Genomic DNA, 56,465 nt, shown 5'->3' on the forward strand with positions numbered 1-56,465 from the left:
CGGCCCCCGTCGTGCCCCGCGCCCGGCCCCAGGTCGATCAGCCAGTCCGCGTGCGCCATCACCGCCTGGTGGTGCTCGATCACCACGACCGTGTTGCCGGCCTCGACGAGCCGGTCGAGGAGCGCGAGCAGCTTGTCGACGTCGGCCAGGTGCAGCCCGGTGGTGGGCTCGTCCAGGACGTACACCGCCCCCTTCTCCGCCATGTGGATCGCCAGCTTCAGCCGCTGCCGCTCACCGCCCGAGAGCGTGTTGAGCGGCTGCCCCAGCCGCAGGTACCCGAGGCCGACGTCCTTCAGGCGGCCGAGGATCGTGCGGGCCTGGCTCCTGGCGGTGAAGAAGTCGTACGCCTCCTCGATCGACAGCGACAGGACCTCGTGGATGTTCTTGCCGTCCAGCCGGTAGGTGAGGACCTCGGGGGTGAACCTCTTCCCCTCGCACTCCTCGCAGACCGACGCGACGCCCGCCGCGATGGCGAGGTCGGTGTAGACGAGCCCGAGGCCGTTGCAGCGCGGGCAGGCGCCCTCGGAGTTGGCGCTGAAGAGGGCCGCCTTGACGCCGTTGGCCTTCGCGAAGGCCGTACGGATCGGACCGAGCAGCCCCGTGTACGTCGCCGGGTTCGACCGGCGCGAGCCCCGGATGGGGGACTGGTCGGCGACGACGACACCCTCGCGGCCCGGCAGGTTGCCGTGGATGAGGGAGGACTTCCCGGAGCCGGCCACGCCCGTGACGACGGTCAGCACCCCGGCCGGGATGTCGACGCTCACGTCCTTGAGGTTGTGCTGCGTGGCGCCGGTGATGGTCAGCGCGCCGCTGGGGACCCGTACCTCGGTGCGGAGCTTCGCCCGGTGCGCGAGGTGGTTCCCGGTGAGGGTGCCGGAGGTGCGCAGGCCGGGGACGTTTCCGCTGTAGCAGATCTCGCCGCCCGCCGAACCGGCCCGCGGGCCGAGGTCGACGACGTGGTCGGCGATCTCGATGACCTCGGGCTTGTGCTCGACGACGAGGACGGTGTTGCCCTTGTCGCGGAGCCGCAGCAGCAGGTCGTTCATGCGCCGCACGTCGTGCGGGTGGAGTCCGGTGGTCGGCTCGTCGAAGACGTACGTGACGTCGGTGAGCGGGGAGCCGAGGTGCCGGACCATCTTCACGCGCTGGGCCTCGCCGCCGGAGAGCGTGCCGGAGGACCGGTCGAGGGAGAGGTAGCCGAGGCCGATCTCGACGAGCGAGTCGAGGAGCTCGCGCAGGCCGGCGAGGAGCGGCGCGACGGAGGGGTCCTCGATGCGGCGGACGAAGGAGGCGAGGTCGCTGATCTGCATGGCCGAGCACTCGGCGATGTTGACCCCGTCGATACGGGAGGACAGCGCGGCCCGGGTGAGGCGTGCGCCCTCGCACTCGGGGCAGGTCCGGAAGCCGACGGCCCGGTCGACGAACGCGCGGATGTGGGCCTGCATCGCCTCCCGGTCCTTGCTGAGGACGGTCCGCTGGAGCTTCACCACGAGGCCCTCGTAGGTGAAGTTGTTGGAGCCCACCCTCACCTTGCAGGACGGCCTGTGGAGGAAGTCCTCCCACTCCTGCTCGGTGAAGTCCGCGAGCCTCTTGTCGGGGTCGTAGAAGCCGGAGTGGGCCATGATCTGCCACAGCCAGGAGTCGACGGCGTAGCCAGGCACGGTGATGGCGCCCTCGTTGAGGGACTTGGTCCGGTCGACGAGCTCGTCGACGTCGATGTCGGAGATCTGGCCGGTGCCCTCGCAGCGGGGGCACATGCCCTCGGGCAGGTTGAAGCTGAAGGCGCCCGAGGTGCCGACGTGCGGGGTGCCGAGCCGGCTGAAGACGATCCGCAGCATCGTGTACGCGTCGGTGGCCGTGCCCACGGTGGAGCGCGAGTTGGCGCCCATCCGCTCCTGGTCGACGACGATCGCGGCGCTGAGGTTGTGCAGTCCGTCGACGTCGGGGCGGGCGAGCGACGGCATGAAGGACTGGAGGAAGGCGCTGTAGGTCTCGTTGATCAGGCGCTGCGACTCGGCGGCGATCGTGCCGAAGACGAGAGAGGACTTGCCGGAGCCGGAGACTCCGGTGAAGACGGTGAGGCGGCGCTTGGGGAGGTCGACGTCGACGTTCCTGAGGTTGTTCTCCCTGGCCCCGCGGACCTGGATGACGTGGTGGCTGTCCGCTGCGACGGGGTGGTTCATCGTGCGCCCTCCGATGGTCGTCCTGTGTGCTGGGGAAGCGTACTCTATACAACGTACAAAGTAAGCGGGTGGCTATTCTGACCTGCGAGAACGTGAGCGCGACGAGTGCCACCGGCGCTGCGGGCGCGACGGGCGGGAAGAACCCGAGAAGCCCCGAAGAGCGCGACGGACGCGATGGGCGCGATGAAGGACGGAAGCGGCATGGCGGGAGCGAAGGGCAAGAGCAGCAGCGGCGCGGGGGACCCGGCACGCACCCTGGAGCTCCTGTGGCGTGACGGCTCGGCCGCACCGGCGGGACGGCGCGGCCCGCGGCAGGGCCTCACGGTCGACGCGGTCGTCGACGCGGCCCTGGCCCTCGCCGACGCCGGCGGGCTCGACGCGCTGACCATGCGCGCGGTGGCCCAGCACCTCGGCGTGACCCCGATGACCCTCTACACGTACGTCCCCGGCAAGGCCGAACTCCTCGACCTCATGCTGGACGCCGTCTTCCTGCGCATGGCCCGGCCGCCGTTCCGCCCGGAGGAGTCCTGGCGGTCCCGCGTCACGGCGGTCGCGGACGCGAACCGTGCGCTGCACCTGGGGCATCCGTGGCTGGTCGAACTGCGCATCGTGCGGGCTCCGTTGGGTCCCGGCGTGATGAACAAGTACGAGTACGAGCTCGGCGCCTTCGAGGGTCTGGGCCTCGACGACGTGGCCCGGGACTCGGCCCTGACGTACGTCCTCGGCTTCGTCCAGGCGGGTGCCCGGGCCGAGTTGGACGCGCGGGCCGAGGAGCGGGAGAGCGCGATGTCGGACGGCGAGTGGTGGGAGGCCCACGAGCCGCTGCTGGCACGGGCGCTGGACGAGACGCGCTTCCCGCTGGCGAGCCGGGTGGGGGAGGCGGCGGCGATCGCGTACGACGGCCTGTACGACGCGGACCACGCGTACCGCTTCGGCCTGGAGCGGGTGCTGGACGGCCTCGCGGCACTGGCCGGGACCCGGCCGGGTCGCGACGCGGGCGGGGTCGGGGGCGGCCGGGGGGCCGCGGGCGGGGGCTGCTGAGGGGCGCGGGGGCCCCGCCCGGCTCAGGCCCGCAGGCGGAGCAGTTCCCGTACGCCCGCCTTGAGGCGGTCCGCCGACAGCTCCTGCTCGACCGCCAGGTGGTGCATGACGTCCGGCGAGAACGACGCGAGCAGCAGGTGGGCGAGGAGCGCGCTGTCGGAGCCGGGCCGCAGACGTCCGATGAGCAGGGCCACGTGCGTGTGCATCACGCGGTACGCGCCGCTGTGGTAGCGGGCGCGGGGCGCGGCGGAGTGCGCGGCGAGCAGGATCTCGCGCTGCTCGCCGACCCGGTCGACGAGCGCGTCGAGGAAGGCGTCGAGCCGCGCTTCGGCGGGGGCGCCGGGGCCGAGCGGCGGCGGGCCGCTCATGTACGCCTCCTGGAACTGGCGCTCGCGGTCGTCGAGGAGCGCCCACAGCAGCTGGGAGACGTCGCCGAAGCGGCGGTAGACCGTGCCGACGCCGATGCCGCTGGCGTGGGCGACCTGGTTCATGGTGACGGCCTGGGGGCCGTCCTCCGCGACGATCCGGGCGGCGGCGTCGAGGATCTTGCGCCGGTTGCGGGCGGCGTCGGCGCGCTCGGGTGCGGGCTTGCCCATGGCGGGCAGGAGGCCGAGCAGGGGTGCCGCCGGGTCTCCGGCCTGCGGGATCTCGGTGCTCATCTGCCGACTCCTGTTCCGTGCGCCGCCCGTGCGCCCTGGTGCGCGTCGTATCGCGCTGTTTCGCTACTCGCGCCCCGTCTCCCCCTTCCGGTAGCCCTCGGTGCGAGCATACCCGCTGCCCTTGCAAAGTGGATAGCCATCCGCTTAACCTCGGTGCATCGAAACGGAATCTGATCCGCTTGAGGAGATCGCCATGTCCGTGAAGGTCGCCGTCATCTACTACTCGGCCACGGGTGCCGTCCACCAGCTCGCCCAGGCCGTGGCCGAGGGCGCCGAGAAGTCCGGCGCCGAGGTGCGGCTGCGCCGGGTGCCCGAGCTCGCCCCGGCCGCCGCGATCGACTCGAACCCGGCGTGGCGCGCGCACGTGGACGCCACCGGTGACGTGGAGGTGGCGTCCCTGGAGGACCTGGAGTGGGCGGACGCGTACGCGCTCGGCTCGCCCACCCGGTTCGGCAACGTGGCCGCGCAGCTCAAGCAGTACATCGACACCTCGGGCGGCCTCTGGCAGCAGGGCGTCATGGCGGACAAGCCCGCGACCGCCTTCACCAGCGCCCACAACCTGCACGGCGGCAACGAGTCGACGCTGCTCGCGCTCTACAACACCTTCCACCACTGGGGCTCGGTCATCGTCTCCCCCGGCTTCACCGACCCGGCGGTCTACGCGGCCGGCGGCAACCCGTACGGCACCGCCCACCCCGGGGCGAACGGCGCCCCGGCGGAGAACGTCCTGGAGGCCGCCCGCTACCAGGGCCGCCGCCTGACGACGATCGCGAAGCGCCTCAAGGGCCTGGCGACGGACTGACCGGCCCGGCCGCCCCGCGGCCGTACCGGCCGTGCAAGGGCTGACCCGCCCGGCTGCCGGTCGACCGGCCCCCGGACGCGGACGTGCCCCCGGGGAGACCCCCGGGGGCACGTCCGCGTCCGCGTGTCTTCGCCCGCCGTTCTCAGGCCAGGGACAGGAAGAGCTTCTCCAGTCGGGCGCGCATGGCGTCGCGGTCCTCGCCGTTCCGCCGGGCGTCCTCGACGTCCGTCAGGCACTGCTGGAGCCCGGTCGCGATGATCGCGAACCCGGCCCGGTCGAGAGCGCGGGAGGCGGCGGCCAGCTGGGTCACGACCTCCTCGCAGTCGCGACCCTCCTCGATCATCCGGATCACGCCGGAGATCTGGCCCTGAGCACGACGGAGCCGGTTCAGTACCGCCTTCAGCTCCGCGCCGGCGAGATCCAGTTCCACAGCCACTCCTCACAGATACCCCAGGGGGTAATTTACTCCCCGCTCGGGGTTCCGTCGAAGACCAAGGATGACACCTGCGCCGGGGTACGGGCCTGGAGGAGGAGCGGACCGGGGCGGGTCCGGCGGGGTGCCGCGGCGGGTCGCCCCCGCGTCGAGGACCCGCTCAGAGCGGATCGAGGACCATGAGGACCTCGTCCCGGTCGTCCCCGGGCCCCAGCCGGAGCGCGCCGGGCCAGCGGCCGACCTCGCGCCACCCGAGCCGGCCGTAGAACGTCTCCAGGCCGGCGCCGCCGCGCGCGGCCAGCCGGAGCTGCTCGAGCCCCATCTCGTCGCGGGCGACCTCCCGCGCGCGGCGGACGAGGGCGGCCCCGACCCCGCGCCCCCGCAGCCCCGTGCGGGTCTGGATGTGGTGCAGCGTCCCCCAGTGCGCGACCGGCGGGACGTCGTCCCGGCGGACGGCGAGCCACCCGGCGAGGCCCCCGTCGACCATGGCCACCAGGAGGCGGCTCGTCGCGGGGGCGAGGCCCGCGACGAGGGAGTCGACCGCGGGACCGACCAGGCCGGCGTCGACCGGCGGGAAGGGGAAGCCGGCCGCCCCGCCGGCGTTCGTCACCTCGATCCAGCAGTCGCGGAGCGCGCGGCCGAGCTCCGGGGAGACGTCGTGCGGAGCGGTGAACTGCTGCAGTGCGAGGGGTCCGATGTCCACGCGGCGGATCCTCGCACCCGGCACGGACAGCGCGGGGCGCGAGGAGGGGGTTCTGCGGGGGTCGGAATCCCAGCCGTTCCGCGACCCCGCTCAGTCCTGCCGCGGACCGGTCTCGTCGACCGGGCGGATGACCACCGCGTACTCCGGGGCCCCGGCCGGCTGCGGGCAGCGGGCGACCTGGGCGGCGATCTCCGTCACGCGCTCCAGGGACTCGCAGTCGAGGAGCCAGAAGCCCGCGATGACCTCCTTGGTCTCCGCGTAGGGGCCGTCGGTGACGACCGGCCTGCCGTCGCCGTCCACCGTCACGAACCGGGTCGTCGACGGGGCCGCGAGGCCCTGGGCGTCGAGCATCTCGCCCTTCGCCGCCAGCTCCTCGTTGATCGCGTTCATGTGCGCGAACATCGCCTCGAGGTCCGGCTTCGTCCAGGCGGGGCTGCTGTCGGTGGGGCGGCCCACCATGGCCTCGTAGTCGGCCTCGCTGCCCTGCACCATCACCAGGTACTTCATGGCGTCCTCCTCGTCCTCTCGTCCTGCTCCGGTCGTTCCGGTCCTGTTCCGGTCCTGGGGGGCGGGTCCCCGCCGGGCGGGGCTCCCGCACTGCCTCTCGCAGGACAGTCGGAGCGGAGGGCCGCTTCTCGACACCGCGCGGGCGCAGACGGGAAAACCGGGAGAAATCACCCGCCCGCACCATGATTCCGGTGTGAACGCCTTCAGCTACTCCGCCGCCTTCATCACCTTCTTCTCCGTCGTCGGCCCCCCGAAGGTGCTCCTCGCCTTCGCCGGCCTCGCCCAGGTCCACCCGGTACGCCAGCTGCGGACCATCGCCCTCATCTCCTCGGGCGCGGCCGTCCTCGTCGGCCTGGTCATCGGCATCACCGCCCCCTGGCTGCTGGACGTCTTCCACATCAGCACCCCCGCCCTCCAGCTCGCGGGCGGCATCATCTTCTTCATCTACGCCGTCGGGCTCGTCCTCGGACTGCACCTCGGCGCCGGCACCGCTCCCCAGGACGCCCCCGACCTGGCCAGCGGCGTGCGCGAGCTGCTGATCCCGTACGTGGTCAGCCCGCTGGCCATGACGGCCGTGCTCATCGAGGCCGCCGCCCGCGACTCCTTCACCTGGCGCTCGACCGTCGCCGGCGCGTACGTGTCCGTCATCGCGCTCGACCTCATCTGCGTCCTGCTGCTCGGCCGCGTCCTGCGCCGCACCCACCACGCCACGATCGAGGTCCTCGGCCGGCTCCTCGGTCTGCTGCTGGCCGCCGTCGGCGTCGACCTGGTCCTCGACGGCCTCGCGGACCTCGGCGTCCCGGGCGTCTACCTGCGCCACTGACCGGGGCGGTCACGGCGTACGGAGAACCGGAGGCGTACGGAACGGGCGGCGCGCGCCCCGCTCAGCCGGGCGCGCGCCCCGCTCAGCCGCTCGACTCCCGCTCCAGCGGCGTGCGGAACCGGGGCGTCACCCGTACGTCCCCGATCCACCCCGCGAGCCGCTCCGCCTCCGCGTCGACCGCCCGCCCGGCCGCCGCCCCGACGTCCGCCAGGAGCCGGGTCACGATCTCGCCGTCCGGGCGCTGCGCCCAGCCGCCGACGATGCGGCCGTCCCACCAGACCGTCGGCCCGATGTTCCCGCTGCGGTCGTACAGCGCCGCCCGGTACTCCGGGTCCAGGTACCAGTCACGGGCCTGCCAGCCCATCGCCGTCGAGTCGAGCGCGGGCAGCAGCGCCGCCCACGGCTCGCCCCCGGCCGACCCGGGGTCCACGGGGTCGAGGTCGTCGGGCAGGACGAACCCGGCCCCCTCGTCGAGGGCCACCGTCACCGCCCCCACGGCGGCGAGCGCCGCGCGCACATCGGTCACCTTCCACCCCGTCCACCACTTCAGATCCGCCTCGGTGGCGGGACCGCAGGCCCGGAGCCACCGCCCGATCAGCTCGGCCCGCCCCGCGGCGGGGCTCTCCCCGGGGCGCGGACCGGTGGGACGGGTCCAGCGGAACCGGCTGGACGTCCAGCCGCCCTGGGGACGGCCCCGCACGATCCGCCCCTCCATGCCGAGCACCCGCAGCACCCGGCTCGCGACGGACTGGACGCCCTCCTGCCGCGTGCCCTTCCCGTAGACGTACGTCGATCTCAACGCCGGTACGGCTCCGCCGAGTTCGGTGCCCGTGGCCTCGCCCCGCGCGGCCAGTTCGGCGAGGACGAGCCGCTCGGTCTCCGCGAGCCACGCGGCGTCGTAGTCGCTGCCGGCCGCCAAGTGCTGGAGGAGGGAGGCGCGTTCGCGTACGGCGGCGGGGTCGGTCGTCGAAGCCTGGACGGCGGGGGCGAGCGCGGCGGGGAGGACGAAGACGGTGTGCCGCATGCCGTGCATCCGGACCAGCGAACGGTCCTGGTACAGCGCCCGCTCGACGTCCTCGACGGGCCCGGCCGTCCCGGCAAGCCGCGCCCCCACGGCGAGGAACACGCTGGCGGGGTCCGTCCCGTGCAGGGCGACGAGGGACTCGGCGACCTCCTCCACCGACCCGGCGCGCGCGCCGCCGGCCAACCGGTGCCGCACCCCGAGCCGCGCCCGCCGCTCGGCGGCACCGATCGCCCGCGGGGTACCCGTGGTGCCCGTGGCCGTCCGAGTCCTCGCCCGACTCGCCGTCTCCGCCTTCCGCGACTCACCCATGCGGCCAAGCATGGCCCGAGGCACGCCCTCGCGCACGGCTTCGGGCGGGAGGCCGTGCAGGCTGCCGCGTAGGGCTTCGGGCGGGAGGTCGTGGGCAGGTGCTGGGTACGACTCGGGGCGGCGTGACGCTGAAGGCGCTCCCGGCCGCGTCCTGCGGCCCCTCGGCGGAGGTTCCGCCCGGTGACCGCCTTACTCGGCCGCGGCCCGCTCCTCCAGTGGTCGCCGGCGCAGCGCGGGCCGGGTGAGGGAGGGCGGCTGCCAGGCGCCGTCCGCGCGGTAGAGGTCCGTGCCGGGCGGCACGATCGCGTCGATCCGGTCCAGCACCTCGTCGGTGAGGACGACGGACGCGCCCTTGAGCAGCCCGTCGAGCTGGTCCATCGTCCGCGGCCCGATGATCACCGAGGTCACGGCCGGGTGCGCGGCGGCGAAGGCGAGGGCGAGCTCGGGCAGCGAGCAGCCGACCTCGTCGGCGAGGGCGACGAACGCCTCGACGGCGTCGAGCTTGGCGGCGTTGCCGGGCAGGGCGGGGTCGAAGCGGTGCGGGGTGATCGCGGCCCGTCCGCGGGTGAGGTCGATCGGCCGGCCCTTGCGGTACGTGCCGGTGAGGAAGCCGGAGGCGAGCGGCGCCCAGGTCAGGACGCCCATGCCGTACCGCTGGGCGACGGGAAGGACGGAGGTCTCGATGCCGCGCGCGAGCAGCGAGTACGGCGGCTGCTCGGAGCGGAAGCGGCGCAGGCCGCGGCGCTCGGCGACGGCCTGGGCCTCGACGATCGCCTCGGCGGGGAAGGTGGAGCAGCCGAACGCCCGGATCTTGCCCTGGCCGACGAGGTCGCCGAGGACGTCCAGGGTCTCCTCGATGTCCGTGCGGTGGTCGGGCCGGTGGACCTGGTAGAGGTCGATCCGGTCGGTACCGAGCCGCTTGAGGCTGTCCTCGACGGCGCGGGTGATCCAACGGCGGGAGAGACCGCCGCGGTTGGGGCCCTCGCCGCCGACGGGGAAGTACACCTTGGTGGCGAGGACGGTCGCGTCCCGCCGGTGGGAGTCGCGCAGTGCCTTGCCGACGATCTCCTCGGACTCGCCGGAGGAGTACATGTCGGCGGTGTCCACGAAGTTGACGCCCCGGTCGAGGGCGGCGTGGATGACGCGTACGCAATCCTGGTGGTCAGGATTGCCGATCGCCCCGAACATCATCGTGCCGAGGCAGTACGTACTGACTTCGAACCCGGTCCCGCCGAGTACCCGATAGCGCATGCGCGCACTCTAGGAATGCGAGTGCACTCCAAGGCAAGACCCGGGGCGGCGGCCGAACCCCGGCCACGGCCGGACCCCGGCGACGGCCGGACCGCGGCCACGGCCCAGGCTGCCGGGACTCAACAACCGGTCTCGGCAAGGAAGTCGACGATCAGCCGATGAAGGACACCGGGCCGCTCCAGGTGCACGTCGTGGCCGGCGCCGGGAAGGCTGGCGCCGCGCAGCGCGGGCCGGCGGCGGGCCATCTCCGCGTACTCCTCCCCGCCGACGATCCCGCCGTGCTCGCCCTGCCCGAGGACCGCGAGGGTGGGGCAGGTGAGGGCGGCCCACTCGTCCCAGAAGGAGCGGGTGGTGCTGTCGTCGAGGGAGCGGACCACGACCTCGGGGTCGAAGCGGGGCCACAGCCCGTCGGCGCGCTCCTCCAGACCGCGGGCCCAGCCCTCGCCCACCGCGTCGGTGCCGCCGCCGAGGTGGGCGACGGCCGCCGCCCGGGTGGGGAACGGCACCGGCCAGGACCGGAGCCAACTCGCGATCTGCTCCTGGACGCCGGGGGTGGTCCCGTCGGGCCCGGCCTCGACGAGGACGAGGGCGCGGAGCAGGTCGGGGTGGGCGGCGGCGGTGAGGAGCGCGGTGCTCCCGCCCAGCGACTGTCCGACCAGCACGGGCCGGTCGAGACCGAGCCCGTCGACGACGGCGACGGCGTCGGCGACGTACGCGGCCCGGGAGACGTCACCGTCGGCGGGATGCCGGTCGCTGAGGCCGTGCCCGCGCTGGTCGAGGGCGACGACGCGGAAGCCGGAGTCGCGCAGGAGCCGGGCCGTGTCGTCCCACTCGCCCGCGTGCCCGGCGAGCCCGTGCAGGAGGAGGACGTCGACCGGGCCTCCCGGGAGCCGCGGGTCGCCCGGGCCACCGGGGTCGCCCGGGTCGCCGGAGCCGGCCGGGCTGCCCCAGTCGCGACAGGAGAGCCGCACGCCGTCACGGAACACGAGCCGCTCTGACCAGGGGAGACCGGAGAAGGAAGTCATCCCCCCATGATCCCTTACGGGTTGAGGAGCTGATCGGCGACGGCGGTACGGGCGTAGAGGACGGACCGCCCGCTGCGGTGGGCGGTGACGAGCCCGGCGTTGCGCAGGGCGATGAGGTGCTGGGAGACGCCGGCGGCGGACAGTCCGCAGTGCGCGGCGAGCTGGGTGGTCGACGCGGGGGTGTCGAGTTCGGTGAGAAGCAGGGTGCGGGAGCGCCCGAGGACGGCGGCGACGGCCTCGGTGGCGGCGGAGGTACGGGGCTCCCAGACGGCGCCGAAGCCTCGTGCCGGATAGGCGAGTTGGGGCGGGTCGGGGTGGACGGACCGGGTGAGGACCCGGGGCCAGGCGAACACGGAGGGGACGAGCAGCAGCCCGGACCCGGCCTGCTCGCGGCTGAGGGCGCAGTGCCGCCGTACGAGCCGCAGGGTGCCGTCGTCCCAGCGCACGGTCTCGTGCAGTTCGCTCAGGACGCGGGCCGACCCGTGCTCGGCGACCTGCCGGGCCCGATGGAAGACGTCGGCCTCCAGGACGTGCTGGATCCGGGCCCAGTACGGAGCGAGGGCGAGTTCCCAGTAGGCCTCGATCTCGTCGACGACCTTGCGGAGGACGGCGGGAGGGTCGTCGTGGAGCAGCCGGAGCCGGGCGGGGTGCTCGCCCTCCGGGAGCGGACGGAGGTCCTGCCGGACCTGCTCGGCGGGGGTGCGGAGAAGGGCGTCGAGCTCGGCGTCGAGGGTGGGGAAGGGCCCGGCGGGGGTGGGGTTGAGGAAGTCGGCGAGGTAGCCGTGGGCGGGGACGAGCGCGGCGAGCCAGCCGCGGTCGAGCCCGGCTCGCGCGATCCGGGGACGGACCTGCGCGACCCAGCGGCGATGGGGGCCGGGATCGGCGCGGCCGGCCAGGACGCGGTAGCTGGTGACGACCTCCCACATGGGGGAGACGGCGAAGCGGGTCTGGGCGAGGTCGGCGGCCGAGAAGCTGAGCCCGGATTCCAAGGTGTCCACGTCCAAGTCGAGGAGCGGCGGGAGCGGAGAGGAAAGGAGAAGTCGCAACGGTCGGAACGGTCGGAACAGCCGGTACGCGTTGGAAGGTCACGCACAGTGGATTCGGCCAGAGCTTAATCAATGGAGCGGACGGGGCGATGTCGAGAACCTCACCCCATGCCCTCTCTCACCACGTCGTCACTCATCCCGTCCTCGTTCCGGGGACTCCCCTCCGTCGTGTGGACGATCTTCGCGGGGACGATCGTCAACAGGCTCGGCTACCTCGTGACCCCGTTCCTGGTCTTCTTCCTGGCGGATCGCGGGGTGACGGGCACGGAGACCTCGTACGTCCTGGGCGCCCTGGGCGCGGGCAACCTGCTGGGCCCGGCCGTGGGCGGCGTTTTGGCCGACCGGATCGGGCGCAGGACGACGATGCTGATCGGTCTGGTCGGGGCGTCGGCGGCGCAGGGGGCGCTGTTCCTGGCTCCCGGCGTGTGGACGATGGCGGCGGCGGCGCTGCTGATCAGCGCGGCGGGCAGCACGGTGTCGCCGGCGGCGTACGCGCTGCTCGCGGACGCGGTGGACAGCGACCGGCGGCGCCGCGCGTACGCCCTGTTCGGCTGGGGGGTGAACATCGGCACGGCGGTGGCGGGCGTGCTCGGAGGCTTTCTGGCGGCGCGGGGCTACTGGCTGCTGTTCGTGGTGGACGCGGGGTCGATGCTGGCGTACGCACTGGTGGTGGCGGTGCGCCTGAGGGACCCGAGGGCCGGGGCGGCGGAGGCGAAGGAGCGGGGCGCCGGCGGCGGGAAGGACGGCATCGGCTACGGGGTGGTCCTCCGGGACCGGCTGGCACTGCTCCTGCTGCCCCTGTTCGGGGTGCAGCTCTTCGTGTACTCGCTGACCGAGGTGGCGCTGCCGCTGGCGGTGCACGACAGCGGTCTGTCGCCGGCGGTGTACGGGGCGATGGCGGCGGTGAACGCGGTCCTGGTGGTGGCGCTGCAGCCGTTCGTGACGGGGAGGCTGGCCGGGTTCCCGCAGCTGGCGGTGCAGGCGGTGGGGAGCACGCTGATCGCGGGCGGGGTGGCGCTGACCGGGCTGGCGGACGGGGTCGTGGGCTACACGGTGTCGGTGGTGGTCTGGTCCCTGGGCGAGGTGGTGGTGGCGGGCATCGCCGCGGGCGTGGTCGCGAACCTGGCCCCGGCGCACGCACGGGGGCGCTACCAGGGCGCGTTCAGCTGGACGTGGGGACTGGCGCGGTTCGCGGCGCTGACGCTGGGGGTGGCCGCGTACACGACGCTGGGGCCGGCGGTGCTGTGGTGGACGGCCCTGGCGGCGGGCCTGGCCGCGGCGGCGGGGACGGTGGCGCTGACCACGCGGGTGAACGCCCGCGCGGCCCACGAACTGGCGGCGTGAGGGGCGGCTACCTCCCCTCGGCGAGGGTGTGGGCCACGAGCGCGTTCGCGTGCCCGTGGCCCAGCCCGTGCTCGGCCTTCAGCCAGGAGACGAGTTCCATGTGCTTGGTGAGGGGCGAGGAACGGACGAGGTCCTGCCACTCGGAGATCGGCCGGCCGTACTTCTTCTCGATGGAGGGGAAGTAGCTGGCGGGACCTTTGACGACGTTCTCGGCCACGGGGGTCTCCAGGGTCGGGGTGGGTGACTTCCACAGGGAAGACCCCCGCTCGACCGGGAACTCATCGGTACCGCGGGGTTCAATCCCGCCGGATGTGCTCGGGATCGACGTGGCGCCGCACCATGGGGATGGAGGCGAGGGCGGCGACGAGGAGGACGCCGAGCGCGGCGGCGACGAGAAGGGGAAGCCCCTCCCAGTCCCAGTGCACGGCGCCACCGCCGGTGATCAGATAACTGGACTCGGCCAGCCACCCGGCGACGACGGCACCCCCCAACCCCACGGCGAGCGGCAACACCACCTGCAACACCTGTACCCCCCGCAACGTCCCGGCCCGAGCCCCCAACAACGCCAACGCGGTCACCTGAGCCCGCCGCTCCAAAGCCCGATCGGCCACGGACACGACGAACGCGGCCACACCGATGACAAGCCCGAGCACCATCCCGACGGCCAGCAGACTGCGAATGACGGTGAGCTGGGCGAGCGAGTCGATGACGATCCCGACGGGCTCGACGGGCGAGGTGGGAGCCACGGCCCCGATCCCATCGAGCACGGCACGAACGGTCTCGGGGTCGGAGTCGCTGAGCAGTACCAGATTCCCTTCCGAGGGAACAGTGCCGGGAGGAATCATGGATGGCGGGATGAGCAGGCTCGGGCCCGAAAAGCTCGATGGTTGATAGGCGCGCACCGATACGCTCGCGTCTGGGACGGTGACGTCAAGCTTTCTGCCGTCACTCAACAGGAAAGGGAAACTTCTTCCCGGATTCGCATCTGAGTCGATGGAGAAGTTGTGATCTCGGATCCGCAGCACTTTGTTCTCGACACAGCCTTCGGCTTTCTCCACGAACCGACCGAGCTGTTGGCACGTGGCAAAGACGGCCATCGTGCGAGGAGCGTGGGCTCCTGAGGGGTCCCGCCATGACGCCGAGGCCATTGCATGAGCCTGCACCTGCGTAACTCTGACGGTGTCCTTCTGCTGATGACTTCGCAATTGGGTGAACGGCATACTGTATTCCTGGACAGGGCTGGTGGAACGATTGACCTGGTCCAGCTCCACGAGTACACCCTGCGTCAGTGATGCGCCGAACACCAGAAGTACGAGACCTGTGGCCACCCGGAGAGAAGCTCCAGGATCGACTTCGGTACGACGCATCGCTAGAACCATCGGGAGCCACTGAGCCGACCTTGCCATCCGTCGAGCCAGCCATGCTGTGATCGGCGCCAACCCGAAGACCAGCCCCGCACCGGTCATCCCCACTGCTCCAGGGATTAGCAGTGAACTGGCCGACCCTCCTGACGGGTCCTGGCCCAGTACGCTCAGCATGCAGTATCCGCCGATGATGCCAAGTCCTGGGACCAGAAGAAGCATCCCGAATCGCTTCGGAGGTGTGGGCTCGTCCGTTCGCCGAACGCTGATGGGCGACAGGGCCGCGCGTCGGCCACTGAACTGCCCCACAAACCAAGCGAGTGCCGGGCATCCGAGCAGGCATACGGAAACAGTTGCGATTGAGGGCTGTCCATCAACCCGATACCAGTGCAGCCCAGGCAAACCCACTTGCGCCATTACTTCGTTGACACCGAGATACGCCACGACCCCGAGCGCGGCTCCGAGGAAGGCGGCAGCGGCGCTTTCCCCGGCATTGACCCGCAAAGTGTCCTTAGCGCTGAGACCGATGAGGCGGAGGGCGGCCAGCCGTCGGGCACGCGATTCTCCGGACAGGCGCGCACATACCGACAGGAAGATGACGAGTGGGAGTAGCACGATGCAAGCGAGGGTGAACCGCAGAATGCTGAGGGTGGACGGCTCCACCACCTGCCTCCCCGGTCGGCTCGCACCGAAGCTGCCAAGTCGCTGCGGGGCGGTCAAGGTGTCAGCATTGGCGCCGATATATGCATACAGATCGTCGGGGCCCCCCAATCCTTGTGGAGCGATGGTGCCGGTCACTCGGGCTGGGATGAGACCGGCCGCTCCTGGATTCATGATCAGGATTTCGCGGAGCTTCGGTGAAACGATGGCTTCGCCGGCATCTGGCAGCTGCGCTACTCCCGGAGGAAGCGGACTGCCCCCGGGCCCTGTACGCGCCACGAAGACTCGGTGTAGAGGCTGTGATCCGTAAGGTTCCCGCAGTTCTTGATAAACGGTGTTGCTTTTCCCTGGATTCGGTTCGCGAGCGGCAGTGCGCGCGTCATGCGCGGCGAGGATCGACGGGATGGTGAGGACCGCGGCAAGGCACGCCACCCCGAGTGCCGAGCCCATCACCATGAGGAGGAAGCGAACCCGCCCCCGGCGCCCGCCTCCCCATAACAGCCGCAGTGCGAGGCTGAAGGCGTTCACACCGACACCCTCTGAGCCAGGACACCGTCCGACATCGTGTACTGGGTATCCGCCCTGGCGGCGACGTCGGCGTCATGGGTCACGATGACCACGGCTGTCTTCTGCCTACGCGCCAGATGAAGGAACTCCTCCAGCACGGCTGCCGCATTGGCGCTGTCGAGTGCCCCCGTCGGCTCGTCTGCGAACACCACGTCAGGCCGGTGGACCAGGGCGCGAGCCACTGCGACTCGCTGACTCTGCCCTCCGGACAGCTTCGAAGTTCTACGCCGCAGCAGATCGCCCATCCCAAGGCGCCCCAGTACCTGGGCGGCCATTGCATGAGCGTGTGACTTGCTGATACCGGCGAGACGGAGCGGAAGAGCTGCGTTCTCCTCCACGGTCAGTTCGGGCAGCAGCTCTCCGTACTGAAAGATGAAGCCAAGGCGAGTGCGTCGTAGGGCGCTGAGTTCACCGTCTGGGAGGCACGAGAGCCGGATCCCGTCGAAAGTGATCGTCCCTCTGGTCGGCGGCAGGACGCCCGCAAGGCAGTACAGCAGCGATGATTTGCCAGAGCCGCTGCTACCCATGATGGCAGCGACCTCGCCGGCCCTGAGCGCGAAGTCCGCCCCCTTCACGGCCTGCTGAGTGCCGTAGAAGAGGTCAACGCCCTCTGCGTGGAGGATGACATCCATCGTGGCTCGCACTTCCTATGACGAGGGGAGCCGCTGGTAGGCGACTCCCCGGACGTTGGTTGTTAGCGCTTGAAGGGGCGAATTTGCGAGCAGTTGTTCGGTCGCAGTGCCCCACGGTCCCTGCACACACGCATGTCCGCCGAGTTGGTGTATCGGGTCGCGCCGTCGTAGACCTTGTTCTCAAGTTGGACAGTGCGCTTCTGCACGCCCTTGAATCGCTGCCATCCGTAGGAGTGCGCCCTCACCTCTACGTAGGTGTTGTGGCCGTCGTTGTAGTTGCCGTCCCGCAGAGAACCCCGGAAGCGGAAGGCTCCGTGCTTCTCACCAGCCGGCTCCCACCTGTACTCAATGTCCTCGAAGTGGGCGCCGGTGGTGGTCAGGGGATCCTTGACGGAACGCCACGAGTCCGCCACCGCCACCCCCATCCCCCCGAAGAACAGCCCCGCGGCCACCACCGCCGTAGCGAACTTCCTCATCGATAACCCCTGTTGGTCGAGCCGACTGGTCATCACAGAAAGTATCGGCATCACTACACACCGATGACCGCAGGAACGTCCCTCCCTCTGATCACCCCCCGATCCAGTGAATGAGGCTGTTCTGCGGGACCCGAGACACTTTCGGCTCACCGTCCCCGCTGACATGCCGGTGGGCCGGAGCGCAGACGCACCCCGGCCCACCGGCCCCACGACATCCTCCGGACCGTCACGCCCACTCGGCCGGCGCCGGCTCCCCGGTCCCGTTCGGGTCCGCGGTCGGCGTGACCCACTCGACCAGCTGGACGACGACCCCGTTGGGGTCGGTCAGCTGGAACAGCCGCTCGCCCCAGGGCTCTTCGCGCAGCGGCATCGTGATCGGTGCGCCCGCCGCGCGCAGCCGGGCCTCTTCCGCCGCGAGGTCCGTGACGGTGAACGCCACGATCAGCCCCGCGGCCTGCCGGTCGCGCTGCTCGGGCGGGAGGACCTCGGTGCCGCGGCGCAGCAGGACGATGTCGACGGCCGCGTCCTCGCGGGTCAGCGACGCGAAGCCGTCGGCGGCCATGGCCACCTGGTAGCCGAGGTGGGTCGTGAAGAACTCCCGGGACGCGTCCACGTCGGCGACGGTGAGGGAGAGGGTGGAAGCAGAGACGTTCACGGTGGCTCCTCGGGAGACGGGTCGGCAGGTCGGCGGTCGGGTGACGGCTCGGCGGGCCGCCGGCGCGGCGGGCGGGTCGGCTTCCAGTCGGGCGGTTCCTTCCTCGGTACGTACGGCGCGGCGCCTGAACCCGGCTCCGGGCTGGGCCGGGTGTCCGAGTCGGCTTCGGCCTGCGCGACCTCTTCTTCGAGGTGCCACGAGGCGATTTTTGCGTCGGACGTAACTTTAAGCACGGCAATCAGAGTCGGTCAAGAGTATTTTTACGTCGAGAGTAAGATTCGCCTCATGGCCACCGAGAGCACAGGACTCCGCGAGTCCAAGAAGCAGGAGACCAGGCAGCTGATCTCCGACCACGCCACCCGCCTCTTCATGCGGCAGGGCTTCGAGCAGACGACCATCGCCGAGATCGCCACGGCGGCCCGCGTCGCCAAGAAGACGGTCACCAACTACTTCCCGAGGAAGGAGGACCTGGCCCTCGACCACCACGAGGCGTTCACCGCGACCCTGGCCCGCGCGGTCGCCGATCGGGCCGCGGGCGAGTCGCCGCTCTCCGCGCTGCGTCGCGAGTTCACCGACGCGGTCCAGACGTGCGACCCCGTCGCGGGCTTCGCCGGCCCGGACTTCGCCCGCATGGTCGCCGACAGTCCCACCCTGACCGCGCGGCTGCGGGAACTCCACGACCTGCGCGAGGAGGCCCTCGCCGAGGCCCTGGCGAGCGCCGACCCCACCGGTACCCCGGTGGCCATCACCCCTCGGGCGGCCGCCGCGCTCCTCGGCGCCGCCCACCGCCTGCTGTTCCGGCGCATCCAGGAACTCACCCTGGCCGGAGAGTCCAACGCCCGCATCGCCGCCGTCGTGGCCCCGGAGGCGGCCCACGTCTTCGACCTCCTCGAATCCGGCCTCCCGGCCGCCGGGGCCTGACCGCCCCGGACAACGCCGAAGGGCCCCACCGCGAACGGTGGGGCCCTTCAGCAAATTGCCCGGTGAGAGCAATGGCGGAGGATACGAGATTCGAACTCGTGAGGGGTTGCCCCCAACACGCTTTCCAAGCGTGCGCCCTAGGCCTCTAGGCGAATCCTCCGCCGCGAACATTACATGACCGAAGAGGGTGCTCGCGAACTCGATCCTGGTGGGGGCCGTGAGGGGTGCCCCTGCGCGCCTTCCGTGGCCTCCGGCAGCAGCTCTCGTACGCCTTCCATCGGCCCCGGGCAGCCTTCCTCGCTCTCATCCCGCCGCCCATGCGATCCCCTCCCCCGAACCCCGGCCGCCTCCCCGGCCTCCCGATCGCCGGCCGTGTCTCCCGTCCGCCGGCCCCCCGCCTCCGCCCGCGACCGAGACAGCGGCCCCCCGTACTGCCGCCGCCCACCCCATCCCCGGCCCCGTGCCGCGACCCGCCCCCGCCTCGCCCGTCCCACCCGCCTCCCCGAGCCCGTTCCGTGCAGGCTCGGGGGCCGGGGCTTCGGGGGGTTCGGCATCGGGTACTCTGGGCGAAGCCCCTCACGCGGTGCTATCTGACTGAACTCCCCCAGGGCCGGAAGGCAGCAAGGGTAGGTCGGCTCTGGCAGGTGCGTGGGGGGCGCTTGCGTTCCCGGCCCCACCCAGGGTTTTCCCGGGTTGTCGGCGGGCGCCTATAACCTCGTACCTGTGTCGTCTCTCGCGCTCTACCGCCGCTATCGCCCCGAGTCCTTCGCCGAGGTCATCGGGCAGGAGCATGTCACCGACCCGTTGCAGCAGGCCCTGCGGAACAACCGGGTCAATCACGCGTACCTGTTCAGCGGGCCCCGTGGTTGTGGCAAGACGACCAGTGCGCGGATCCTCGCGCGGTGTCTGAACTGCGAGCAGGGGCCGACGCCCACGCCCTGCGGGGAGTGCCAGTCCTGTCGTGACCTCGCGCGGAACGGGCCGGGGTCGATCGACGTCATCGAGATCGACGCCGCCTCGCACGGTGGTGTGGACGACGCCCGCGACCTGCGCGAGAAGGCCTTCTTCGGGCCCGCGTCGAGCCGGTACAAGATCTACATCATCGACGAGGCCCACATGGTCACCCCGGCGGGCTTCAACGCCCTGCTGAAGGTGGTCGAGGAGCCGCCGGAGCACCTCAAGTTCATCTTCGCGACGACCGAGCCCGAGAAGGTCATCGGGACGATCCGGTCCCGCACCCACCACTACCCCTTCCGGCTCGTTCCGCCCGGCACCCTGCGGGAGTACCTGCGCGAGGTCTGCGGGCGCGAGGGCATCCCCGTCGAGGACGGCGTGCTGCCGCTCGTGGTGCGGGCCGGCGCCGGTTCCGTGCGTGACTCGATGTCCGTGATGGACCAGCTGCTCGCCGGCGCCGCCGACGACGGTGTGACGTACGGCATGGCCACCTCCCTCCTCGGCTACACGGACGGCTCGCTGCTCGACGCGGTCGTGGAGGCCTTCGCCGCCGGTGACGGCGCCGCCGCGTTCGAGGTCGTCGACACGGTCATCGAGGGCGGCAACGACCCCCGCCGGTTCGTCGCCGACCTCCTGGAGCGGCTGCGCGACCTGGTGATCCTGGCCGCCGTGCCGGACGCCGCCGAGAAGGGGCTCATCGACGCCCCGGCCGACGTCATCGAGCGCATGCAGGCGCAGGCGTCCGTGTTCGGCGCCGCCGAGCTCAGCCGGGCCGCCGACCTGGTCAACACCGGACTGACCGAGATGCGGGGCGCCACCTCGCCGCGGCTCCAGCTGGAGCTCATCTGCGCCCGCGTGCTGCTGCCCGCCGCCTTCGACGACGAGCGGTCCGTCCAGGCGCGCCTCGACCGGCTGGAGCGCGGTGCCTCCTCCGGACCGGCGCCCGTCTTCACGCCCGGGGCGCCGACGCCCGCCATGGGGTACGTCCCCGGCCCCGACGCCCACACGCCGATGGCCCCGCCCCCGCCGGCCCCCGCCGCGCCGCCCGTGCCTGTACAGGCCCCCGCGCAGCCCGCACCGGCGCCCACGCCCGCGGCGGAGCCCGTTCAGGCGCCGCCCGCCGGCCCCCGCCCGGGCGCCTGGCCCGGTGCCGGCGGCGGTGGTGCGCCGGGCGCCTGGCCCGGTGCGTCCGCGCCCGCCGCGCCGGCCGCCCCCGCCCCCGTGCACGCGCAGCCCGCGCCGCCGGCCCCCGCTCCCGCCGCGTCGGGCGGCGGTGGCGGTGACACGGCGCAGGTACGGAACCTGTGGCCGCAGATCCTGGACGCCGTGAAGAACCGGCGCCGCTTCACCTGGATCCTGCTCAGCCAGAACGCGCAGGTCGCGGGCTTCGACGGGACGACCCTCCAGCTCGGCTTCCTCAACGCGGGAGCCCGCGACAACTTCGCGAGCAGCGGCAGCGAGGACGTCCTGAAGCAGGCCCTCGCCGAGCAGTTCAACGTGAACTGGAAGATCGAGGCGATCATCGACCCCTCCGGCGGCTCCGCCCCGCCGCCCGCCGCCACCGGCTTCGGCGGGTCGGGCGGCACCGGGGGCTTCGGCCGCCCGCAGGCGCCCGCCGCCCCGGCGCCCTCCTTCCAGCAGGCCCCGCCGCCCGCCCCCGCGCCGTCGGCGCCGGCCTCGTCCTCGTTCCCGTCGGCGCAGGCCTCCGCGCCCGCCCCGGCGCAGCCGCCCGCGCCCGCGTACACGCCGCCCGCGCCGCAGTCCGTGGCGCCCGAGGACGACGTGCCGGAGGAGGACGACCCGGACCTCGTCGACTCCGCGCTCTCCGGGCACGACCTGATCGTGCGCGAGCTCGGCGCCACCGTTGTGGAGGAATACACGAACGAGTAGGGGCGTCTCGTTCAGTGGCCCGCACAAGGGGCATCCCGGTCCTCGGGCTACCCTGACTGGCGTGAAGGTCCTCGTCATCGGCGGCGGCGCCCGCGAACACGCCCTGTGCCGCTCTCTCTCCCTCGATCCCGACGTCACCGCTCTGCACTGCGCGCCCGGCAACGCCGGAATCGCGGAGGTCGCCGAGCTGCACCCCGTCGACCAGCTGGACGGCGAAGCCGTCGCGCGCCTCGCCACCGAGCTCGGCGCCGGCCTGGTCGTCGTCGGCCCGGAGGCTCCGCTCGTCGCCGGCGTCGCCGACGCCGTCCGCGCAGCCGGCATCCCCGCCTTCGGCCCCTCCCGGGAGGCGGCGGAGCTGGAGGGCTCCAAGGCGTTCGCCAAGGACGTCATGGCCGGCGCCGGGGTGCCGACCGCCCGCAGCTACGTCTGCACGACCCCTGAGGAGATCGACGAGGCGCTCGACGCCTTCGGCGCCCCGTACGTCGTGAAGGACGACGGCCTCGCCGCCGGAAAGGGCGTGGTCGTCACCGACGACCTGGCCCAGGCCCGGGCCCACGCGCTCGCGTGCGACCGCGTGGTCATCGAGGAGTTCCTCGACGGCCCCGAGGTCTCCCTCTTCGCCATCACCGACGGCACCACCGTCCTCCCGCTCCAGCCCGCGCAGGACTTCAAGCGCGCGCTCGACGACGACGAGGGCCCGAACACCGGCGGCATGGGCGCCTACTCGCCGCTGCCCTGGGCCGACCCCAAGCTGGTCGAGGAGGTCCTCGGGACCGTCCTCCAGCCGACGGTCGACGAGCTGCGCCGCCGCGGCACGCCCTTCTCCGGCCTGCTGTACGCGGGTCTGGCGATCACCGGCCGCGGCGTCCGGGTCATCGAGTTCAACGCCCGCTTCGGCGACCCCGAGACCCAGGTCGTGCTCGCCCGGCTCCGCACTCCGCTGGCCGGCGTGCTGCTGAACGCCGCCAACGGCACCCTGGACGACCAGGCCCCGCTGAACTGGAGCGACGAGGCCGCGGTCACCGTGGTCGTCGCCTCGCACAACTACCCGGAGACCCCGCGCACGGGCGACCCGATCGACGGCCTCGACGAGGTCGCCGAGAAGGACGCCCCGCACGCGTACGTGCTCCACGCCGGCACGAAGCGGGACGGCGACGCGGTCGTCAGCGCGGGCGGCCGCGTCCTTTCGGTCACCGCGACCGGAACGGACCTGGCGCAGGCCCGCGAGCGCGCCTACGCGGCGGTCGGCCGTATCCGCCTTGACGGCTCCCAGCACCGCACGGACATCGCGCGCAAGGCCTCGGAGGCCTGACGGGACCGCTGTTCTCTCGCGCGGCCGTGCGGTGGATCGTACGGCCGCGCGAAATCCATCACCTTTGCCCAAAGCCATACCTTCGAGTGACGGCTGAGCCATCCGGATGACTCCCGCCGCAGCCCCAACTAGGGTGCGGCGAAGGCGTTCCGGCACTTGGCCCACCGGCATTGCGATGTCAGTGACGGGTGCCACAGTGGGGGAGTGAGCAACACCGCCACAGGCAGTCCCGACACGGGCAGGAGGGGGTGATGAACGGCGTGACCGGTACCGGCTCCGTTGTCGGCGAGGAGTGGGGAGCGCGCGCCGCGCGCTCCCGGGCCCTCGCCGTCCTCCGGGTCCGCGGCAGGGCGCTGGGCCTCGCGGTCCTGCCCGCCGCCGTGGCCGTCGTCCTGTACGCGGGCGGGGCCACCGGCCACTTCACCGGCTCCGGCTGGGACGCGGCCCGCTGGGTGGTGACCGTCCTCGCGGTCGTCGTCCTCCTCGCGGCCACCGCCGTGGCCCTCGTCGTCGCGCGGGCCCGCCCGGCCGCCACGCCGACGGTGGAGCTCTCCGAGACCGCCGCGCCCGACCTCTACCGGCTCGTCCGCGACCTGGCCGACCGGCTCGACGTCCCGGCGCCGGCGGCGATAGCCCTGACCCCGGACTGCGACAGCTGGCTGGAGGACCGCACGCACCGGGCCCACCGCGCGCTGCGCACCCCGAGCGGTGACGGGGACGGCGAGGGCGCCCCCGTCCTCGTCATAGGCTCCCCCTTCCTGTGGTGGATGCGGGTCGGCGAGCTGCGGGCGGTCCTCGCCCCCGTCGTCGCCGGCACCGGCCCCGCCGCGCACCCGGACATAGCCGCGGCCCGCCGGTTCGTCCGCGGCCTCGACGCCGCCGTGGCCGTGCCCACGACACCCGGTCTCGACCCGGTCCGCCGACTCGGCGCGCACGGCGTCGGCCGGATCGCCCGGGTCCTCCTGCTCGCCTGTCGCGGGCACGCCGCCGAGATGGAGCGCGGGGTCGCCGCCGCCGGCTCGGAGCGCGCCCAGGCCGTGGACTACGGGGTGCGGATCGTCGCCCAGGAGCAGGTCGGCCTGGCGTACGCGGGCTGGGACCGGCTCCTGACCCGGGTCGCACTGCCCGCCTGGCGGATGGGCCGCTGGCCCGCCAAGCTCGACGCCGGCGTGGTCTCCGCCCTGACCGAGCTCTCCCGCCGCGACCGGCTCGCGGACGGCTTCTCCTCCCGGCTCGGCGAGCGGCCCGCCTGCGACCTCCTGGAGGAGCCCGGCGCCGTCGACGAGGCCGCCTCGCTGCTCGCCGCCCGTCTCTTCCACGGCGGCCCGGCCGCACCCGGCCCCGACTGGTCCCCGGTGGAGTGGAGCCAGTATCCGGAGGAGGTCGTGGACCGGAAGTGGCGTACCGACGCGGCGAGGCTGCACCAGGTCCTCGACGGCCTCGGCCGGGCGGACTCGGACGCCGCGGGCGCGGGCGGCCGGGGAGTGGCCGAGGGCCCGACCCTGACCCGGGTGATCGCCCACCTCGCCACGGAACCCGCGAAGCCGGCCGACGCGGCCCCCGACGGCACGAGCCCCGAGGCACGCCCGCTCGCCCCCGGCCGCACCCCCGTCGGCACTCCCGACGGCACACCCTCCGACGCCCCGGCGCGCACCGTCGCCGCCGCCGACACCGACGCCCCCGTCCGCTCGGCGGCCCCGGGAGCCACCCTCGCCACGGGAGCCGCCCTCGCACCGGAGGTCGATGCCGAGCAGGCCGTACCGCGGGAGGCCGTACGGGGAGAGGCCGCACCGCGAGAGGCCGCCCGCGCTCTCGACGCGGCCCCCGCCCCCGACGCGGTCTCCGACCCCGACGCCGACAACGCCGTCGCCGTAACCGACGCCGATCTCGACCTGGCCGGGGACCTCGATCCGGACGCGGACCTCGACGGGGACGACGAGGTCTTCGAGGACGACGAGGTTTTCAACCCCGCCGCCGAAGCCCTCGCCGGGGCGCTCAGCGCGCTCCTGGCGCGCGAGGAGGCGGCCCGCGAGGCGCGGGTGGCCGCGACGGCCCTGTCGGCGGAGGCGGCGGCCCGTGGCGCCGAGAAGGCCGACCGGCACCCCGGCGCCGCACTCCCCGCCGCGGTCAGCGGCCCGGACGGCCCGCTGCCGCTCTTCCCGCTCCAGCCGCCCCGCTCGGGCCGCGACCTGCTCGCCGACCACGTCACCGCGATGGTCTGCTGCGCGGCCGTGGACACCGCCGAGGCGGCCCCGGGACTCGACTGGCTCGACGGCCCGGCGCTCCTCGTCGGCGGCGAGCGGGCGGTGGACCTCGGTCCCCGGGTGCTCGCGCTCGTCGAGGACGGCGACCCGGAGCCGCTGCGGGCCTGGCTGGCCCGGACCGGGGTGCGCCCCGAGAAGCCCGTACGGCTGGTCTGAGGCCTCCGGGGAGCCCGGGGGGCGGCCCCGGCGCGGCACCGGAGCGATCGCGTTTCGGAGCCCCGGCTTCCACTCTCGCCAATTCACGACGAACGGTGACGGAGTGCGTGCGTTATGTGATGTGCTGGAGACCGCCACTGACAGAGGCACGAACCAGAGGCCACGGCCAGGTGTCCGAAAACGGGCGCCCGGTGCGCGGCCCGAACCGAGGTCCCGACCGAGGACCTCCAGCAGGCACCCCACCAGGCGCCTGGACCAGAGGCACGAGCCGGCGCGAGCACACGGGCACTGACCAGCCGACCCGGGGGAGTCGAGGGAGGGGCGCAGCATGGGGGCGGATCAGATCAGGCGGTGGGAGTCGGGTGCGCTGGCGCACGCCGTCACGGATCCCTTCGGCCAGGGCCCGCTGCCCTGGCTGCGCGGTTCCGAGAACTACTTCGACGACACCGGGCAGATGGTCCCCTGGTACGCGGACGAGATCCTGGCCCGCGGCGGCAGCGGCGGCCCGCGCACGGCCGACGACGTCCGCCGCCAGATCAAGGGGTTCGCCTCCGACGGGGCCGTGGCGCCCGGGGAGTCGATCGACTTCCACGTCACGGTGGACCCGCCGCAGCAGTTCTCGGTGGACATCTACCGGATCGGCCACTACGGCGGCGACGGCGCCGCGAAGATCACCACGAGCCCGCGGCTCTCCGGGATCGTCCAGCCGGCGCCGCTGACCGCCGACCGCACGGTCTCCTGCCACCACTGGTGGCAGTCCTGGCGGCTGCAGGTGCCGTCCTACTGGTCGATCGGCGCGTACGTCGCCGTGCTCACCACCGCCGACGGCTACCGCTCGCACATCCCGTTCACGGTCCGCGAGGACCATCCGGCCGATCTGCTGCTGGTCCTCCCGGACGTGACGTGGCAGGCGTACAACCTCTATCCGGAGGACGGGCACACGGGCGCCAGCCTCTACCACGCGTGGGACGAGGAGGGCCGGCTGCTCGGCGAGCAGGACGCGGCCGTCACCGTCTCCTTCGACCGGCCGTACGCGGGCGCGGGACTGCCGCTCCACGTCGGACACGCGTACGACTTCATCCGCTGGGCCGAGCGCTACGGGTACGACCTGGCGTACGCCGAGACCCGCGACCTGCACGCGGGCCGGGTCGATCCGGGCCGGTACCGGGGGCTGGTCTTCCCGGGGCACGACGAGTACTGGTCGGTGCCGATGCGCAGGACCGTCGAGCAGGCCCGAGACCACGGCACGTCGCTGGTCTTCCTCTCCGCCAACACCATGTACTGGCAGGTGGAGCTGGGCCCCTCGCCGTCCGGGGTGCCGGACCGGCTCCTGACCTGCCGCAAGCGCCGCGGCCCGGGCCGCCCCGCGCTCTGGCGCGAGGTCGACCGCCCCGAGCAGCAGCTCCTCGGCATCCAGTACGCGGGCCGGGTGCCCGAACCGCACCCGCTGGTCGTGCGGAACGCCGATCACTGGCTCTGGGACGCGACCGGCGCCGGGGACGGCGACGAGCTCCCCGGCCTGGTCGCCGGCGAGGCCGACCGCTACTTCCCGCGTACGGCGCTGCCCGAGCACGAGGGCCGCATGCTGCTCGCCCACTCGCCGTACCGCGACGGCGAGGGGGCGCTGCGGCACCAGGAGACGAGTCTGTACCGCGCGCCGTCGGGCGCCTGGGTCTTCGCCTCGGGCACCTTCGCCTGGTCCCCGGCGCTCGACCGGCCAGGCCACGTCGACGCCCGCGTGCAGCGCGCCACCGCGAACCTCCTCGACCGGATCTGCAAGAGGGACTGAGCGGGCCCGCGAGCGACCGGGCGGTGGCCTGGGCGGGACCCGGTGCGACTGAGCGGGGGGTCACACGGCCCGGCGGCCGGGGCCGCCCGGATGTGCGAGAGAATCGGACACGCTCCTGGATCAACCTACGCGGAGGAACCGTGTCCGGATTCGTAGAAAAGCCCGAGCCCGTCCAGGTCCCGGGCCTCACCCATCTCCACACGGGCAAGGTGCGCGACCTGTACCGGAACGAGGACGGGAACCTCGTGATGGTGGCGAGCGACCGCATGTCCGCGTACGACTGGGTGCTGCCCACCGAGATCCCCGACAAGGGCCGGGTCCTCACCCGGCTCTCGCTCTGGTGGTTCGACCGGCTCTCCGACCTCGTCCCGCACCACGTGATCTCGACCGAGGTGCCGGCCGGCGCCCCCGCCGACTGGGCGGGCCGCACCACGGTCTGCACGTCGCTGGACATGGTCCCGGTCGAGTGCGTCGCCCGCGGCTACCTCACCGGCTCCGGCCTCCTGGAGTACGCCGAGTCCCGCACGGTCTGCGGCCTCGCGCTGCCCGAGGGCCTCGCCGACGGATCCGAGCTGCCCGCCCCGATCTTCACTCCGGCCACCAAGGCCGCGGTGGGCGACCACGACGAGAACGTGTCGTACGAGGAGGTCGTCCGCCAGGTCGGCGCCGAGACGGCCGCGATGCTGCGCCGGACGACCCTCGACGTGTACGGCCGGGCCCGGGACATCGCCCGCGAGCGCGGGATCATCCTCGCGGACACCAAGTTCGAGTTCGGCTTCGACGGAGGGACCCTCGTCCTCGGCGACGAGGTCCTCACCCCGGACTCCTCCCGCTTCTGGCCCGCGGACCAGTGGGAGCCGGGCCGCGCCCAGCCGTCGTACGACAAGCAGTTCGTCCGGGACTGGCTGACCTCGCCGGCGTCCGGCTGGGACCGCAGGAGCGAGCAGCCCCCGCCGCCGCTCCCGCAGGAGATCGTGGACGCGACGCGCGCCAAGTACCTGGAGGCGTACGAGCTGCTGACCGGCGAGCCCTGGTCCGACAGCTTCTGAGGCCGCCCCGGCCCCCGGCACGTGTACCGGGGGCCGGGCCGCGGGACACGAGAAAGCCCCCGGTCGATTCGACCGGGGGCTTCTCCGTGGAGCGGACGACGAGATTCGAACTCGCGACCCTCACCTTGGCAAGGTGATGCTCTACCAACTGAGCTACGTCCGCATGCGCCGTAGCGCGGAGCCAACTATACCCAACCTTTCGCCTGCGCGAGCCGCACCGCCGTATGACGGTTCTCCGCACCGAGTTTGGCGGCGGCGGAGGAGAGGTAGTTGCGGACGGTCCCGGGGGAGAGCGAGGCGCGACGGGCGATCTCCGCGACGGGGGCGCCGTCGGCGGAGAGTTCGAGCACCTCGGCCTCCCGCGCGGTCAGCGGGGAGTCTCCCGAGGCGATGGCGTCGGCCGCCAACTCCGGGTCCACGTAACGGTTTCCCGCGTGCACGGTACGGATGATCTCGGCGAGGCGCCGGGCGCTGACGGTCTTGGGGACGAAGCCGCGGACGCCGGCGGAGAGAGCCCGCTTGAGGTGTCCGGGACGGCCGTGGCCGGTCACGATCATGGTGCGGCAGTCGGGCAGTTCGTCCCGCAGGGCTGTGGCGACCCTCACACCGTCCGCTCCCGGCATCTGCAGATCGAGCACGGCGACGTCGGGCCGATGGGCGCGGGCCATGGCGAGCGCCTCGGGTCCGGTGGCGGCCTCGGCGACGACGACGAGGTCGTCCTCCAGGCCGAGCAGCGCGGCCACCGCTCCGCGGATCAGATGCTCGTCGTCGGCGAGCAGCACGCGCACCCGCGGGGGCACGGGCCCGGTGGCGTCCCCGGGGCCGTCCGCCCCGCGCTCCTCGGGCAGGGGTACGGGTCCCCGCTCGGCCGCGGTCATTGCCGCACCTCCGCCCGGGCCACGGGAATCCGGGCCGTCACGAGGAACGTGCCGCCGGCGCCCGGTCCGGCGTCGAGTGTCCCGCCGACCGCCGCGAGCCGTTCCCGCAGCCCGACGAGCCCGGTCCCGGCACCCGCGCCCGTACCCGAGTCCGGACCCGCACCCGTACCCGAGTCCGGACCCGCACCCGCACCCGCGCCCGTACCCGAGTCCGCACCCGCGCCCGTACCCGAGTCCGGACCCGGACCCGCACCCGCGCCCGTACCCGCGCCCGCACCCGAGTCCCCGCCCGTACCGGTTTCCGTCACCGTCTCCCCTTCCGTTCCGTCCCCCGTCCGCGCCCCGTCGTTCTCCACCGTCAGCAGCACCGCGCCGCCCTCCTCCCGCACCGCGATGGCGCAGCGCCGCGCGTCCCCGTGCCGCAGGACGTTCGTCGTGGTCTCCCGGACCACCCAGCCCAGCGCCGCCCGGACCTCGGCGGGCAGGTCGAGCGCGGGCCCGGGGGAGTCGACGGCGCAGTCGATCCCCGCGGCGTCGAGCACGCCCCGCGCGCCCTCCAGCTCGACCCGCAGATCCGCCTCGCGGTAGCCGCGCACGACATCGCGCACCTCGCGCTGGGACTCCCGCGCGATGCGCTGCACCTCGATCATCTGGTCGACGGCCTCGGGGCGTTCGCGGCGCGCGAGCTGGACGGCGAGTTCGCTCTTGAGGGCGATCACGGACAGGTTCCTGCCGAGGATGTCGTGCAGGTCGCGCCCGAAGCGCAGCCGTTCCTCGGCGACCGCGAGCCGGGCCTGGACGTCGCGGGCCTCGCGCAGCTCGAAGACGACGCCGAGCACCCAGAGGGAGAGGCGGACGGTGACGGCGAGCCAGCCGGTGAGGAAGACGACGGTGACGACGGCAGCCAGGCTCCGTCCCGGGCTCAGGCCGGTGAGCGGTACGAGGAGCAGGAGCACCCCGGCGAGCAGGAGCTGGTGGAGGGCGACGAACCGGAGGCGGTGGAGCAGGCAGTGCCCGGCGAGGAAGGGCACGAGGGCCGCGGCGAGCATGCCGGGCAGCAGTTCGGCCAGGTCGGTGGCGGCCGCCGCGAGGAGCACGGCCCCGGTGGTGGCCGCGGCCGCGCCGGCCGCGGGCAGCACGTCCCGCGGCGGGAGGACGGTCCCGGGCCTGAGGTAGGCGTCCATGGCGCGGCGCAGCAGGCGGTGGCAGAGGACGCCGTTGGCGAGGTCGAGCAGCGGGGCGACGACGACCAGGAGGAGCGGGGCCTCGTGGCGGATCGGGCGGATCAGGAGCAGGAGGCCGAGGACGAGGACCGCGGCCCAGAGCAGCATGTAGGCGGTGACGCGGGTGTAGAGGTCGACCTTGGACAGGCCGCTCCGGCCGCTCCAGCTCTTCACGGGCCGTTTCACGGGCGCGGGTCCGTCCTCTCGTCCTCGGTCGGTACTCGGTGGCGGTGTCTCAGCGCCGGGGCTCCCAGCGGAACCACCGCTGGACAGCAAACACCGAGAGGGCGATCCAGGCCACCGTGGTCGCGGTCGCGCCGAGCAGGTCGCCGGTGTCCGCGCCGCCGGTCCAGCCGGCCCGTACGAGCGTCATCATCCCGGTCACCGGCAGCAGTTCGCAGGCGGCCGCGATGCCGTCGGGAAGCATGCGGAGAGGGACGAAGAGTCCGGAGCCGAGGGAGGAGACCAGGACCAGCGGCAGCGCGGTGAGCTGGGCGCTCTCGGGGGTGCGGGTGACGGCGGAGGTGGCGGCGGCGAGGCAGGTGAGCAGCACGAGGCCGAGGAGCACGCCGGCGAGGAGCAGTCCGGGAGCGGCGGGTGCGGGGAGGCCGAGGGCGGCGGTCCCGCCGGCGGTGAGGACGGCGCTCTGGACGAGGGCGAGCACGGCGGCCGGCAGCGCGATGCCGGTGAGGATCTCGGGGTCGGTCGGTTCGCCGGTGCGCAGCCGCTTGAGGACGAGGGTCTCGCGGCGGGCGGCGAAGGCGGCGACGAGGTTGCTGTAGACGCCGATGAGGAGGGCCATGCCGACGGCGCCGCTGACGGCGACCTCGGCGATGCTCGTGCCGGCCTTGCCGAGGTCGACGCTCTCCAGGGAGCTGCGGACCGCTCCCACGGTGAGGAGGGGGACGAGGAGGGCGCCGAAGAGGGCGGTGCGGTTGCGGACGAGCAGGGTGAGCTCGGCCCGTCCGAGCGCGCCGAGCCGTCCGAGGGCGACGAGCCGTCCGGGGGCGGGCCGGGCCGGGGTGGTCGTACGGGTCTGGGCGGGGGAGCTCATCGGGCGGTCTCCGGTTCCGGGGTGGGGGCGTCCGTCACGGTCTCCGCGGCGGCGGCGATGTCGAGGAAGGCCTCTTCGAGGGAGGCGGAGCGGGCGTCGAGCCCGTCGAGCCGTACGCCCTCCTCCTGTGCCCAGCGGAGGAGCGCGGCGAGGTCGTCCTGGAGCGACGTGGTGCGGATCTCGACCCGTCCCGCGTCCTCGGCGGCCCGCAGGCGCAGGGGGAGCCGGCCGGCGGGGACGCCGGCGGGGAGGGTGAAGCGGATGCGGGCCGGCCGGGCGGCGGTGACCTGGGCGGGGGTGCCGGAGAGCACGATCCGGCCGCGGTGCATGATCGCGAGCCGGTCGGCGAGGGTCTCGGCCTCCTCCAGGTAGTGGGTGGTGAGCAGGACGGTGGTGCCGGCGTCGCGGAGGGCGCGGACGAGTTCCCAGGTGTCGCGGCGTCCCTCGGCGTCGAGGCCGGTGGTGGGTTCGTCGAGGAAGAGGACCTCGGGCCGGCCCAGGAGGGCGAGGGCGAGGTCGAGCCGGCGTCGTTCGCCGCCGGACAGCTGCTTGACCCGTACGCCCTCGCGGCCGCTGAGGCCGGTGGCGCCGAGTGCTTCGGCGGCGGGGCGGGCGTGGGTGGTGCAGCCCGCCCACATCCGTACGGTCTCGGCCACGGTCAGTTCGGGGGGAAAGCCGCCTTCCTGGAGCATCACGCCGATCCGGGGGCGGACGGCGGCCCGTTCACGGTGGGGGTCGTGGCCGAGGACGCGGGCGGTGCCGGCGCTCGGGGCGGCGAGGCCTTCGAGGAGTTCGACGGTGGAGGTCTTCCCGGCTCCGTTCGTGCCGAGGAGGGCGAAGATCTCGCCGCGCCGGACGCTGAAGGAGATGCCGCGGACGGCCTCGAAGCCGCCGGAGTAGCCGCGGCGGAGTCCTTCCGCCTCGATCGCGGGCCCGTCGTGGACAGAGGAGGTCGTGGTGATCGCGGGGTTCGCGGAGTGTGGGCCGGTCGCGGGTGTCGCGTTGCTCATGTGTCCAGGTTTCCGGCGGCGCGGGCCGTCCGGCAGTGCGCGCTGTCACGACCCGCTTCTGACAAATGTCATGGGGGCGGGGGACAGTGGGGACACGACGAAGGCCCCGGTTCGATGAACCGGGGCCTTCGATCTGGAGCGGACGACGAGATTCGAACTCGCGACCCTCACCTTGGCAAGGTGATGCTCTACCAACTGAGCCACGTCCGCATTGCTGCCGCTCAGCTCTCACTGGGCGGTGCGAGCACCACTCTACCCGATGCACCGGAGTGCTCGGTCTTGCGATGCAGAGCGGGTGACAGGAATTGCACACTGCGCCTTCCCCCTGGAAGGGGGCTGTTCTGCTACTGAACTACACCCGCACGCTGCGTGGGGTTCGGCTTTTCGACCTTGCCCCTCGGCGTGTTCCAGACTCTAGCGGATCATCGGGGGGGCAATGCAAATCGGTTCCGCCCGGCCGCGTCGGCGGGGCGGCCGGGCCGCCGGCCGGCGCCCCGGCCCGCGGCCGTCCCCCGCGGTCCGTGCCGCGAGTCGAGCCGCCGCCGTCCCCCTGCGATCCGCGCCACGGTCCACGCAACGGTCCACGCCCCGGTCCGTCGTTGCCGGTCCCGCGGCTCGGCCCGGAGGCTCGGTCCCGCGGCCGCCCCGCTGCTCAGCTCGCGGCGCGGAAGGCCTCGTAGACCCGCTTGGGGATCCGGCCGCGGGCCGGCACCTCCATCTTGTTGGACTGCGCCCAGGCGCGGACCGCCGCCGGGTCGGGGGCCAGGGAGGTGCGCGTGTACGACTCCAGGGAGGCGCTCCGGCCGGTCACGGCCTTCGCCGGCAGCTTGCGGCCGGCGGCGAGGTACGGGGCGAGTGCCTTGCGGAGTTTCTTTGCATTGGCAGCATTCAGGTCGATCTCGTACATCTTCCCGTCGAGGCCGAACGCGACCGTTTCAGCCGCTTCTCCGCCGTCCATGTCGTCGGAGATTGTGACCACCACACGCTGAGCCACGGATATCGGTCCTTTCCTGCGGCCGGTGCCGCAGTGGGGGCGCTTGTGGCGCCCCTGACGTGCGGCGATGCCGACCTTACGGCTGTGCCGCGACAATGCTGATTCTTTCTTGATTCCTTTGTACAGCGGCAGGCGTCGCATTGTGAAGCCCCGGCAATTGTTTCAGCGTGTCCCGGTGGATTCGGGGCCGCGATATTTCACTGGAATTTTGCGTGGGCGGGCTCGGTCGGGGGTGGGGGTCGCGATCCCTGGCGGAGTACCGTCGTGGCCTGGCTTTTGTAGGATCCTTCAGATCTCTACCCGCGTAGAATTTGGAGACAGGTACGCTGAGGGAACCGCCCACGCAACACACCACCGGGAGTGCCAGTGGCACGCGTCGTAGTCGACGTCATGCTCAAGCCGGAGATCCTCGACCCTCAGGGGCAGGCGGTGCAGCGTGCACTGCCCCGCCTGGGATTCGCCGGAATCGCCGACGTCCGTCAGGGGAAGCGTTTCGAGCTGGAGGTGGAGGGTCCGGTCGACGACGCCGCCCTCGCCCGCATCCATGAGATGGCCGAGACCTTCCTTGCCAACACCGTGATCGAAGACTTCATCGTGAAGGTGGAGTCGTGACCGCACGCATCGGCGTCGTCACGTTCCCCGGAACGCTCGACGACCAGGACGCGCTGCGTGCCGCCCGCCTCGCGGGCGCCGAGCCCGTATCGCTCTGGCACCGCGACAAGGACCTCAAGCAGGTCGACGCCGTGGTGCTGGCCGGCGGTTTCTCCTACGGCGACTACCTGCGGGCCGGAGCCATCTCCCGCTTCTCGCCGGTGATGGAGACGATCATCGAGCAGGCGAAGGCGGGCATGCCCGTCCTCGGCATCTGCAACGGCTTCCAGATCCTCACCGAGGCGCACCTGCTGCCGGGCGCGATGCTGCGCAACAACCACCTCCACTTCATCTGCCGCGACCAGAAGCTGCGGGTGGAGAACGCGGAGACCGCCTGGACCTCGGACTACACCGCGGGCCAGGAGATCGAGGTCCCGCTCAAGAACATGGACGGCCGGTACGTCGCCGACGAGCGCGTGCTCGACGAGCTGGAGGCCGAGGGGCGGGTCGCCTTCCGCTACCTCGACGTCAACCCCAACGGCTCGCTGCGCGACATCGCGGGCATCACCAACGCCGCGGGCAACGTGGTCGGCCTCATGCCGCACCCCGAGCACGCCGTCGAGCCGCTCATCGGCACGGGCAAGACGGACGGCCTCGGTTTCTTCACCTCGATCCTCAAGAAGCTGGTCAACGCCTGATGAGCCTCGACACCGTCAAGCACGCGAGCGAGACGCCGGACAGCGAGCAGCCCTGGAAGGAGCTCGGCCTCAAGGAGGACGAGTACGCGCGCATCCGCGAGATCCTGGGCCGCCGTCCCACCGGCGCCGAGCTCGCCATGTACTCCGTCATGTGGTCCGAGCACTGCTCCTACAAGAGCAGCAAGGTCCACCTGAAGCAGTTCGGCGAGAAGGTCCCGGAGAACGACGCCATGCTCGTCGGCATCGGCGAGAACGCCGGCGTCGTCGACGTGGGCCAGGGGTACGCGGTCACCTTCAAGGTCGAGTCGCACAACCACCCCTCGTACATCGAGCCCTACCAGGGTGCGGCCACCGGCGTCGGCGGCATCGTCCGCGACATCCTCGCCATGGGCGCCCGCCCGGTCGCGGTCGTCGACCCGCTGCGCTTCGGCGCGGCCGACCACCCCGACACCAAGCGCGTGCTGCCCGGTGTCGTCGCCGGCATCGGCGGCTACGGCAACTGCCTGGGCCTGCCGAACATCGGCGGCGAGGTCGTCTTCGACTCCTGCTACCAGGGCAACCCGCTGGTCAACGCCGGCTGCATCGGCGTGATGAAGCACGAGGACATCCACCTCGCCAAGGCCTCCGGCCCGGGCAACAAGGTGATCCTGTACGGCGCCCGCACCGGCGGCGACGGCATCGGCGGCGTCTCGGTCCTCGCGTCCGAGACCTTCGACGACACGAAGCCCGCCAAGCGGCCCGCCGTCCAGGTCGGCGACCCCTTCCAGGAGAAGCTCCTCATCGAGTGCACCCTGGAGATCTTCAAGGAGAAGCTGGTCGCGGGCATCCAGGACCTCGGCGGCGCCGGGCTCTCCTGCGCCACGTCCGAGCTGGCCTCCGCGGGCTCCGGCGGCATGCGGGTCGACCTCGAGAAGGTCCACCTGCGCGACGCGACGCTCTCGCCCGAGGAGATCCTCATGAGCGAGTCGCAGGAGCGCATGTGCGCGATCGTCGAGCCCGAGCACGTCGACCGCTTCCTGGAGATCTGCGAGAAGTGGGACGTCATCGCGGTCGTCATCGGTGAGGTGACCGAGGGCGAGCGCCTGGAGATCTTCTGGCACGGCGAGCAGATCGTCGACGTGCCGCCGCGGACGGTCGCCCACGAGGGCCCGGTCTACCACCGGCCGTTCGCCCGCCCGGAGTGGCAGGACGCGCTCCAGGCCGACGACGCCGGCAGGCTGCCCCGGCCGCAGACCGGCGAGGAGCTGAAGGACCAGGTCCTCAAGCTGGTCTCGTCGCCGAACCAGGCGTCGAAGTCCTGGATCACGGACCAGTACGACCGGTTCGTGCAGGGCAACACCGTCCTGGCGCAGCCCGAGGACGCGGGCATGGTCCGCATCGACGAGGAGACCAACCTCGGCGTGGCCATGGCGACCGACGGCAACGGCCGGTACGCCAAGCTCGACCCGTACACGGGCGCGCAGCTCGCGCTGGCGGAGGCGTACCGCAATGTCGCCGCCTCCGGTGCGAAGCCGCTCGCCATCTCGGACTGCCTGAACTTCGGTTCGCCCGAGGACCCGGCCGTGATGTGGCAGTTCGCCGAGGCCACCCGTGGTCTCGCGGACGGCTGCCTCCAGCTCGGCACCCCGGTGACCGGCGGCAACGTCTCCCTGTACAACCAGACGGGCGAGACCGCGATCCACCCGACGCCGGTCGTGGCCGTGCTCGGTGTGATCGACGACGTGAACCGCCGTACGCCGATCGCCTTCGCGGAAGAGGGCCAGCTCCTCTACCTGCTCGGCGACACGCGTGAGGAGTTCGGCGGCTCGGCCTGGTCCGAGGTCGTCCACCAGCACCTCGGCGGTCTGCCGCCGGCGGTGGACCTCGACCGGGAGAAGCTGCTCGGCGAGATCCTGATCTCGGCCTCGCGCGACGGCATGATCGACGCGGCGCACGACCTGTCGGACGGCGGCCTCGTGCAGGCGGTCGTCGAGTCCTGCCTGCGCGGCGGGAACGGCGCGCGCCTGGTCGTCCCGGAGGGTCTGGACGCCTTCACGTTCCTCTTCAGCGAGTCGGCGGGCCGCGCGGTCGTCGCCGTCCCGCGCAGCGAGGAGCTCCGCTTCACCGACATGTGCGGTGCGCGGGGTCTGCCGGCGGCGCGGATCGGTGTCGTCGACGGCGACGCGGTCGACGTCCAGGGCGAGTTCGCGCTCTCCCTGGAGGAGCTGCGGTCGGCGCACGAGGCGACGATCCCGGGCCTGCTGGCCTGATACGGAGCACCGGGAAGCCCCTGTCCGGACCTGAGCGGTCCGGGCGGGGGCTTTCCCTTTCCCACTTGCGAGGAATTACGTAATTACGTAATCTCGGAACCATGGAGCTCGAAGAGCGGGTCGTCGCGCTGGAACGGCGCCTCACGGCCCTGGAGAACACGGCGGGCCCCGCCGACTCCGGGGCCCGGGCCGCGGGCCGCCCCGGGCCCGAGGCCGCCGACGACCCGCTGTGGGCCCTGGAGAGCCTGAAGGCTCAGCTCGCGGCGGACCCGGGGGAGCGGACCGAGGACGGCGCGGTCGTCTACACGGGCGCGGTCACGCTGCCCACCCTCGAGCGGTACGAGTGGCAGTTCGGCGCCTTCACCGGGGAGCTGTTCGAGGAGGACTGGGGGGACGCCGCCGAGTCCTTCGCCGCGCTCGGCCATCCCGTACGGCTCCGGCTGCTGCGGGAGGTCCTCGGCGGCCGGCGCACGGCCGCCGAGCTGGCGGAGCTCGCGGAGGTCGGCACGACCGGCCAGATCTACCACCACCTGCGCCAACTGACCGGCGCGGGCTGGCTCAAGACCGTGGGCCGCGGCCGCTACGAGGTTCCGGGTGCCCGGGTCGTCCCGCTCCTGGTGCTCCTCACCGCGGCCCGTCCCTGACCGCGGGCGCGATCCGCCACCCGGGTCCGCCGCGATCCGTCACCACGATTCTCAGGGGGAATCCGGATGTCCGCGCGCAAACCGCTGATGGTGCTCCACCGCCTGCTCTGGCTGGCGTTCGTCGTCCAGGCGGCCCTCTCGTTCGCGGTCGACCTGCCGTACCCGTACTGGGTGGGCTGGCTGCCCGTGGTCGCCGCGACGGCCCTCGGCCTCGGCCTCTCCCGGACCGCCCGGAGCCGGGCCATGGCCACGCCCCGCGCCGCGGTCGAGGTGGCCCCGCCGGTCACCGGCCGCTGGTCGGCGCTGAACAGCCCGGCGGACCGGACGCCCAGCCACGGCACCCACCAGCTGGGCCAGACGTACGCGATCGACGTCACCCGGGAGGACGGGACGAAGCCGCGCCCGGGCTTCGCCTGGCTGTGGCCGGTGGTCCGGCGGAGCGAGGACTTCCCGGCCTTCGGGGCGCCGCTGCTCGCCGTGGCGGACGGGACCGTCGTGCACGCCGAGGACGGCCAGCGCGACCACCTCAGCCGCAACTCGCTGCCCGGTGTCCTCTACCTCCTGCTGATCGAGGCCGGTGCGCGGAGCATCGGCGGATCCCGGCGGATCACCGGCAACCACCTCGTCCTCGACCTCGGCGACGGGACGTACGCGATGTACGCGCATCTGCGGCGCGGCTCCCTGGCCGTCGGCGTCGGCGACCGGGTCGCGGCCGGCCGGGAACTCGCCCGCTGCGGGAACTCCGGCAACTCCACCGAGCCGCACGTGCACTTCCAGCTGATGGACGGACCGGACCCGGAGACCGCGAGCGGGGTGCCGTTCACCTGGCGCGGTGTCGGCGTGCCGGCGAACGGCGAGACGTTCGAGGTGCCGCACGCGACGGGCTACCCGGCCTGACGCGCCCCGACGGCCTCCCTGTGTCCTCTGCTCCACGCCTCGAAGCCCCGGCGGATCAGGGCGGCGTCAGGGTGTCCGGCCCTCGCTCATCGGACCCTCTCGGGCGAGTGGGTGCGCTGCCGCGGCCCTCCCCCTCCGGTCTCCGACTACCCTCGCCCCCATGCCACCGGCCAAGAAGCGCGCGCGCCGCTACGACTCCGCCAAGACCAGGGCGGCCGTGCTCGCCCAGTTCGCCCACGTACGCGAGGCGGTCGAAGGGCTCACCCCCGAGCAGCTCGACGGGCCGACCCGGCTGGGGGAGTGGACCGTACGGGACCTGGCGGCGCATCTGACGGTGGCGCTCTCCTCCCTGGCCCGGCGGCTCGCGGAGCCGGAGCCGGCCCGGCGGGAGCTGGCCCTGCTCGACTGGCCCGCGGCCACGGCGTCGGCGGCGGCGCGCATCGACGAGGACGCCCGGGCGGTCGACACTGCCGATCTGCCGGCGCTGTTCGCGGAGGCGGCGGAGCGGTACGAGGCGGCGCTCGCGGGCGTGCCCGACGAGCGGCTGGTGGCGACCCGGTTCGGCGCGATGACGGTCGGGGACTTCCTGGTGACCCGGACCGTGGAGCTCGTGGTGCACACGGACGACCTGAACGCGGCGACCGGCGCCGGCGTCCCCCAGGACCGGCAGGCCCTCGCCGCCTGCACCCGGCTGCTCGCCGACGCCCTGGCCGCGAAGGCCCCGGGCGGGGCGGTCGAGGTGAGGATCCCGCCCTTCGCGGTGGTGCAGTGCGTCGAGGGTCCCCGGCACACCCGGGGCACCCCGCCCAACGTGGTGGAGACCGACCCGCTGACCTGGATCCGCCTGGCGACCGGACGGGCGGAGTGGGCGACGGAGCTGGCCTCGGCCCGCGTCGGCGCGAGCGGCGAGCGGGCCGACCTGAAGGACCTCCTGCCCCTGATGGGCTGAGGTTCCCGTACGGGACGTCCGGGGCCGGCGGCACCGCTCCCGGAACCCGAGCGGAACCGACTTCCGCCGCGGCCCGTCCCACCCCCATGCAGACGCAGACGACGCGCACCCTCGCATCCGCCGCATCCGCCGCCGCCCTGGCCCTCTTCCTCGCCGCCTGCGGCACGGAGGGGGGAAGCTCGGGATCCGGTCCCGGCTCCGGATCCGACTCCCTCGCACCCGACCTGGTCGTCGCCGGCACCCACTGGACGATCGGCGCCGTCACGGTCGACGGCCGCAGGTCCGCCGCCCCCGACGGGGCCCGTGTCGAGTTCGGCACGGACGGCCGTGCCGGCGGGAACAGCGGCTGCAACAGCTTCGGCGCGACCGTGGACGTGAAGGGGGACACCCTGACCGTCTCCCCGAAGGAGATCACAAAGATCGGCTGCCCCGAGGACCTGGCGCGCTTCGAGAAGGACCTGGTCAAGGCCTTCGACGGGCAGCTCAAGGGCCGGCAGAAGGGCGAGACCCTCACCCTGGCCTCGGCCGACGGCCGCAACGCCCTGGAGCTGACCGCGGAGACGGCCCTCCCGCTCCGCGGCACCACCTGGAAGATCGACGGGCTGGTCTCCGGGGGCACCGCGTCCTCGCTGACCCCGGGCACCGGGGGCAAGGCCCGGCTCGTCATCGGCGCCGACGGCAAGGTCTCCGGCAACCTCGGCTGCAACGACTTCGGCGCCTCCGCCCGCGTCGAGGGGAAGAAGCTCATGATCGAGGGACCCGCGGCGACGACCCGGATGATGTGCACCGGCACACAGATGCAGCTGGAGACGCAGCTGTACGAGATCCTCGACGGCCCGCTGACCTACCGCCTGGACCACCGGAAGCTGACGCTCACCGACGCCCGCGGCGAGGGCCTGACCGCGACGGCCGCCCCCACTGGCGGAACCTCCGAGAGGACGGGCGGAACGGACGGCCAGGACCAGCCGGCCGCCGGGTGAACGACGCTCTCCGGGGTGCCCTCCGTCACATCGCCGCCGGCCTGCGGGCCTGGTACGCGCGTCCGCTCGGAGGGCACCCGGGGCGGGAATCCCTTACCCCGCCTGCCTTGTAGGCCCCTCCACACCCGAGACGATCTTTTCGTGCGATCACACGAGCGACGCGGTCCCCGCATTTCCTCAATTCGGACCAGTGGTCGACCCCGTCTACACTCGGGAACGTGCCACGTGGTGACGGTCGACTCAATCACGACCTGCTCCCCGGCGAGAAAGGCCCCCAGGACGCGTGTGGCGTCTTCGGTGTCTGGGCTCCGGGTGAAGAGGTCGCAAAGCTCACGTACTTCGGGCTCTACGCCCTCCAGCATCGGGGCCAGGAATCCGCGGGTATCGCGGTCAGCAACGGCTCCCAGATCCTCGTCTTCAAGGACATGGGCCTCGTGTCCCAGGTCTTCGACGAGACCTCTCTCGGTTCCCTCCAAGGTCATATCGCGGTCGGTCACGCCCGCTACTCGACCACCGGGGCCTCCGTGTGGGAGAACGCGCAGCCGACGTTCAGGGCGACCGCCCACGGCTCGATCGCGCTCGGCCACAACGGCAACCTGGTGAACACGGCGCAGCTCGCCGAGATGGTCGCGGACCTGCCCAAGAAGGAAGGCCGCAGCACCCGGGTGGCGGCCACCAACGACACCGACCTCCTGACGGCGCTCCTCGCCGCGCAGGTCGACGAGGACGGCGAGCCGCTCACCATCGAGCAGGCCGCCGCGAAGATCCTCCCCGACGTCCGGGGTGCCTTCTCCCTCGTCTTCATGGACGAGCACACGCTCTACGCGGCCCGCGACCCGCAGGGCATCCGCCCGCTGGTCCTCGGCCGCCTGGAGCGCGGCTGGGTGGTCGCCTCGGAGTCCGCCGCCCTCGACATCTGCGGCGCCAGCTACGTCCGCGAGGTCGAGCCGGGCGAGCTGATCGCGATCGACGAGAACGGCATCCGTACCTCGCGATTCGCGGAAGCGAAGCCCAAGGGCTGTGTCTTCGAGTACGTGTACCTCGCGCGCCCCGACACCGACATCGCCGGCCGGAACGTGTACCTCTCCCGCGTGGAGATGGGCCGCCGCCTGGCGAAGGAGTCGCCCGTCGAGGCCGACCTGGTGATAGCGACTCCGGAATCCGGCACCCCGGCGGCCATCGGCTACGCCGAGGCCTCCGGCATCCCCTTCGGCGCGGGCCTGGTGAAGAACGCCTACGTCGGGCGCACCTTCATCCAGCCCTCCCAGACCATCCGCCAGCTCGGCATCCGGCTGAAGCTGAACCCGCTCAGGGACGTCATCAAGGGCAAGCGCCTGGTGGTCGTCGACGACTCGATCGTCCGCGGCAACACCCAGCGCGCCCTGGTCAAGATGCTCCGCGAGGCCGGCGCGGCCGAGATCCACATCCGGATCTCCTCGCCGCCGGTGAAGTGGCCCTGCTTCTTCGGCATCGACTTCGCCACCCGCGCGGAGCTGATCGCCAACGGCATGTCGATCGAGGAGATCGGCAAGTCGCTGGGGGCGGACTCGCTCTCGTACATCTCGATCGACGGGATGATCGAGGCGACGACGATCCAGAAGCCGAACCTCTGCCGTGCCTGCTTCGACGGCGAGTACCCGATGGAGCTGCCGGACCCCGAGCTGCTCGGCAAGCAGCTCCTGGAGACCGAGCTGGCCGCCGGCCCGGCCGCCACGGCGGCCTCCGACGCCCTGCGTCGCCCGTAAGACCCCGCTGCAGCCGCCGTGCGAGCAGTCACGACACGAAAGTTCTGAACCCATGTCTCAGACCCCCAGTGCCGCAGGCGGCGCCAGCTACGCGTCCGCGGGCGTCGACATCGAAGCGGGCGACCGCGCCGTCGAGCTGATGAAGGAGTGGGTGAAGAAGACGCAGCGCCCGGAGGTCGCGGGCCTCGGCGGCCTGGGCGGCTTCGCCGGCCTCTTCGACGCCTCCGCCCTCAAGCGCTACGAGCGTCCGCTGCTCGCCTCCGCCACCGACGGCGTCGGGACGAAGGTCGACATCGCCCGCCAGCTGGGCGTGTACGACACGATCGGCCACGACCTGGTCGCGATGGTCATGGACGACATCGTCGTCTGCGGCGCCGAGCCGCTCTTCATGACGGACTACATCTGCGTCGGCAAGGTCCACCCGGAGCGCGTCGCCGCCATCGTGAAGGGCATCGCCGAGGGCTGCGTCCTGGCGGGCTGCTCCCTCGTCGGCGGCGAGACGGCGGAGCACCCGGGCCTCCTCGGCCCGGACGACTTCGACGTCGCCGGCGCCGGCACGGGCGTCGTGGAGCACGACCGGCTGCTCGGCGCCGACCGCATCCGTTCGGGTGACGCGGTCATCGCCATGGCCTCGTCCGGTCTTCACTCCAACGGGTACTCGCTCGTCCGGCACGTGGTCTTCGACCGCGCGGGCATGACCCTCGACCAGCGGGTCGACGAGCTGGGCCGCACGCTCGGCGAGGAGCTCCTGGAGCCCACGAAGATCTACTCGCTGGACTGTCTGGCCCTCACCCGGACCACGGACGTCCACGCGTTCAGCCACATCACGGGCGGCGGTCTCGCGGCCAACCTGGCCCGGGTGATCCCGGACGGGCTGCACGCCACCGTCGACCGCTCCACCTGGGCGCCGGGCGCGATCTTCGACCTGGTCGGCACGGCCGGCCGGGTGGAGCGCCTGGAGCTGGAGAAGACCCTGAACATGGGCGTCGGCATGGTGGCGGTCGTGCCGGCCGACTCCGTGGACGCGGCCCTGACGACGCTGGCGGACCGGGGCGTCGAGTCCTGGGTCGCGGGCGAGATCACCGAGCGCGGCGACCGCGCGACGGGCGCGGAGCTGGTCGGGGACTACGCGAAGTAGGACCGCGGCGATACGGGTGCGGGGCGTCCCCCAGGGGGCGCCCCGCACGCGTGCCCGGGGTCCGGGCCTCGCCCGCACGCGGACAGCACAGAAACCCGGCCGGGTGATCCCGGACCGGGTTTCTGCGATGCGATTCAGAAGGTCAAGCGCGACGCGGGGACGCACTCGGACCGGACTCGTCGTCCTCGTCCCCGTCGTCCTCGTTATAGAGATCCGCGTACTGGGCGTACGGGTCGTCTTCCTCGTCGTCGTCCTCGAACGGCTCGCCATTCGGCGGCTGGTTCGAAGTCGAAGCGCCCAGCTCATTGGCCAGACGCGTCAGGTCTGTCCCGCCGCTGCTGTACTTCAGCTGGCGGGCGACCTTGGTCTGCTTGGCCTTTGCCCGGCCGCGCCCCATGGCTCGACCCCCTCGGTGACGGGGCTCGATGGCCCCAGAGTCTTGACACGCGTTCATGATTCGGAACGGGCTCTCGACAGAGAGACCGGTCCGTAGGGCTTCAACGGTACCTGTTTCCGCGGGTCTACGGTACGCCGCGCGCATCACATACCCCGGTACAGAACCATCGAGGCGCCCTTTCCTCGCTGGTCAGTCGCGATTTTAACCTCTTCTCGAGGGCCGACCCGCCGAGGGGCGTGAGCGAAGTCTCCCCGTGGGCGCCCCGCGGGCCCCCACGGACACCCCACGGCCGCCCCGTCGGCGGGTCGGCCCCCGGCGCGGCTAGGCGCGGCGGGCGTCGGCCATCCGCTGCTCGGCGATCCGGTCGGACGCGGCGGCCGGCGGGATCCCGTCGGCCTTCGCACGTGCGAAGATCTCGAGGGTGGTGTCGAAGATCTTCGTGGCCTTGGCCTTGCAGCGGTCGAAGTCGAAGCCGTGCAGCTCGTCGGCGACCTGGATCACTCCGCCGGCGTTGACCACGTAGTCGGGCGCGTAGAGGATTCCGCGCTCCACGAGGTCCTTCTCGATGCCCGGGTGGGCGAGCTGGTTGTTCGCCGCGCCGCAGACCACGCTCGCGGTGATGAAGGGGACGGTCTCCTCGTTGAGGGCGCCGCCGAGCGCGCAGGGCGCGTAGATGTCGAGGCCCTCGACGCGGATGAGCGCGTCGGTGTCGGCGACGACGGCGACCTGCGGGTGCTTGTCGGTGATCCGGCGGACCGACTCCTCGCGCACGTCGGTGATCACGACCTCGGCGCCGTCCTCCAGGAGGTGCTCGACGAGGTAGTGGCCGACCTTGCCGACGCCCGCGACGCCGACCTTGCGGCCGCGCAGCGTCGGGTCGCCCCAGAGGGTCTGCGCGGAGGCGCGCATGCCCTGGAAGACGCCGAAGGCGGTGAGGACGGAGGAGTCGCCGGCGCCGCCGTTCTCGGGGGAGCGGCCGGTGGTCCACCGGTTCTCGCGGGCGACCACGTCCATGTCGGCGACGTAGGTGCCGACGTCGCAGGCCGTGACGTACCGGCCGCCGAGGGAGGCGACGAAGCGGCCGTAGGCGAGGAGGAGCTCCTCCGACTTGATCTTCTCGGGGTCGCCGATGATGACGGCCTTGCCGCCGCCGTGGTCCAGGCCGGCCATGGCGTTCTTGTACGACATGCCCCGGGCCAGGTTGAGGGCGTCGGCGACGGCCGCGGCCTCGGTGGCGTACGGGTAGAAGCGGGTCCCGCCGAGGGCGGGGCCCAGGGCGGTGGAGTGGAGGGCGATGACGGCCTTGAGGCCGGTGGCGCGGTCCTGACAGAGCACGACTTGCTCGTGGCCACCCTGCTGCGAGTGGAACAGGGTGTGCAGTACGTCAGCAGGAACGCCGGTCACATCGGTCACGGTGGTGACTCCCAAGTACGAAGCGGCGGTTGCGGACCTCCCTGCGGGTGGGGGAGGACCAGTTCGGCACGAGGGTAAGTCCTACCTGGGCGTAGATCGGCGGCAGTGCTCAGGATCACCCCCTCCCGGAGTACCTCCGTGGAAGGATTCGCGACATGTCGGTCGCCTCCTCGGTCCTCATCCCCTACGCGTCCTATCTCCGGGTGTACGAGCCGCTGGCCGCGTTCCCCGAGCCCGAGCGGACCCACTGGACCCGCTACGCGGGCCGGGCGCGCACCCCGGGGGCGCAGGAGGAGCTGCGGCGCGCGCTGGCCGACCTGCTGCCGACGCCACCGGTCCCGGTGCCGGTCCACGAGAGCGGGGAGGCCTTCGTCGCACGGCTGGACGGGGTGGTGGTGATCTGCCCCTGGCGGACCAGGCTGCGCGGCTGGCTGGCCCTCCAGGAGCTGGTGGGCCAGTTCCCGGAGCCCGTGCTCGACGCGATGCTGCCGCCGGTGGTGCGCCTGCAGGTGGAGAGCGACTACGAGCGGTGGCTGAGCAGGAACCCGGACGCGCGTCCGTGGATCCGTACGGCGGTCTGGCACGTCCCGCTGCGCTGGTTCGCGCTCTTCGGGGACGAGGACCGGGAGTACGAGCCGGGGAAGCGGCCGTCCGGCGAGGACGGGCCGGGGAGGGCGCCGGTGCTGCGCTACCGGACGACGATGGCGCAGGCGCGCCGCCGCCTCGCGCGGGCGCTGCGGGCGCTGCGGGAGTCGATCGACGAGGGGCCCATGACGGAGGGCCTGGTCGAGGTGGGGCGCTGGCTGGAGGAGTTCCATCCGCGGGCGCTGGTGGAGCTGGACTTCGGGGGCCTGGTGCACGCGGTCCCGGAGGAGTGGCTGGCGGAGGACCGGTCGGCGGCGGAGATGGCGGAGGGGATCGCGGCCCTGCGCGCCGGCGACGGGGAGCGGGCGGGTGCGGCGTACGGGCGGCTCGCGGAGCGCTGGCGGAAGGTGCGGGATCTTCGCTTCGCGAACTGACATCAGTCGGGCATCTTCGTCAGGTCGGTATCGACAAGACATGTCCGACGGGTGTAAATGATCTTCAGGGCTGTCCGGATACCGCCTGCCCGGTTTTGTATGCCGGGGGAGCTCCGGGCGGCGCCGGGGGGCTCCGGGTCCTTCGGCACCCGCCGGGCGGGGACGTTGGTCCCGATCCGGGCCTTTGGCTCAAGCGTGACGGACAGCACGTAACGCACCCTTGCGCCCATCGCCCACCCTCGTGCCAAAATAGGACAAGGAGTCCGGGGAGGGTTCCTTCCGTCCATCTATGGGCGGAACGCTCAGCATTGCACTCTATGGGGGGTCTGAGGACTCCTGATCGCTCTGTGACTGATCGTCACAGTGGCGTGACTGTCCGTTATGGCATGGTCCATCGACTTCCGCCGCTGATGAACACCTGCGAGGGCAATTCCATCGGTTTGGCCGACGTGGCTGGACGGATGGTGTAGTTGTAGTGCCGAGGACAAGCCGTTCGTCCTATAACCGACTCGGCCCGCTTCTGCCATTTCGGGCAACGCGGGTCAAGGTGCAGAATTTAGAGGAAAGAACCGAGAAGGTTCGGTTCTCCCGAGGAGGCCGCTCATGACCGCTCGCACCCCTGATGCCGAGCCGCTGCTGACCCCTGCCGAGGTTGCCACGATGTTCCGTGTGGACCCGAAGACGGTGACCCGTTGGGCGAAGGCCGGAAAGCTCACGTCCATCCGCACCCTGGGTGGGCACCGCCGGTACCGCGAAGCTGAGGTTCGCGCGCTGCTGGCGGGCATTCCGCAGCAGCGCAGCGAGGCCTGAGGTCGCGCAAACACCCCGTAGTACCCAGCAGTACCCCGTAACACCGGGCCCGTCCGGATCCCCCAATCCGGTCGCCCACACCTAGCTCTGCCGACGGATTCCTGCCCCAACAGGCCTTCGTCAACGATCGCGCTGGACTTCGCCGGGTCTGGCGCGATCTTCTTTTGTGCCCGGCGCCACTCCGCGAGGGATGGTGCAATTGCACGCATTAAATCGCGCCTGTGTAGGGAGGGTGTAAGTGAAGCGGTTTCTGAAACTGCTTCAGTGACTCCCGTCACACTGGCCGACTCTTGCCAAAGAACAGCCTGCCACTTCCGGGAACGGCCTCGACCCGCCGTTGGTCATGGGTCGGTGGGACCTTCGTCCCCGCCGTCGCCGACCGGCCCCCCGGTATCCCCCGCCGGCCCCCGGTACCTCACCGGTCGCTCTCCCGGCTCTCCCGCCGTCCGTCCCGGCCCCGCGGGCGGCCCTCCCGGCCCCGCGGGCCTCTCGGCCCCCTCCGGCCCCTCGGGAGCGTCCTGGCCGTCCTGTGGCCCCTCGGGCTCCGGGAGCTCCATGGCGAGCCGCAGGAGGCGGTGGCAGACGACGCAGTGGCGGGTCAGGTGTCCGTACCGCGACGCGGCCGCCAGATGGGCGCGCAGCAGTGCTCTCGTCTCGTGCCGTGCTGCGGACGCCGCGGCCATGCGCGACCACCTCCGGTGTGGGCCCCCGATTCCCTGATGTCCGGGGTACCGGCGGGCTCCTGGCCCCGTCAAGCACCGGGACACAACGAAGGCCCGCATCTCGCGATGCGGGCCTTCGTGAAAAGCGACTCTGACGGGACTTGAACCCGCGACCTCCACCTTGACAGGGTGGCGAGCTAACCAACTGCTCCACAGAGCCTTGCTCGCAGCCCCTCGTAAGCGGCTGCGAGCAAGACTGTACAGCAGGTCAGGGGGTCCGGTCGAACTCACCGACGGCGGCGGTCCGCTACGGGGCCGCGGCGTCGATCGCCTTCACGATCCGCTTGTCCGAGACGGGGTGCGCCGTGCCGAGCGCGTGGGCGAAGTAGCTCACCCGCAGCTCCTCGATCATCCAGCGGATGTCGGTCACCCCGGACGGCACCGGACGGCCCTTGGGGAGCTGTTCGAGCAGCCAGGCGTACTCGTCCAGCATCTCCCGGACCTTCTCCATCCGGGTGGTGTCCCGCTGGACCCCGGTCGGCATCTGCTGGAGCCGCCGGTCCACCGCCACCAGGTAGCGCATCAGGTCGGGCAGCCGCTTGAGACCCGTACGGGTGACGAAGCCGGCCGGCATCAGCCAGGCCAGCTGCGTGCGCACGTCGGTCAGGTTGTCGATCAGCGCCAGGCTGTTCGTCGACTTCAGCCGGCGCTCGCAGGCCTGCCAGGCCGCCAGGACCTGCTGGACCTGACCCACCGTCCGCACGGTCGTGTCCACCAGGTCGGCCCGGACCTTGTCGAACAGCTTCCGGAACGACTCCTCGTCCCACACCGGACCGCCGTGGTCCGCGATCAGCTTGTCGGCCGCCGCGGTGGCGCAGTCGTCGAAGAGGGCCTGGATCGAGCCGTGCGGGTTCGACGACAGGGCCAGCTTCTGCTGGTTGGTCAGCTTGTCCGAGGCGAACTTCGCCGGGTTCACCGGGATGTTCAGCATGATCAGCTTCCGGGTGCCCCGCCACATGGCCCGCTCCTGCTCGGCCTCCGTGTCGAAGAGCCGGACGGCCACCGAGTCGCCCTCGTCGACCAGCGCCGGGAACGCCTTGACCGGCTGGCCGCCCCGCCTGGTCTCGAAGACCTTGGTGAGCGTCCCGATCGTCCAGTCCTTGAGGCCCGTGCGCTCCAGGGAGGGCCCGGAGCCGTCCGGACCGCCCGTCGCCGCCGCGGCGGCCTGGGAGAGCGCCTGACGGGCCTTCGGGCGCAGCCGCAGCCGCAGCGTCTCCAGGTCCTTCTCCTCGGCGAGCTTCCGGCGCCGCTCGTCGACGATCCGGAACGTCACCTTGAGGTGCTCGGGCACCTTCGACCAGTCGAAGTCCTCGGCCGTCACCGGTACGCCGACCATCCGCTGGAGCTCGCGGGCGAGCGCCCCGGTCAGCGGCTCCTGCACGGGCACGACGGTGTCCAGGAAGCGGGACGCGAAGTTCGGCGCGGGCACGTAGTGGCGGCGGATCGGCTTCGGCAGGGAGCGGATCAGCTCGGTGACGACCTCGGCGCGCAGCCCGGGGATCTGCCACTCGAAGCCGTCGTCGGTCACCTGGTTCAGGACCTGGAGCGGGACGTGCACGGTCACGCCGTCCGCGTCCGCGCCGGGCTCGAACTGGTACGTCACCCGGAACTTCAGCGGACCCTGCCGCCAGGAGTCCGGGTAGTCGTCCTTGGTGACCCCGGCGGCCTTCTCGTTGATGAGCATCTCGCGCTCGAAGTCCAGGAACTCCGGCTCGTCCCGGCGCTTGTGCTTCCACCACGAGTCGAAGTGGGCTCCGGACACGACGTGCTCGGGGACGCGCTTGTCGTAGAAGTCGAAGAGCGTCTCGTCGTCGACCAGGATGTCCCGGCGCCGTGCCCGGTGCTCCAGCTCCTCGACCTCGGTGAGGAGCCGGCGGTTGTCCGCGAAGAACTTGTGGTGGGTGCGCCAGTCGCCCTCGACCAGCGCGTTCCTGATGAACAGGTCGCGGGAGACCTCGGGATCGATCCGGCCGTAGTTGACCTTGCGGTCGGCGACGATCGGGACGCCGTACAGCGTCACCTTCTCGAAGGCCATCACGGCCGCCTGGTCCTTCTCCCAGTGCGGCTCGCTGTACGTCTTCTTCACCAGGTGCTGGGCGAGCGGCTCGATCCACTCGGGCTCCACGCGCGCGTTGACCCGGGCCCACAGCCGCGAGGTCTCCACCAGCTCGGCGGACATGACGAAGCGCGGGGGCTTCTTGAAGAGCGCGGAGCCGGGGAAGATCGCGAACTTGGCGTTCCGCGCGCCGAGGTACTCGCCCCGGCCGCCGTCGCGGCGGGCGCCGTCCTTCGCCCCGTCCTTGGACTCCTTCACGTCCTTCAGGCCGATGTGGCTGAGCAGGCCGGCCAGGAGCGAGACGTGGACGGACTGCTCGGGCGCGTCCTCCTCGTTGAGGTGGATGCCCATCTGCTTGGCGACGGTCCGCAGCTGGCTGTAGATGTCCTGCCACTCGCGGATGCGCAGGAAGTTCAGGTACTCCTGCTTGCACATCCGGCGGAAGGAGCTGGAGCCGCGCTCCTTCTGCTGCTCGCGGACGTAGCGCCACAGGTTCAGGAAGGCGAGGAAGTCGCTCGTCTCGTCCTTGAACCGGGCGTGCTGCTGGTCGGCCTGCGCCTGCTTCTCCGAGGGCCGCTCGCGCGGGTCCTGGATGGACAGCGCCGCCGCGATCACCATGACCTCGCGGACGCAGCCGTTCTTGTCGGCCTCCAGCACCATCCGGGCGAGCCGGGGGTCCACGGGCAGCTGGGAGAGCTTCCGGCCCTGCTGGGTCAGCCGCCTCCTGGGATCCTTCTCCGCCGGGTCGATCGCGCCGAGCTCCTGGAGGAGCTGCACGCCGTCCCGGATGTTGCGGTGGTCCGGCGGGTCGATGAAGGGGAACTTCTCGATCTCGCCGAGGCCGGCCGCGGTCATCTGGAGGATGACGGAGGCGAGGTTCGTCCGGAGGATCTCGGCGTCCGTGAACTCCGGCCGGGTGAGGAAGTCGTCCTCCGAGTACAGCCGGATGCAGATGCCGTCGGACGTACGGCCGCAGCGGCCCTTGCGCTGGTTGGCGCTGGCCTGGCTGACCGGCTCGATCGGCAGCCGCTGCACCTTGGTCCGGTGCGAGTAGCGGGAGATGCGGGCGGTGCCCGGGTCGATCACGTACTTGATGCCGGGGACGGTCAGCGACGTCTCGGCGACGTTCGTCGCGAGGACGACCCGGCGGCCGGAGTGCGCCTGGAAGACCCGGTGCTGCTCGGCGTGGGAGAGCCGTGCGTAGAGCGGGAGGATCTCCGTGTCGAAGAGCTTCCTCTTGGTGAGCGCGTCCGCCGTGTCGCGGATCTCGCGCTCTCCGGAGAGGAAGACCAGGACGTCGCCGGGACCCTCCTTCCGGAGCTCGTCGACGGCGTCGCAGATCGCGGTGATCTGGTCCCGGTCGGACTCCTCGGAGTCCTCCTCCAGGAGGGGCCGGTAGCGGACCTCGACCGGATACGTGCGGCCGGAGACCTCGACGATCGGGGCGTCGCCGAAGTGGCGGGAGAAGCGCTCCGGGTCGATGGTCGCCGAGGTGATCACGACCTTGAGGTCGGGGCGCTTGGGCAGCAGCTGGGCCAGATAGCCGAGCAGGAAGTCGATGTTGAGGGACCGCTCGTGGGCCTCGTCGATGATGATCGTGTCGTAGGCGCGCAGCTCGCGGTCCGTCTGGATCTCGGCGAGCAGGATGCCGTCCGTCATCAGCTTCACGAAGGTCGCGTCGGGGTTCACCTGGTCGGTGAAGCGCACCTTCCAGCCGACGGCCTCGCCGAGCGGGGTCCGCAGCTCCTCGGCGACCCGCTCCGCGACCGTGCGGGCGGCGATCCGGCGGGGCTGGGTGTGCCCGATCATGCCCCGGACGCCGCGGCCCAGCTCCAGACAGATCTTCGGGATCTGGGTGGTCTTCCCGGAGCCCGTCTCACCGGCGACGATCACGACCTGGTGGTCGCGTATCGCCTCCAGGATCTCGTCCTTCTTCTGCGAGACGGGCAGCTGCTCGGGATACGTGACCGCGGGCACGCGGGAGGCGCGCCCGTCGACGCGCTCCTTGGCCTTGGCCGCCTCGGCGGCGATCTCGTCCAGGACGGCCGCGCGGGCCTCGGGCTTGCGGATGCGGCGGGCGCCTTCGAGACGGCGGCCGAGCCGGTGGGAGTCCCGCAGCGAGACCTCGGCCAGGACGGACTGGAGGGCGGCGAAGGAAGTAGACATACGGAATCCAGGATCGCACCTGCGGCCGAGAAGCGGCGAACCGATTTACGAGTGCCCCGCCGGGGATCCCGCGGGCGGCGCCCCGGCTGGGGCGGCTGCCGGGCGAGGGATGCCGGGGTGCGTACTATTTCGGGCACGTCGACCGGACCGGAGAGGTTTCGCAATGTTCCGTACCACCCGCGTGCCGGCGGCGTTCGCCGCGCTCGCGGCGCTGGTCCTCGGACTCCTGGTGTGCGGCGCGGCGACGGCCGTGCCCGCGGGGGCCGCCCCGGTCGTCCTGGGCGCCGCCGTCCCCGGCTGCGACCCGGGCCACCCCGTCGACGAAGGGGCCGCCGGCCCCGTCGTACCCCCGCGCGCGCACGCCTTCGCGGAGCTCCTCCCGGCCCTGGCCGACGACCGCACGCCGTGCGGCGCCCGCGCGCAGGACCCGGGGGCCCGGAGCGTGCCGGCCGGCCGGGAGCCACCCGCGCGCGTGTCCCCGTCTCCTGTGGAGCTGTCGGTCCTGAGGGTCTAGGGGACGGCCTCCCCGCCGTCCCTCCTTCCTCCTTCTCCTCTCTCTCCTCAGGAGCACTTCCGCATGTCCAGGTCCAAGCCGATCGCCGTCGTCTCCGGGGTGGCCGTCGCCGCCGTCCTGCTCGGTGTCGTGTCGTACACCGCCACCCGGCCCACGCCCCCCGGCGCCGCCGGTTCCTCCTCCGTCGCCGAGGTCTCCGCCGACCCCTCGGCCGGGGTCTACGCCGAGCTGGAGGCCTACGCCCGCCGCGACCCCGCCGACCGGCTCGCCCTCGGCCGCGCCGACGCCCCCGTCGTCCTCATCGAGTACGCCGACTTCAAGTGCGGCTACTGCGGGAAGTTCGCCCGGGACACCGAGCCGGTCCTGATCGAGAAGTACGTCGACGAGGGCATCCTGCGGATCGAGTGGCGGAACTTCCCGATCTTCGGCGCGGAGTCCGAGGCGGTCGCCCGCGCCTCCTGGGCGGCCGGGCAGCAGGGCCGGTTCTGGGAGTTCCACCAGGCCGCCTACGCCGAGGGCGCCAAGGAGAAGGGCTTCGGCAAGGAGCGGCTCGCGGCGCTGGCGAAGGAGGCGGGGGTCCCCGACGCGGCCCGGTTCGCGCAGGACAGCGAGGGAGCGGCGGCCCGCAAGGCCGTGGCCGCGGACCAGGAGCAGGGGTACTCCCTCGGCGCCACGTCCACCCCGTCGTTCCTGATCAACGGCCGGCCGATCGCCGGCGCCCAGCCGCTGGAGACGTTCACGCGGACGATCGAGGCGGCGGCCGAGGCGGCGAAGGCGGCGAAGCCGTCCGCCGGAGCCTCGAAGCCGGCCCCGGACGCCGCGCGGTGACCACCGGCATCGGTTACTTCGCCGCCTTCCTCGGCGGTCTGCTCGCCCTGCTCAGCCCGTGCAGCGCCCTGCTGCTCCCGGCCTTCTTCGCGTACTCGATCGACACGCGCGCGAAGCTGGTGGCGAGGACCGGCGTCCTCTACGCGGGGCTGGCGACGACGCTCGTCCCGCTCGGCGCGGCCGGTTCGTTCGCGGGCCGGCTGTTCTACGGCCACCGGGACCTGCTCGTCACCGTCGGCGGCTGGCTGATCATCGGTCTCGGCGTCCTCCAGATCCTCGGGCTCGGCTTCGCCTCCCGACGGATCGCCGAGGCGAGCGGCCGGATCCGGCCCACGTCGGCGCTCTCGGTGTACGCCCTCGGACTGGTCTACGGTCTGGCGGGCTTCTGCGCGGGGCCGATCCTCGGGAGCGTCCTGACGGTGGCGGCACTGAGCGGCAGCCCGGCGTACGGCGGGCTGCTCCTCGCCGTCTACGCGCTGGGCATGGCCGTTCCGCTGTTCGTGCTCGCGCTGCTCTGGGAGCGGTACGACCTGGGCCGGCGGTCCTGGCTGCGCGGCCGCCCGCTCCGGGTGGGCCCGCTCACGCTCCACTCCACGTCGCTTCTCTCGGGCCTGTTCTTCGTGGCCCTCGGCACGCTCTTCCTGGTCTTCGACGGGACGACCGCGCTGCCGGGCCTGCTGTCGGTGGACGACTCGTTCGCGGTGGAGCAGCGGGTGGCCTCGCTCGGCCGGGCGGTCCCCGACTGGGCTCTCCTCGCCGCGGTGGTGGCCGTGGTGGCGCTGGTGCTCGCGCTGCGGTCGAGGCGGGGGAGTCGTACGGGGGAACGCGAGGAGACATGACGGCGGGGGAGGAGGCCGGCGCACCTCCAGGGGAGGCGCCGGCCTCCTCCCCCTACCGCCCGGTGCGGCGCTCTCTGCCGCCGGAGGCGCCGGGCTCGTCCTCGGCCTCCCGCCCCCGGGAACGCCGAAGGCCCCGTTCTCTCGAACGGGGCCTTCTTCCTGTGGCTGGGGCCGGGGTCGAACCGGCGACCTATCGCTTTTCAGGCGATCGCTCGTACCAACTGAGCTACCCAGCCACGAAGCTGTCTCCAGCTTCAGCGACTCTGACGGGACTTGAACCCGCGACCTCCACCTTGACAGGGTGGCGAGCTAACCAACTGCTCCACAGAGCCATGCTTGTGTGCGATCACTAGTCTCGCACACGGTACTGCGTGCCCCCAACGGGATTCGAACCCGTGCTACCGCCTTGAAAGGGCGGCGTCCTGGGCCACTAGACGATGAGGGCTAGAGGCTCACCTGCGCGCTTTGCAGCGCGTCGGGGACGTGAGAAGCATATGGGATCCCGGCCGCTATCGCCAAAACGGTTTCCCGCGGGGGGACAATGGGCGCGTGCTGGAGATGACGCGCGAGGAGTTCGAAGAGCTGGTCGCCGAGGCCCTGGACCGGATCCCGCCGGAACTGACGCGGCTGATGGACAACGTCGCGGTGTTCGTGGAGGACGAGCCGGCCCCGGACGATCCCGAGCTGCTCGGGCTCTACGAGGGGACGCCGCTGACCGAGCGCGGCGAGTGGTACGCCGGGGTGCTCCCGGACCGCATCACGATCTACCGGGGGCCGACGCTGCGCATGTGCGAATCGCGCGAGGACGTGGTCGCGGAGACCGAGATCACCGTGGTCCACGAGATCGCCCACCACTTCGGCATCGACGACGAGCGGCTGCACGCGCTGGGCTACGGCTGACCGGACCCGGGGCGCGCCCGGCGCGGACGCGGGGCGGTTCGGGCGTGTCCCATGCGGCGCCACGGGAGTTGGGCAGTGCAACGCGTTCCGTTCCTGCCTGTCGTGTCCTGGAGGTGCCCCCGTGCGCCAGTTGCCCACCCGTGTCAGATGGGCCGCCGCCGCGCTGGCCGTCGCGGCCTGCGCCGGTCTGAGCGGCTGTATGAGTGTCGGTGACGAGGGGGCGAAGCCGGCGCCCGGCGCGTCCGGCGGGAAGCGGGGCGTGGCGACCGACTCGGGCGGCGGCGCGGCCGGGGAGCCGGGCGGCGACGGCGGTTCGTGGGACGGGAGGCCGGACTCGGGCGGTCCCGACGTGGCCGGTTCCGGTACGGAGTCCCCGGTGCCGACCGGTTCCCCCTCGGGCACGGCGAAGGCCTCCCCGGGCACGGTGCTGCCGGTGGAGGGGCCCGGCGGTCCCGGCGGCCCGTCGAAGCCGCAGCCGACGGGCGGTCAGGACGGTCCGGGCGGGGCGGGCGCGGCGGGCGGCGGCAACGGGGGCGGGAACGGCGGCGGAGGCGACGGCGGATCCGGTCCGGGCGGCGGTGGCACACCGACGCCGGAGCCGACCGCGGAGCCGACGCCCGAACCGACGCCCGAGCCGACCGTGGAGCCGACGCCCGAGCCGACACCGGAGCCCACCTCCAACCCGACCGATCCGCCGTCGCCCGGACCGGACACCCAGATGGGTGCGATGCGCGCGGCGGACGGCCCGGACGCGTCCCCGGAACCGGTGGCGTCTCCGCAGGTCGGACCGGTGTGACGGAGTCCGATTTGCCATAGGTGGGGGAGGGTGCGTATGGTGGTAGATCGTTTGATCCCATTGCCCGGCGCCGACACAGAAGAGCGCCGCGTGGCGCGTACTCTCCCTAGCCGTGGCTGACCGCATTGAGGCGGTCGTTTGCGAAATCACGGAGTTGACGGGCGCGTGCCGAGACTCCGGAAGGTTTCGCATTTCGCATGTCCATTTTCAGTTCTGACCACGCCGTCATGCCCGAGAACGACGAGATCGTCGAGGCCGCGGACGCCGCGGAGATCACCTCCATCGTCGAGCTCGACGGCGACGACCTCGCCGAGGCCGTAGAGGCCCTCGACATCGACGCGGACGACTCCGCCGACGAGCCCACCGTCACCTTCGGCGACCTCGGTCTGCCGGAGGGCGTCGTGCGCAAGCTCGCGCAGAACGGCGTCACCACCCCCTTCCCGATCCAGGCGGCGACCATCCCGGACGCCCTGGCCGGCAAGGACATCCTGGGCCGCGGCCGCACCGGCTCCGGCAAGACCCTCTCCTTCGGTCTCCCGCTGCTCGCCACCCTGGCCGGCGGCCACACCGAGAAGAAGAAGCCCCGCGGCGTCATCCTGACCCCGACGCGTGAGCTCGCGATGCAGGTCGCGGACGCCCTCCAGCCGTACGGCGACGTGCTCGGCCTCAAGATGAAGGTCGTCTGCGGCGGTACGTCCATGGGCAACCAGATCTACGCGCTGGAGCGCGGCGTCGACATCCTCGTCGCCACCCCCGGCCGTCTCCGCGACATCATCAACCGCGGCGCCTGCTCCCTGGAGAACGTCCAGATCGCCGTTCTCGACGAGGCCGACCAGATGGCCGACCTGGGCTTCCTGCCCGAGGTCACCGAGCTGCTCGACCAGGTCCCGGTCGGCGGCCAGCGCCTCCTCTTCTCCGCCACCCTGGAGAACGAGATCGACAGCCTGGTCAAGCGCTACCTGGTGGACCCGATCACGCACGAGGTGGACCCGTCCGCCGGTGCCGTCACCACCATGACCCACCACGTCCTCGTCGTGAAGCCCAAGGACAAGGCGCCGGTCACCGCCGCCATCGCCGCCCGCAAGGGCCGCACCATCATCTTCGTCCGCACCCAGCTGG

General features: G+C 72.3%; 50 protein-coding genes, 8 tRNA genes and 1 other RNA gene (2 of these 59 cut by a window edge). 28 read left to right on the top strand and 31 right to left on the bottom strand.

Translation table 11 applies throughout. The features are described from left to right. A protein-coding gene (locus tag ACF09E_RS29130) for an ATP-binding cassette domain-containing protein (protein WP_392208340.1) crosses the window boundary here: on the bottom strand, positions 1 to 2,183 show its 5' portion. The gene continues 88 nt to the left of window position 1, outside the view; 2,183 of the gene's 2,271 nt are visible here — the first part of the coding sequence; it begins with the start codon at positions 2,181 to 2,183; its stop codon lies beyond the left edge, outside the window. 201 nt (positions 2,184 to 2,384) lie between these two features. On the opposite strand from ACF09E_RS29130, the gene ACF09E_RS29135 reads away from it, so the two are divergent. Beyond that, positions 2,385 to 3,224 (top strand): TetR/AcrR family transcriptional regulator, encoded by an 840-nt coding sequence (locus tag ACF09E_RS29135; protein ID WP_392208342.1) that lies wholly within the window; start codon positions 2,385 to 2,387, stop codon positions 3,222 to 3,224. A gap of 23 nt (positions 3,225 to 3,247) precedes the next feature. On the opposite strand, the gene ACF09E_RS29140 is transcribed toward ACF09E_RS29135, so the two are convergent. Beyond that, positions 3,248 to 3,883 (bottom strand): TetR/AcrR family transcriptional regulator, encoded by a 636-nt coding sequence (locus ACF09E_RS29140; protein WP_392208344.1) that lies wholly within the window; start codon positions 3,881 to 3,883, stop codon positions 3,248 to 3,250. Between the two features lie 193 nt (positions 3,884 to 4,076). Here ACF09E_RS29140 and wrbA point away from each other — a divergent pair, with 193 nt between their 5' ends. Then, positions 4,077 to 4,685, top strand: coding sequence for an NAD(P)H:quinone oxidoreductase (gene wrbA / locus ACF09E_RS29145; protein ID WP_392208346.1), 609 nt, complete (start codon positions 4,077 to 4,079; stop codon positions 4,683 to 4,685). 142 nt (positions 4,686 to 4,827) lie between these two features. Here the strand turns inward: wrbA and ACF09E_RS29150 are convergent, their stop codons facing one another. The 3 genes from ACF09E_RS29150 to ACF09E_RS29160 form a co-directional block, all read right to left on the bottom strand. Further along, on the bottom strand, positions 4,828 to 5,115 hold the full coding sequence (locus ACF09E_RS29150; protein ID WP_148001593.1) for a metal-sensitive transcriptional regulator: 288 nt from the start codon (positions 5,113 to 5,115) through the stop codon (positions 4,828 to 4,830). A gap of 163 nt (positions 5,116 to 5,278) precedes the next feature. After that, on the bottom strand, positions 5,279 to 5,821 hold the full coding sequence (locus tag ACF09E_RS29155; RefSeq protein WP_392208348.1) for a GNAT family N-acetyltransferase: 543 nt from the start codon (positions 5,819 to 5,821) through the stop codon (positions 5,279 to 5,281). A 90-nt stretch (positions 5,822 to 5,911) separates the two neighbouring features. Continuing rightward, positions 5,912 to 6,328 (bottom strand): YciI family protein, encoded by a 417-nt coding sequence (locus ACF09E_RS29160; protein ID WP_392208350.1) that lies wholly within the window; start codon positions 6,326 to 6,328, stop codon positions 5,912 to 5,914. 193 nt (positions 6,329 to 6,521) lie between these two features. On the opposite strand from ACF09E_RS29160, the gene ACF09E_RS29165 reads away from it, so the two are divergent. Continuing rightward, positions 6,522 to 7,151, top strand: coding sequence for a MarC family protein (locus ACF09E_RS29165; protein ID WP_392208352.1), 630 nt, complete (start codon positions 6,522 to 6,524; stop codon positions 7,149 to 7,151). Positions 7,152 to 7,233: 82 nt separating this feature from the next. On the opposite strand, the gene ACF09E_RS29170 is transcribed toward ACF09E_RS29165, so the two are convergent. From ACF09E_RS29170 to ACF09E_RS29185, 4 genes are all read right to left on the bottom strand, one after another. Beyond that, on the bottom strand, positions 7,234 to 8,484 hold the full coding sequence (locus ACF09E_RS29170) for a winged helix DNA-binding domain-containing protein (RefSeq protein ID WP_392208354.1): 1,251 nt from the start codon (positions 8,482 to 8,484) through the stop codon (positions 7,234 to 7,236). 189 nt (positions 8,485 to 8,673) lie between these two features. After that, positions 8,674 to 9,735: an aldo/keto reductase gene (locus tag ACF09E_RS29175; protein WP_392208356.1), complete on the bottom strand. Its 1,062-nt coding sequence runs from the start codon at positions 9,733 to 9,735 to the stop codon at positions 8,674 to 8,676. 119 nt (positions 9,736 to 9,854) lie between these two features. Then, positions 9,855 to 10,760, bottom strand: coding sequence for an alpha/beta fold hydrolase (locus ACF09E_RS29180; RefSeq protein ID WP_392208358.1), 906 nt, complete (start codon positions 10,758 to 10,760; stop codon positions 9,855 to 9,857). A 14-nt stretch (positions 10,761 to 10,774) separates the two neighbouring features. Beyond that, on the bottom strand, positions 10,775 to 11,749 hold the full coding sequence (locus ACF09E_RS29185) for a DUF5937 family protein (RefSeq protein ID WP_392208466.1): 975 nt from the start codon (positions 11,747 to 11,749) through the stop codon (positions 10,775 to 10,777). 165 nt (positions 11,750 to 11,914) lie between these two features. On the opposite strand from ACF09E_RS29185, the gene ACF09E_RS29190 reads away from it, so the two are divergent. Then, positions 11,915 to 13,150: an MFS transporter gene (locus tag ACF09E_RS29190; protein ID WP_392208360.1), complete on the top strand. Its 1,236-nt coding sequence runs from the start codon at positions 11,915 to 11,917 to the stop codon at positions 13,148 to 13,150. Positions 13,151 to 13,157: 7 nt separating this feature from the next. Here ACF09E_RS29190 and ACF09E_RS29195 read toward each other — a convergent pair whose 3' ends face one another. The 5 genes from ACF09E_RS29195 to ACF09E_RS29215 all read right to left on the bottom strand — a co-directional run bounded on the left by ACF09E_RS29195 (position 13,158) and on the right by ACF09E_RS29215 (position 17,501). After that, positions 13,158 to 13,367 (bottom strand): DUF4287 domain-containing protein, encoded by a 210-nt coding sequence (locus tag ACF09E_RS29195; RefSeq protein ID WP_392208362.1) that lies wholly within the window; start codon positions 13,365 to 13,367, stop codon positions 13,158 to 13,160. A 79-nt stretch (positions 13,368 to 13,446) separates the two neighbouring features. Further along, positions 13,447 to 15,699, bottom strand: a complete 2,253-nt coding sequence (locus ACF09E_RS29200) for an FtsX-like permease family protein (RefSeq protein WP_392208364.1) — start codon at positions 15,697 to 15,699, stop codon at positions 13,447 to 13,449. Further along, positions 15,696 to 16,370 (bottom strand): ABC transporter ATP-binding protein, encoded by a 675-nt coding sequence (locus ACF09E_RS29205; protein ID WP_392208366.1) that lies wholly within the window; start codon positions 16,368 to 16,370, stop codon positions 15,696 to 15,698. Before ACF09E_RS29205 ends, ACF09E_RS29200 begins: the two co-directional genes overlap by 4 nt. A 62-nt stretch (positions 16,371 to 16,432) precedes the next feature. After that, positions 16,433 to 16,879 carry a hypothetical protein gene (locus ACF09E_RS29210; protein ID WP_392208368.1) on the bottom strand — a complete coding sequence of 149 codons (447 nt, stop codon included), beginning with the start codon at positions 16,877 to 16,879 and terminating at the stop codon, positions 16,433 to 16,435. A 193-nt stretch (positions 16,880 to 17,072) separates the two neighbouring features. After that, positions 17,073 to 17,501 (bottom strand): VOC family protein, encoded by a 429-nt coding sequence (locus ACF09E_RS29215; RefSeq protein ID WP_392208370.1) that lies wholly within the window; start codon positions 17,499 to 17,501, stop codon positions 17,073 to 17,075. 285 nt (positions 17,502 to 17,786) lie between these two features. Here ACF09E_RS29215 and ACF09E_RS29220 point away from each other — a divergent pair, with 285 nt between their 5' ends. Continuing rightward, a complete protein-coding gene (locus ACF09E_RS29220; RefSeq protein ID WP_392208372.1) occupies positions 17,787 to 18,422 on the top strand; it encodes a TetR/AcrR family transcriptional regulator in 636 nt (211 codons plus the stop codon). A gap of 72 nt (positions 18,423 to 18,494) precedes the next feature. On the opposite strand, the gene ACF09E_RS29225 is transcribed toward ACF09E_RS29220, so the two are convergent. After that, positions 18,495 to 18,582: transfer RNA gene (locus ACF09E_RS29225), tRNA-Ser, on the bottom strand. A 407-nt stretch (positions 18,583 to 18,989) separates the two neighbouring features. Between ACF09E_RS29225 and ffs the strand changes: the two genes are divergently transcribed. From ffs to ACF09E_RS29255, 6 genes are all read left to right on the top strand, one after another. Then, positions 18,990 to 19,088: signal recognition particle sRNA small type (gene ffs, locus ACF09E_RS29230), an RNA gene on the top strand. A gap of 57 nt (positions 19,089 to 19,145) precedes the next feature. Continuing rightward, entirely contained in the window at positions 19,146 to 21,266 is a 2,121-nt protein-coding gene (locus ACF09E_RS29235; RefSeq protein WP_392208374.1) for a DNA polymerase III subunit gamma and tau, read from the top strand. Positions 21,267 to 21,327: 61 nt separating this feature from the next. Then, positions 21,328 to 22,578 (top strand): phosphoribosylamine--glycine ligase, encoded by a 1,251-nt coding sequence (gene purD / locus ACF09E_RS29240; RefSeq protein WP_392208376.1) that lies wholly within the window; start codon positions 21,328 to 21,330, stop codon positions 22,576 to 22,578. A 251-nt stretch (positions 22,579 to 22,829) separates the two neighbouring features. Next, positions 22,830 to 24,998, top strand: coding sequence for a hypothetical protein (locus ACF09E_RS29245; protein ID WP_392208378.1), 2,169 nt, complete (start codon positions 22,830 to 22,832; stop codon positions 24,996 to 24,998). 328 nt (positions 24,999 to 25,326) lie between these two features. Then, the gene (locus tag ACF09E_RS29250) at positions 25,327 to 26,787 is read left to right on the top strand and encodes a N,N-dimethylformamidase beta subunit family domain-containing protein (RefSeq protein WP_392208380.1); all 1,461 of its coding nucleotides are present in this window, start codon (positions 25,327 to 25,329) and stop codon (positions 26,785 to 26,787) included. Positions 26,788 to 26,927: 140 nt separating this feature from the next. Further along, positions 26,928 to 27,836 (top strand): phosphoribosylaminoimidazolesuccinocarboxamide synthase, encoded by a 909-nt coding sequence (locus tag ACF09E_RS29255; RefSeq protein ID WP_392208382.1) that lies wholly within the window; start codon positions 26,928 to 26,930, stop codon positions 27,834 to 27,836. A gap of 87 nt (positions 27,837 to 27,923) precedes the next feature. Here the strand turns inward: ACF09E_RS29255 and ACF09E_RS29260 are convergent. From ACF09E_RS29260 to ACF09E_RS29295, 8 genes are all read right to left on the bottom strand, one after another. Next, a tRNA-Gly gene (locus ACF09E_RS29260) sits at positions 27,924 to 27,999 on the bottom strand. A 22-nt stretch (positions 28,000 to 28,021) separates the two neighbouring features. After that, complete coding sequence (locus tag ACF09E_RS29265) at positions 28,022 to 28,714, bottom strand: response regulator (RefSeq protein WP_392208384.1); 693 nt, start codon at positions 28,712 to 28,714, stop codon at positions 28,022 to 28,024. Beyond that, entirely contained in the window at positions 28,711 to 30,123 is a 1,413-nt protein-coding gene (locus ACF09E_RS29270; RefSeq protein ID WP_392208386.1) for a sensor histidine kinase, read from the bottom strand. Before ACF09E_RS29270 ends, ACF09E_RS29265 begins: the two co-directional genes overlap by 4 nt. A gap of 49 nt (positions 30,124 to 30,172) precedes the next feature. Beyond that, complete coding sequence (locus ACF09E_RS29275; protein WP_392208388.1) at positions 30,173 to 30,991, bottom strand: ABC transporter permease; 819 nt, start codon at positions 30,989 to 30,991, stop codon at positions 30,173 to 30,175. After that, complete coding sequence (locus ACF09E_RS29280) at positions 30,988 to 32,001, bottom strand: ABC transporter ATP-binding protein (protein ID WP_392208390.1); 1,014 nt, start codon at positions 31,999 to 32,001, stop codon at positions 30,988 to 30,990. Before ACF09E_RS29280 ends, ACF09E_RS29275 begins: the two co-directional genes overlap by 4 nt. Positions 32,002 to 32,135: 134 nt before the next feature. Next, positions 32,136 to 32,211: transfer RNA gene (locus ACF09E_RS29285), tRNA-Gly, on the bottom strand. A gap of 80 nt (positions 32,212 to 32,291) precedes the next feature. After that, positions 32,292 to 32,363: transfer RNA gene (locus tag ACF09E_RS29290), tRNA-Gly, on the bottom strand. A 290-nt stretch (positions 32,364 to 32,653) separates the two neighbouring features. Beyond that, the gene (locus ACF09E_RS29295; protein WP_361856411.1) at positions 32,654 to 32,995 is read right to left on the bottom strand and encodes an Lsr2 family protein; all 342 of its coding nucleotides are present in this window, start codon (positions 32,993 to 32,995) and stop codon (positions 32,654 to 32,656) included. 366 nt (positions 32,996 to 33,361) lie between these two features. Here ACF09E_RS29295 and purS point away from each other — a divergent pair, with 366 nt between their 5' ends. From purS to purM, 9 genes are all read left to right on the top strand, one after another. Next, positions 33,362 to 33,607 (top strand): phosphoribosylformylglycinamidine synthase subunit PurS, encoded by a 246-nt coding sequence (gene purS, locus ACF09E_RS29300; RefSeq protein ID WP_017240564.1) that lies wholly within the window; start codon positions 33,362 to 33,364, stop codon positions 33,605 to 33,607. Then, entirely contained in the window at positions 33,604 to 34,284 is a 681-nt protein-coding gene (gene purQ / locus ACF09E_RS29305; RefSeq protein WP_030209636.1) for a phosphoribosylformylglycinamidine synthase subunit PurQ, read from the top strand. The genes purS and purQ overlap by 4 nt, the downstream gene beginning before the upstream one ends. Continuing rightward, positions 34,284 to 36,533, top strand: coding sequence for a phosphoribosylformylglycinamidine synthase subunit PurL (gene purL, locus ACF09E_RS29310; RefSeq protein WP_388801093.1), 2,250 nt, complete (start codon positions 34,284 to 34,286; stop codon positions 36,531 to 36,533). The genes purQ and purL overlap by 1 nt, the downstream gene beginning before the upstream one ends. 101 nt (positions 36,534 to 36,634) lie before the next feature. Next, entirely contained in the window at positions 36,635 to 37,177 is a 543-nt protein-coding gene (locus tag ACF09E_RS29315) for an ArsR/SmtB family transcription factor (RefSeq protein WP_392208392.1), read from the top strand. Between the two features lie 66 nt (positions 37,178 to 37,243). Next, positions 37,244 to 38,074, top strand: a complete 831-nt coding sequence (locus ACF09E_RS29320; RefSeq protein WP_392208394.1) for a M23 family metallopeptidase — start codon at positions 37,244 to 37,246, stop codon at positions 38,072 to 38,074. Between the two features lie 160 nt (positions 38,075 to 38,234). Next, entirely contained in the window at positions 38,235 to 39,023 is a 789-nt protein-coding gene (locus ACF09E_RS29325) for a sterol carrier family protein (protein WP_392208396.1), read from the top strand. 86 nt (positions 39,024 to 39,109) lie between these two features. Next, positions 39,110 to 40,003 carry an META domain-containing protein gene (locus tag ACF09E_RS29330; RefSeq protein ID WP_392208398.1) on the top strand — a complete coding sequence of 298 codons (894 nt, stop codon included), beginning with the start codon at positions 39,110 to 39,112 and terminating at the stop codon, positions 40,001 to 40,003. A 218-nt stretch (positions 40,004 to 40,221) separates the two neighbouring features. After that, complete coding sequence (gene purF / locus ACF09E_RS29335; RefSeq protein ID WP_361859556.1) at positions 40,222 to 41,748, top strand: amidophosphoribosyltransferase; 1,527 nt, start codon at positions 40,222 to 40,224, stop codon at positions 41,746 to 41,748. Positions 41,749 to 41,800: 52 nt separating this feature from the next. Beyond that, entirely contained in the window at positions 41,801 to 42,886 is a 1,086-nt protein-coding gene (gene purM, locus ACF09E_RS29340) for a phosphoribosylformylglycinamidine cyclo-ligase (RefSeq protein WP_392208400.1), read from the top strand. Positions 42,887 to 43,028: 142 nt separating this feature from the next. Here the strand turns inward: purM and ACF09E_RS29345 are convergent, their stop codons facing one another. Both ACF09E_RS29345 and ACF09E_RS29350 read right to left on the bottom strand, forming a co-directional pair. Next, positions 43,029 to 43,283 carry a DUF3073 domain-containing protein gene (locus ACF09E_RS29345; RefSeq protein ID WP_392208402.1) on the bottom strand — a complete coding sequence of 85 codons (255 nt, stop codon included), beginning with the start codon at positions 43,281 to 43,283 and terminating at the stop codon, positions 43,029 to 43,031. Positions 43,284 to 43,604: 321 nt separating this feature from the next. Next, positions 43,605 to 44,696 carry a Leu/Phe/Val dehydrogenase gene (locus ACF09E_RS29350; RefSeq protein WP_392208404.1) on the bottom strand — a complete coding sequence of 364 codons (1,092 nt, stop codon included), beginning with the start codon at positions 44,694 to 44,696 and terminating at the stop codon, positions 43,605 to 43,607. Between the two features lie 155 nt (positions 44,697 to 44,851). Here ACF09E_RS29350 and ACF09E_RS29355 point away from each other — a divergent pair, with 155 nt between their 5' ends. Both ACF09E_RS29355 and bldC read left to right on the top strand, forming a co-directional pair. Next, positions 44,852 to 45,715, top strand: coding sequence for a hypothetical protein (locus tag ACF09E_RS29355; protein WP_392208406.1), 864 nt, complete (start codon positions 44,852 to 44,854; stop codon positions 45,713 to 45,715). A 603-nt stretch (positions 45,716 to 46,318) separates the two neighbouring features. Continuing rightward, positions 46,319 to 46,525, top strand: coding sequence for a developmental transcriptional regulator BldC (gene bldC, locus ACF09E_RS29360; protein ID WP_003949541.1), 207 nt, complete (start codon positions 46,319 to 46,321; stop codon positions 46,523 to 46,525). Between the two features lie 341 nt (positions 46,526 to 46,866). On the opposite strand, the gene ACF09E_RS29365 is transcribed toward bldC, so the two are convergent. The 3 genes from ACF09E_RS29365 to hrpA all read right to left on the bottom strand — a co-directional run bounded on the left by ACF09E_RS29365 (position 46,867) and on the right by hrpA (position 51,469). After that, a complete protein-coding gene (locus tag ACF09E_RS29365) occupies positions 46,867 to 47,307 on the bottom strand; it encodes a DUF6274 family protein (protein WP_392208468.1) in 441 nt (146 codons plus the stop codon). Between the two features lie 26 nt (positions 47,308 to 47,333). Continuing rightward, positions 47,334 to 47,407 (bottom strand) — tRNA-Asp (locus tag ACF09E_RS29370). 87 nt (positions 47,408 to 47,494) lie between these two features. Next, the gene (gene hrpA, locus ACF09E_RS29375; protein WP_392208408.1) at positions 47,495 to 51,469 is read right to left on the bottom strand and encodes an ATP-dependent RNA helicase HrpA; all 3,975 of its coding nucleotides are present in this window, start codon (positions 51,467 to 51,469) and stop codon (positions 47,495 to 47,497) included. Between the two features lie 163 nt (positions 51,470 to 51,632). Here hrpA and ACF09E_RS29380 point away from each other — a divergent pair, with 163 nt between their 5' ends. From ACF09E_RS29380 to ACF09E_RS29390, 3 genes are all read left to right on the top strand, one after another. Further along, complete coding sequence (locus tag ACF09E_RS29380; RefSeq protein WP_392208410.1) at positions 51,633 to 51,983, top strand: hypothetical protein; 351 nt, start codon at positions 51,633 to 51,635, stop codon at positions 51,981 to 51,983. A gap of 63 nt (positions 51,984 to 52,046) precedes the next feature. Then, positions 52,047 to 52,811 carry a DsbA family protein gene (locus tag ACF09E_RS29385; protein ID WP_392208412.1) on the top strand — a complete coding sequence of 255 codons (765 nt, stop codon included), beginning with the start codon at positions 52,047 to 52,049 and terminating at the stop codon, positions 52,809 to 52,811. Then, a complete protein-coding gene (locus ACF09E_RS29390) occupies positions 52,808 to 53,650 on the top strand; it encodes a cytochrome c biogenesis CcdA family protein (protein WP_361860504.1) in 843 nt (280 codons plus the stop codon). Before ACF09E_RS29385 ends, ACF09E_RS29390 begins: the two co-directional genes overlap by 4 nt. A gap of 162 nt (positions 53,651 to 53,812) precedes the next feature. On the opposite strand, the gene ACF09E_RS29395 is transcribed toward ACF09E_RS29390, so the two are convergent. From ACF09E_RS29395 to ACF09E_RS29405, 3 genes are all read right to left on the bottom strand, one after another. Further along, a tRNA-Phe gene (locus ACF09E_RS29395) sits at positions 53,813 to 53,886 on the bottom strand. A 22-nt stretch (positions 53,887 to 53,908) separates the two neighbouring features. Continuing rightward, a tRNA-Asp gene (locus ACF09E_RS29400) sits at positions 53,909 to 53,982 on the bottom strand. 40 nt (positions 53,983 to 54,022) lie between these two features. Continuing rightward, positions 54,023 to 54,095 (bottom strand) — tRNA-Glu (locus tag ACF09E_RS29405). Positions 54,096 to 54,199: 104 nt separating this feature from the next. Between ACF09E_RS29405 and ACF09E_RS29410 the strand changes: the two genes are divergently transcribed. The 3 genes from ACF09E_RS29410 to ACF09E_RS29420 all read left to right on the top strand — a co-directional run. Continuing rightward, a complete protein-coding gene (locus ACF09E_RS29410; RefSeq protein WP_033208941.1) occupies positions 54,200 to 54,550 on the top strand; it encodes a metallopeptidase family protein in 351 nt (116 codons plus the stop codon). 121 nt (positions 54,551 to 54,671) lie between these two features. After that, positions 54,672 to 55,346 carry a hypothetical protein gene (locus ACF09E_RS29415; RefSeq protein WP_392208414.1) on the top strand — a complete coding sequence of 225 codons (675 nt, stop codon included), beginning with the start codon at positions 54,672 to 54,674 and terminating at the stop codon, positions 55,344 to 55,346. 197 nt (positions 55,347 to 55,543) lie between these two features. Beyond that, positions 55,544 to 56,465, top strand: the 5' end (the start) of a protein-coding gene (locus ACF09E_RS29420) for a DEAD/DEAH box helicase (protein WP_392208416.1). Its footprint extends 1,394 nt past the window's final position; the window shows 922 of its 2,316 coding nt (coding positions 1-922); the start codon lies at positions 55,544 to 55,546; the stop codon falls past the right edge of the window.

This window comes from Streptomyces sp. NPDC014891, from assembly GCF_043081085.1.
GTDB lineage: Bacteria > Actinomycetota > Actinomycetes > Streptomycetales > Streptomycetaceae > Streptomyces.

Coding starts and splice junctions, on each gene's coding strand:
- ACF09E_RS29245 (WP_392208378.1), top strand. CDS start 22,830: ATGAACGGCGTGACCGGTACCGGCTCCGTTGTCGGCGAGGAGTGGGGA.
- ACF09E_RS29385 (WP_392208412.1), top strand. CDS start 52,047: ATGTCCAGGTCCAAGCCGATCGCCGTCGTCTCCGGGGTGGCCGTCGCC.
- ACF09E_RS29140 (WP_392208344.1), bottom strand. CDS start 3,883: ATGAGCACCGAGATCCCGCAGGCCGGAGACCCGGCGGCACCCCTGCTC.
- ACF09E_RS29210 (WP_392208368.1), bottom strand. CDS start 16,879: ATGACCAGTCGGCTCGACCAACAGGGGTTATCGATGAGGAAGTTCGCT.
- ACF09E_RS29280 (WP_392208390.1), bottom strand. CDS start 32,001: ATGAGCAACGCGACACCCGCGACCGGCCCACACTCCGCGAACCCCGCG.
- ACF09E_RS29365 (WP_392208468.1), bottom strand. CDS start 47,307: ATGCGGGCCTTCGTTGTGTCCCGGTGCTTGACGGGGCCAGGAGCCCGC.
- ACF09E_RS29175 (WP_392208356.1), bottom strand. CDS start 9,735: ATGCGCTATCGGGTACTCGGCGGGACCGGGTTCGAAGTCAGTACGTAC.
- ACF09E_RS29160 (WP_392208350.1), bottom strand. CDS start 6,328: ATGAAGTACCTGGTGATGGTGCAGGGCAGCGAGGCCGACTACGAGGCC.
- ACF09E_RS29265 (WP_392208384.1), bottom strand. CDS start 28,714: ATGACCGCGGCCGAGCGGGGACCCGTACCCCTGCCCGAGGAGCGCGGG.
- ACF09E_RS29330 (WP_392208398.1), top strand. CDS start 39,110: ATGCAGACGCAGACGACGCGCACCCTCGCATCCGCCGCATCCGCCGCC.
- ACF09E_RS29355 (WP_392208406.1), top strand. CDS start 44,852: ATGTCGGTCGCCTCCTCGGTCCTCATCCCCTACGCGTCCTATCTCCGG.
- ACF09E_RS29205 (WP_392208366.1), bottom strand. CDS start 16,370: ATGGATGTCATCCTCCACGCAGAGGGCGTTGACCTCTTCTACGGCACT.
- ACF09E_RS29320 (WP_392208394.1), top strand. CDS start 37,244: ATGTCCGCGCGCAAACCGCTGATGGTGCTCCACCGCCTGCTCTGGCTG.
- ACF09E_RS29180 (WP_392208358.1), bottom strand. CDS start 10,760: ATGACTTCCTTCTCCGGTCTCCCCTGGTCAGAGCGGCTCGTGTTCCGT.
- ACF09E_RS29190 (WP_392208360.1), top strand. CDS start 11,915: ATGCCCTCTCTCACCACGTCGTCACTCATCCCGTCCTCGTTCCGGGGA.
- ACF09E_RS29250 (WP_392208380.1), top strand. CDS start 25,327: ATGGGGGCGGATCAGATCAGGCGGTGGGAGTCGGGTGCGCTGGCGCAC.
- ACF09E_RS29325 (WP_392208396.1), top strand. CDS start 38,235: ATGCCACCGGCCAAGAAGCGCGCGCGCCGCTACGACTCCGCCAAGACC.
- ACF09E_RS29220 (WP_392208372.1), top strand. CDS start 17,787: ATGGCCACCGAGAGCACAGGACTCCGCGAGTCCAAGAAGCAGGAGACC.
- bldC (WP_003949541.1), top strand. CDS start 46,319: ATGACCGCTCGCACCCCTGATGCCGAGCCGCTGCTGACCCCTGCCGAG.
- ACF09E_RS29345 (WP_392208402.1), bottom strand. CDS start 43,283: ATGGGGCGCGGCCGGGCAAAGGCCAAGCAGACCAAGGTCGCCCGCCAG.
- purM (WP_392208400.1), top strand. CDS start 41,801: ATGTCTCAGACCCCCAGTGCCGCAGGCGGCGCCAGCTACGCGTCCGCG.
- wrbA (WP_392208346.1), top strand. CDS start 4,077: ATGTCCGTGAAGGTCGCCGTCATCTACTACTCGGCCACGGGTGCCGTC.
- ACF09E_RS29275 (WP_392208388.1), bottom strand. CDS start 30,991: ATGAGCTCCCCCGCCCAGACCCGTACGACCACCCCGGCCCGGCCCGCC.
- purL (WP_388801093.1), top strand. CDS start 34,284: ATGAGCCTCGACACCGTCAAGCACGCGAGCGAGACGCCGGACAGCGAG.
- ACF09E_RS29170 (WP_392208354.1), bottom strand. CDS start 8,484: ATGGGTGAGTCGCGGAAGGCGGAGACGGCGAGTCGGGCGAGGACTCGG.
- ACF09E_RS29315 (WP_392208392.1), top strand. CDS start 36,635: ATGGAGCTCGAAGAGCGGGTCGTCGCGCTGGAACGGCGCCTCACGGCC.
- ACF09E_RS29380 (WP_392208410.1), top strand. CDS start 51,633: ATGTTCCGTACCACCCGCGTGCCGGCGGCGTTCGCCGCGCTCGCGGCG.
- ACF09E_RS29135 (WP_392208342.1), top strand. CDS start 2,385: ATGGCGGGAGCGAAGGGCAAGAGCAGCAGCGGCGCGGGGGACCCGGCA.
- hrpA (WP_392208408.1), bottom strand. CDS start 51,469: ATGTCTACTTCCTTCGCCGCCCTCCAGTCCGTCCTGGCCGAGGTCTCG.